The organism is Haloferax chudinovii (assembly GCF_042663345.1).
Classification (GTDB): domain Archaea; phylum Halobacteriota; class Halobacteria; order Halobacteriales; family Haloferacaceae; genus Haloferax; species Haloferax chudinovii.
The window spans coordinates 114,711-170,373 of record NZ_JBHTAB010000009.1 but is presented as its reverse complement, the minus strand read 5'-3'; the positions used below and the strand labels follow the sequence as shown (position 1 = coordinate 170,373).

54 protein-coding genes, 3 pseudogenes and 1 riboswitch (2 of these 58 only partly in view) are annotated in these 55,663 nt (G+C 63.8%); of the genes and pseudogenes, 28 read left to right on the top strand and 29 right to left on the bottom strand.

The features are described from left to right. Positions 1-494: pseudogene (locus ACFQI8_RS15495) on the bottom strand (restriction endonuclease) (it extends 869 nt beyond the left edge of the window). 86 nt (positions 495-580) lie between these two features. Beyond that, positions 581-787 (bottom strand): hypothetical protein, encoded by a 207-nt coding sequence (locus tag ACFQI8_RS15490; RefSeq protein WP_390246343.1) that lies wholly within the window; start codon positions 785-787, stop codon positions 581-583. Between the two features lie 49 nt (positions 788-836). Between ACFQI8_RS15490 and ACFQI8_RS15485 the strand changes: the two genes are divergently transcribed. The 4 genes and pseudogenes from ACFQI8_RS15485 to ACFQI8_RS15470 all read left to right on the top strand — a co-directional run bounded on the left by ACFQI8_RS15485 (position 837) and on the right by ACFQI8_RS15470 (position 3,937). Then, positions 837-1,115 (top strand): ribbon-helix-helix domain-containing protein, encoded by a 279-nt coding sequence (locus ACFQI8_RS15485; RefSeq protein WP_390246341.1) that lies wholly within the window; start codon positions 837-839, stop codon positions 1,113-1,115. Further along, entirely contained in the window at positions 1,108-1,371 is a 264-nt protein-coding gene (locus tag ACFQI8_RS15480) for a type II toxin-antitoxin system RelE family toxin (protein ID WP_390246339.1), read from the top strand. Before ACFQI8_RS15485 ends, ACFQI8_RS15480 begins: the two co-directional genes overlap by 8 nt. A 257-nt stretch (positions 1,372-1,628) precedes the next feature. Next, positions 1,629-2,120 carry a homing endonuclease associated repeat-containing protein gene (locus ACFQI8_RS15475; RefSeq protein WP_390246337.1) on the top strand — a complete coding sequence of 164 codons (492 nt, stop codon included), beginning with the start codon at positions 1,629-1,631 and terminating at the stop codon, positions 2,118-2,120. A gap of 661 nt (positions 2,121-2,781) precedes the next feature. Continuing rightward, a pseudogene (locus tag ACFQI8_RS15470) lies at positions 2,782-3,937 on the top strand (hypothetical protein). Between the two features lie 271 nt (positions 3,938-4,208). Here ACFQI8_RS15470 and ACFQI8_RS15465 read toward each other — a convergent pair. Beyond that, positions 4,209-4,598: a CopG family ribbon-helix-helix protein gene (locus ACFQI8_RS15465; protein WP_390246335.1), complete on the bottom strand. Its 390-nt coding sequence runs from the start codon at positions 4,596-4,598 to the stop codon at positions 4,209-4,211. 102 nt (positions 4,599-4,700) lie between these two features. Here ACFQI8_RS15465 and ACFQI8_RS15460 point away from each other — a divergent pair, with 102 nt between their 5' ends. Continuing rightward, positions 4,701-5,534, top strand: a complete 834-nt coding sequence (locus tag ACFQI8_RS15460) for a hypothetical protein (RefSeq protein ID WP_390246333.1) — start codon at positions 4,701-4,703, stop codon at positions 5,532-5,534. 70 nt (positions 5,535-5,604) lie between these two features. Then, positions 5,605-6,837, top strand: a complete 1,233-nt coding sequence (locus tag ACFQI8_RS15455; protein WP_390246331.1) for an MFS transporter — start codon at positions 5,605-5,607, stop codon at positions 6,835-6,837. 251 nt (positions 6,838-7,088) lie between these two features. Here ACFQI8_RS15455 and ACFQI8_RS15450 read toward each other — a convergent pair whose 3' ends face one another. After that, on the bottom strand, positions 7,089-7,382 hold the full coding sequence (locus tag ACFQI8_RS15450; RefSeq protein WP_390246329.1) for a winged helix-turn-helix domain-containing protein: 294 nt from the start codon (positions 7,380-7,382) through the stop codon (positions 7,089-7,091). Positions 7,383-7,452: 70 nt separating this feature from the next. Here ACFQI8_RS15450 and ACFQI8_RS15445 point away from each other — a divergent pair, with 70 nt between their 5' ends. The 4 genes from ACFQI8_RS15445 to crcB (ACFQI8_RS15430) all read left to right on the top strand — a co-directional run bounded on the left by ACFQI8_RS15445 (position 7,453) and on the right by crcB (ACFQI8_RS15430) (position 9,710). Continuing rightward, on the top strand, positions 7,453-7,755 hold the full coding sequence (locus ACFQI8_RS15445; protein WP_390246328.1) for an amphi-Trp domain-containing protein: 303 nt from the start codon (positions 7,453-7,455) through the stop codon (positions 7,753-7,755). Between the two features lie 60 nt (positions 7,756-7,815). Next, positions 7,816-8,799: a sodium:calcium antiporter gene (locus ACFQI8_RS15440; RefSeq protein WP_390246326.1), complete on the top strand. Its 984-nt coding sequence runs from the start codon at positions 7,816-7,818 to the stop codon at positions 8,797-8,799. An 80-nt stretch (positions 8,800-8,879) separates the two neighbouring features. Then, a riboswitch (Fluoride riboswitch) is annotated at positions 8,880-8,948 on the top strand. After that, on the top strand, positions 8,932-9,348 hold the full coding sequence (crcB, locus tag ACFQI8_RS15435; RefSeq protein WP_390246324.1) for a fluoride efflux transporter CrcB: 417 nt from the start codon (positions 8,932-8,934) through the stop codon (positions 9,346-9,348). (Overlaps the previous riboswitch by 17 nt.) Continuing rightward, complete coding sequence (crcB, locus tag ACFQI8_RS15430; RefSeq protein WP_390246322.1) at positions 9,348-9,710, top strand: fluoride efflux transporter CrcB; 363 nt, start codon at positions 9,348-9,350, stop codon at positions 9,708-9,710. Before crcB (ACFQI8_RS15435) ends, crcB (ACFQI8_RS15430) begins: the two co-directional genes overlap by 1 nt. 4 nt (positions 9,711-9,714) lie before the next feature. On the opposite strand, the gene ACFQI8_RS15425 is transcribed toward crcB (ACFQI8_RS15430), so the two are convergent. Further along, a complete protein-coding gene (locus ACFQI8_RS15425) occupies positions 9,715-10,152 on the bottom strand; it encodes a universal stress protein (protein WP_390246320.1) in 438 nt (145 codons plus the stop codon). A gap of 143 nt (positions 10,153-10,295) precedes the next feature. Beyond that, positions 10,296-11,015, bottom strand: a complete 720-nt coding sequence (locus tag ACFQI8_RS15420; protein ID WP_390246318.1) for an SDR family NAD(P)-dependent oxidoreductase — start codon at positions 11,013-11,015, stop codon at positions 10,296-10,298. 258 nt (positions 11,016-11,273) lie between these two features. On the opposite strand from ACFQI8_RS15420, the gene ACFQI8_RS15415 reads away from it, so the two are divergent. Beyond that, on the top strand, positions 11,274-11,495 hold the full coding sequence (locus ACFQI8_RS15415) for a DUF8129 domain-containing protein (protein ID WP_188979841.1): 222 nt from the start codon (positions 11,274-11,276) through the stop codon (positions 11,493-11,495). A 199-nt stretch (positions 11,496-11,694) separates the two neighbouring features. On the opposite strand, the pseudogene ACFQI8_RS15410 reads toward ACFQI8_RS15415, so the two are convergent. From ACFQI8_RS15410 to ACFQI8_RS15360, 11 genes and pseudogenes are all read right to left on the bottom strand, one after another. After that, positions 11,695-12,069 (bottom strand): annotated as a pseudogene (locus ACFQI8_RS15410) (helix-turn-helix domain-containing protein); the annotation flags it as partial. 74 nt (positions 12,070-12,143) lie between these two features. Next, a complete protein-coding gene (locus ACFQI8_RS15405; RefSeq protein WP_390246317.1) occupies positions 12,144-12,674 on the bottom strand; it encodes an Lrp/AsnC family transcriptional regulator in 531 nt (176 codons plus the stop codon). 207 nt (positions 12,675-12,881) lie between these two features. After that, on the bottom strand, positions 12,882-13,997 hold the full coding sequence (locus tag ACFQI8_RS15400) for a DUF917 domain-containing protein (RefSeq protein WP_390246315.1): 1,116 nt from the start codon (positions 13,995-13,997) through the stop codon (positions 12,882-12,884). Continuing rightward, positions 13,994-15,082 carry a DUF917 domain-containing protein gene (locus ACFQI8_RS15395; protein ID WP_390246313.1) on the bottom strand — a complete coding sequence of 363 codons (1,089 nt, stop codon included), beginning with the start codon at positions 15,080-15,082 and terminating at the stop codon, positions 13,994-13,996. The genes ACFQI8_RS15400 and ACFQI8_RS15395 overlap by 4 nt, the downstream gene beginning before the upstream one ends. Continuing rightward, positions 15,082-16,626, bottom strand: coding sequence for a hydantoinase/oxoprolinase N-terminal domain-containing protein (locus ACFQI8_RS15390; protein ID WP_390246311.1), 1,545 nt, complete (start codon positions 16,624-16,626; stop codon positions 15,082-15,084). The genes ACFQI8_RS15395 and ACFQI8_RS15390 overlap by 1 nt, the downstream gene beginning before the upstream one ends. Further along, positions 16,619-17,710: a DUF917 domain-containing protein gene (locus tag ACFQI8_RS15385; RefSeq protein ID WP_390246309.1), complete on the bottom strand. Its 1,092-nt coding sequence runs from the start codon at positions 17,708-17,710 to the stop codon at positions 16,619-16,621. Before ACFQI8_RS15385 ends, ACFQI8_RS15390 begins: the two co-directional genes overlap by 8 nt. Next, on the bottom strand, positions 17,707-18,780 hold the full coding sequence (locus tag ACFQI8_RS15380) for an ABC transporter ATP-binding protein (protein ID WP_390246307.1): 1,074 nt from the start codon (positions 18,778-18,780) through the stop codon (positions 17,707-17,709). The genes ACFQI8_RS15385 and ACFQI8_RS15380 overlap by 4 nt, the downstream gene beginning before the upstream one ends. Continuing rightward, positions 18,773-19,885, bottom strand: coding sequence for an ABC transporter ATP-binding protein (locus ACFQI8_RS15375; protein ID WP_390246305.1), 1,113 nt, complete (start codon positions 19,883-19,885; stop codon positions 18,773-18,775). Before ACFQI8_RS15375 ends, ACFQI8_RS15380 begins: the two co-directional genes overlap by 8 nt. Continuing rightward, entirely contained in the window at positions 19,882-20,781 is a 900-nt protein-coding gene (locus ACFQI8_RS15370) for an ABC transporter permease (protein ID WP_390246303.1), read from the bottom strand. The genes ACFQI8_RS15375 and ACFQI8_RS15370 overlap by 4 nt, the downstream gene beginning before the upstream one ends. Further along, positions 20,778-21,809: an ABC transporter permease gene (locus tag ACFQI8_RS15365; RefSeq protein ID WP_390246301.1), complete on the bottom strand. Its 1,032-nt coding sequence runs from the start codon at positions 21,807-21,809 to the stop codon at positions 20,778-20,780. Before ACFQI8_RS15365 ends, ACFQI8_RS15370 begins: the two co-directional genes overlap by 4 nt. Next, positions 21,806-23,545, bottom strand: a complete 1,740-nt coding sequence (locus ACFQI8_RS15360) for an ABC transporter substrate-binding protein (protein ID WP_390246300.1) — start codon at positions 23,543-23,545, stop codon at positions 21,806-21,808. Before ACFQI8_RS15360 ends, ACFQI8_RS15365 begins: the two co-directional genes overlap by 4 nt. Positions 23,546-24,270: 725 nt before the next feature. Between ACFQI8_RS15360 and ACFQI8_RS15355 the strand changes: the two genes are divergently transcribed. Next, a complete protein-coding gene (locus ACFQI8_RS15355) occupies positions 24,271-25,146 on the top strand; it encodes an SMP-30/gluconolactonase/LRE family protein (RefSeq protein WP_390246298.1) in 876 nt (291 codons plus the stop codon). 84 nt (positions 25,147-25,230) lie between these two features. On the opposite strand, the gene ACFQI8_RS15350 is transcribed toward ACFQI8_RS15355, so the two are convergent. Both ACFQI8_RS15350 and ACFQI8_RS15345 read right to left on the bottom strand, forming a co-directional pair. Continuing rightward, positions 25,231-25,647, bottom strand: coding sequence for a GlcG/HbpS family heme-binding protein (locus tag ACFQI8_RS15350; RefSeq protein WP_390246296.1), 417 nt, complete (start codon positions 25,645-25,647; stop codon positions 25,231-25,233). 168 nt (positions 25,648-25,815) lie between these two features. After that, entirely contained in the window at positions 25,816-27,432 is a 1,617-nt protein-coding gene (locus tag ACFQI8_RS15345) for a glycosyl hydrolase family 28 protein (RefSeq protein ID WP_390246294.1), read from the bottom strand. A 56-nt stretch (positions 27,433-27,488) separates the two neighbouring features. Between ACFQI8_RS15345 and ACFQI8_RS15340 the strand changes: the two genes are divergently transcribed. Beyond that, complete coding sequence (locus ACFQI8_RS15340; protein WP_390246292.1) at positions 27,489-28,916, top strand: sulfatase family protein; 1,428 nt, start codon at positions 27,489-27,491, stop codon at positions 28,914-28,916. Positions 28,917-29,074: 158 nt separating this feature from the next. Then, the gene (locus ACFQI8_RS15335; protein ID WP_390246290.1) at positions 29,075-30,205 is read left to right on the top strand and encodes an enolase C-terminal domain-like protein; all 1,131 of its coding nucleotides are present in this window, start codon (positions 29,075-29,077) and stop codon (positions 30,203-30,205) included. Positions 30,206-30,346: 141 nt separating this feature from the next. On the opposite strand, the gene ACFQI8_RS15330 is transcribed toward ACFQI8_RS15335, so the two are convergent. The 7 genes from ACFQI8_RS15330 to ACFQI8_RS15300 form a co-directional block, all read right to left on the bottom strand. Beyond that, complete coding sequence (locus tag ACFQI8_RS15330; RefSeq protein WP_390246288.1) at positions 30,347-30,565, bottom strand: hypothetical protein; 219 nt, start codon at positions 30,563-30,565, stop codon at positions 30,347-30,349. Between the two features lie 133 nt (positions 30,566-30,698). Beyond that, the gene (locus ACFQI8_RS15325; protein WP_390246286.1) at positions 30,699-31,760 is read right to left on the bottom strand and encodes an ABC transporter ATP-binding protein; all 1,062 of its coding nucleotides are present in this window, start codon (positions 31,758-31,760) and stop codon (positions 30,699-30,701) included. Next, the gene (locus ACFQI8_RS15320) at positions 31,757-32,827 is read right to left on the bottom strand and encodes an ABC transporter ATP-binding protein (protein WP_390246284.1); all 1,071 of its coding nucleotides are present in this window, start codon (positions 32,825-32,827) and stop codon (positions 31,757-31,759) included. Before ACFQI8_RS15320 ends, ACFQI8_RS15325 begins: the two co-directional genes overlap by 4 nt. A 45-nt stretch (positions 32,828-32,872) precedes the next feature. Next, the gene (locus tag ACFQI8_RS15315; RefSeq protein ID WP_390246282.1) at positions 32,873-33,895 is read right to left on the bottom strand and encodes an ABC transporter permease; all 1,023 of its coding nucleotides are present in this window, start codon (positions 33,893-33,895) and stop codon (positions 32,873-32,875) included. Positions 33,896-33,897: 2 nt separating this feature from the next. After that, positions 33,898-34,902: an ABC transporter permease gene (locus ACFQI8_RS15310; RefSeq protein ID WP_390246280.1), complete on the bottom strand. Its 1,005-nt coding sequence runs from the start codon at positions 34,900-34,902 to the stop codon at positions 33,898-33,900. Positions 34,903-34,974: 72 nt separating this feature from the next. Then, on the bottom strand, positions 34,975-36,774 hold the full coding sequence (locus ACFQI8_RS15305; RefSeq protein ID WP_390246365.1) for an ABC transporter substrate-binding protein: 1,800 nt from the start codon (positions 36,772-36,774) through the stop codon (positions 34,975-34,977). A 172-nt stretch (positions 36,775-36,946) separates the two neighbouring features. Further along, a complete protein-coding gene (locus tag ACFQI8_RS15300; RefSeq protein ID WP_390246278.1) occupies positions 36,947-37,168 on the bottom strand; it encodes a hypothetical protein in 222 nt (73 codons plus the stop codon). A 107-nt stretch (positions 37,169-37,275) separates the two neighbouring features. Here ACFQI8_RS15300 and ACFQI8_RS15295 point away from each other — a divergent pair, with 107 nt between their 5' ends. Continuing rightward, positions 37,276-37,737 (top strand): universal stress protein, encoded by a 462-nt coding sequence (locus ACFQI8_RS15295; RefSeq protein WP_390246276.1) that lies wholly within the window; start codon positions 37,276-37,278, stop codon positions 37,735-37,737. Positions 37,738-37,818: 81 nt separating this feature from the next. On the opposite strand, the gene ACFQI8_RS15290 is transcribed toward ACFQI8_RS15295, so the two are convergent. Continuing rightward, positions 37,819-38,658 carry an NAD-dependent epimerase/dehydratase family protein gene (locus tag ACFQI8_RS15290; protein WP_390246274.1) on the bottom strand — a complete coding sequence of 280 codons (840 nt, stop codon included), beginning with the start codon at positions 38,656-38,658 and terminating at the stop codon, positions 37,819-37,821. 207 nt (positions 38,659-38,865) lie between these two features. Here ACFQI8_RS15290 and ACFQI8_RS15285 point away from each other — a divergent pair, with 207 nt between their 5' ends. The 4 genes from ACFQI8_RS15285 to xacF all read left to right on the top strand — a co-directional run bounded on the left by ACFQI8_RS15285 (position 38,866) and on the right by xacF (position 44,005). Continuing rightward, complete coding sequence (locus ACFQI8_RS15285; protein WP_390246272.1) at positions 38,866-39,804, top strand: dihydrodipicolinate synthase family protein; 939 nt, start codon at positions 38,866-38,868, stop codon at positions 39,802-39,804. 641 nt (positions 39,805-40,445) lie between these two features. Further along, positions 40,446-41,480 (top strand): SGNH/GDSL hydrolase family protein, encoded by a 1,035-nt coding sequence (locus tag ACFQI8_RS15280; protein ID WP_390246270.1) that lies wholly within the window; start codon positions 40,446-40,448, stop codon positions 41,478-41,480. A 98-nt stretch (positions 41,481-41,578) separates the two neighbouring features. Beyond that, positions 41,579-42,487, top strand: coding sequence for an AEC family transporter (locus tag ACFQI8_RS15275; RefSeq protein ID WP_390246268.1), 909 nt, complete (start codon positions 41,579-41,581; stop codon positions 42,485-42,487). Positions 42,488-42,553: 66 nt separating this feature from the next. Continuing rightward, entirely contained in the window at positions 42,554-44,005 is a 1,452-nt protein-coding gene (gene xacF, locus ACFQI8_RS15270) for a 2,5-dioxovalerate dehydrogenase (protein WP_390246266.1), read from the top strand. A gap of 19 nt (positions 44,006-44,024) precedes the next feature. On the opposite strand, the gene ACFQI8_RS15265 is transcribed toward xacF, so the two are convergent. Then, complete coding sequence (locus ACFQI8_RS15265) at positions 44,025-44,798, bottom strand: IclR family transcriptional regulator (protein WP_390246264.1); 774 nt, start codon at positions 44,796-44,798, stop codon at positions 44,025-44,027. A gap of 187 nt (positions 44,799-44,985) precedes the next feature. Between ACFQI8_RS15265 and ACFQI8_RS15260 the strand changes: the two genes are divergently transcribed. Continuing rightward, complete coding sequence (locus ACFQI8_RS15260; RefSeq protein WP_390246262.1) at positions 44,986-46,053, top strand: glycoside hydrolase family 88/105 protein; 1,068 nt, start codon at positions 44,986-44,988, stop codon at positions 46,051-46,053. Between the two features lie 72 nt (positions 46,054-46,125). After that, positions 46,126-47,223, top strand: a complete 1,098-nt coding sequence (locus ACFQI8_RS15255; protein ID WP_390246260.1) for a Gfo/Idh/MocA family protein — start codon at positions 46,126-46,128, stop codon at positions 47,221-47,223. A 542-nt stretch (positions 47,224-47,765) separates the two neighbouring features. Here ACFQI8_RS15255 and ACFQI8_RS15250 read toward each other — a convergent pair. Continuing rightward, complete coding sequence (locus tag ACFQI8_RS15250) at positions 47,766-48,068, bottom strand: L-rhamnose mutarotase (protein ID WP_390246258.1); 303 nt, start codon at positions 48,066-48,068, stop codon at positions 47,766-47,768. Positions 48,069-48,147: 79 nt separating this feature from the next. On the opposite strand from ACFQI8_RS15250, the gene rhcC reads away from it, so the two are divergent. The 7 genes from rhcC to ACFQI8_RS15215 form a co-directional block, all read left to right on the top strand. Next, positions 48,148-49,017 (top strand): L-rhamnono-1,4-lactonase, encoded by an 870-nt coding sequence (gene rhcC / locus ACFQI8_RS15245; RefSeq protein WP_390246257.1) that lies wholly within the window; start codon positions 48,148-48,150, stop codon positions 49,015-49,017. 183 nt (positions 49,018-49,200) lie between these two features. Then, positions 49,201-50,235: a 2-keto-3-deoxy-L-rhamnonate dehydrogenase gene (gene rhcE / locus ACFQI8_RS15240; RefSeq protein ID WP_390246255.1), complete on the top strand. Its 1,035-nt coding sequence runs from the start codon at positions 49,201-49,203 to the stop codon at positions 50,233-50,235. A gap of 87 nt (positions 50,236-50,322) precedes the next feature. Beyond that, entirely contained in the window at positions 50,323-51,528 is a 1,206-nt protein-coding gene (rhcD, locus tag ACFQI8_RS15235) for an L-rhamnonate dehydratase (protein ID WP_390246253.1), read from the top strand. 2 nt (positions 51,529-51,530) lie between these two features. Then, entirely contained in the window at positions 51,531-52,559 is a 1,029-nt protein-coding gene (locus tag ACFQI8_RS15230) for a TIGR03560 family F420-dependent LLM class oxidoreductase (RefSeq protein ID WP_390246251.1), read from the top strand. 85 nt (positions 52,560-52,644) lie between these two features. Further along, the gene (locus ACFQI8_RS15225; RefSeq protein ID WP_390246249.1) at positions 52,645-53,298 is read left to right on the top strand and encodes a hypothetical protein; all 654 of its coding nucleotides are present in this window, start codon (positions 52,645-52,647) and stop codon (positions 53,296-53,298) included. A gap of 114 nt (positions 53,299-53,412) precedes the next feature. Next, positions 53,413-55,068 carry an ABC transporter substrate-binding protein gene (locus ACFQI8_RS15220; protein ID WP_390246247.1) on the top strand — a complete coding sequence of 552 codons (1,656 nt, stop codon included), beginning with the start codon at positions 53,413-53,415 and terminating at the stop codon, positions 55,066-55,068. A 56-nt stretch (positions 55,069-55,124) separates the two neighbouring features. Next, a protein-coding gene (locus ACFQI8_RS15215; protein ID WP_390246245.1) for a carbohydrate ABC transporter permease crosses the window boundary here: on the top strand, positions 55,125-55,663 show its 5' portion. Its footprint extends 430 nt past the window's final position; only the first 539 of its 969 coding nucleotides appear in the window; its start codon is at positions 55,125-55,127; the stop codon falls past the right edge of the window.

The following is a 55,663-nucleotide window of genomic DNA, read 5'->3' as shown; positions in this document are numbered from 1 at the left end:
GCGGAACGCCTCTTTGACGGGTGCGTCGATGTCGGCCGCCGGGTCGTACGGCCGGAGCGTCTCGTCGCAAAGGATCTCGATGCGCCCGTTGTAGAGGTCGAGACCGATCTCGTCGGCGATCTCTCGGAGGTCTTCGCCGTCGAGCAGTTGTATTGGATGCGGATCGTCGTTCTGCTGGAGGCGCTGTGCGTACTCCTGGGCAGGATTCGTAAACCGACCGGTCGTGACGACCATGCCGCGTTTCGGGCCGTCGAAGTCGAACGTCGCGATGGCCGAATGGAGCTTCTGGACGACCGGCCGGCCAACGGTTCCCGTGTGTTACACTCGACGACGATTGCCCTCCGTGTTCCGTCGACGACTTCCTCCATTAGGACATCCCGGCCCTCGTCAGCCGTCCGCTCGGCCTGCCGGACGTTCTCGTAGCCGAGGTTACGGAACACGTCCTCCATCAGATCCTCGAACTCGAACCCCGAGAGGTCGTCCAGTACAGCCATCCTCAATTATGTGGACAGTACGTTGCAACTGCCAAATACGTTGCCGAACGCTACGCCGTCCTGTTTGTTGAACCCCTGAGAGGGGTTCAGGGGTCACCGAACCGCCCGCGAGCAACGATGAACGGGAATGTACCTATGCCAGTTCGGAATCGGTTCCAGTCGTATCGCCCGCACAGCCTCACCGAGACACCGTCGAGTACGTCGGCTTCCGCGTCGACGGCCAAGCCGTCGTACTGAACCTCTCGGAACATCGGCGACTCTCCCTCAATCGCAGTCTGGACGTCGTCAACCACCCGCGTACTCAACCGAAGCTACTTACGTGATACAGCCGTATCACAGCATATGAGCACTGACAGCGACGCCGGTGGCGACGGCGAGATGGAGAAAATCAACGTCCGGGTGCCCCAGTCGTTGCTGGCACAGGTCGACGACGTCTGGGAGGAGCGTGGCTACGCGACCAAGTCCGAATTCATCCGCGATGCCCTCCGGGATGCCGTCAATCCCCCCACGAAACTGTCCGAGGAAGCGCTTGAACACTTGGCTGAGAGTCGCAAGCAGCGAGAGGAGGGCGAGACGGTGTCCCAAGACGATGTGAAGGACCGGTTGGGCATCGATGACTGAGGTCGAGTGGACACCGAAAGCACTCGATTTACTGGAGGGTCTTGACACCGAAGCCCAAGAACGGTTGGTGAAGAAACTTGACGAGGCGAAAGACTGGACCTCGCACCGACTCGAAAAGCTCACCGGCTACCCGTACTACAAGCTCCGCGCCGGCGACTACCGAGCGATCATCACGTGGGACCGAGACGAGGATGTCCTCATCGTCGAGGCGGTTGGGCATCGCCGGAATATCTACGATCGCCACTTCCCGCCGTAACCCATTCTACCTACGGAGCTTCTCCGATCGGTGACGAACTCGGTCTGAGATTCACGTACGATTCCGGTCGGTAGTGTTTATTGCCCCCGAGAGGGATGCGGGGGGGTTCACTCCCCGTCACCGAGCGATGACCGATTCAGAGTACCCCTGGCGAGACGAATCGCTCCTCCACGAACTCTACTGGGAACAGGAGTTGAGTACGAGGTCGAGAGTTTATAACGGATTACGGGGGAACCGCGGAGGGAGGTGACGAAGCCATGACAGAACATATCTGTGACTACTGTGGCGAGTCATTTGCAACCTCCAACGAACTGGGCGGCCACGTAACAGCCGTTCATCGCCGCGACCAACTCGTAACTGATACTGACCTGATTCTCGACGATATTCGACGGGTCGGCGCCAAGCTGGGAAAGCCACCCACAGCGAGGGAAATGATCGAGCACGGGGAGTACTCACAGCGCGTCTGTCAGAACAAGTTCGGGAGCTGGAACGAAGCGCTTCTTGAGGCTGGCTACGCTCCGAATCGGAAATTCCGACTCACCGATCAAGACCTGTTGGATGAGATTGACCGCCTTGCGGATGAGTTCGGTCGCCCACCATCGAGCGGGGAAATGAATCGGGTCGGAGAGTTTCACAAGTGCACGTATCTCGAACGATTTGGTGGATGGGAAGAGGTACTCACAGAAGCTGGCTGGCTTCTCCCAACCGCAGTCCTATCAAGAGCGTTCGGCGGTTCCGTACGGGCCTAACTGGCCAGAACAGCGACAACGAGCGTTAGAACGCGATGACTACCAGTGCCAAACGCCATGGTGTGCGATGACTCAAGCGGATCATCAAGAGCAGGTTGGGAAAGATATCTCTGTTCACCATTTGGTTCCGCGGAAGTTCTTCGTCGGGCCCGACGGGCAGTTTGACCACGAGGAGGCAAACCAGGTCTCGAATCTCGTGACGGTCTGTTCGAAACATCATCTCATCTGGGAGGCCGTCGCCCCACAGCGATTGGATACGGTTGTCGACGCCACACAGCCACCAGAACGAGGTGGGCCGGAGGGTGCTACTCTCCTCCTACAAGGGGATGAGGGGTAACCCCTCGTGAGTCAAATGCGAGAGATAGACGAGTCTATCCCGACGCCCGATACAGACGATTTCACGAACAGAGAACGACTCCGCTGGCACCTCACCAGTGCCCTCACAAGCGCCGAGTCGGCGGAGACGAAAGCCCATCTCCGAGGAGCCCTTGCTGCGTGGGAGAATCTCCCGCCGACACCACTCGTCGAGTGTCCGCTCTGTGGAAAAGTCGGGCTTCCAGAGCGAATCCAAACTCACGAGTGTCGACAGTCGTAGCGTCGTTTTTTGCGCCTCGATGGGTGGAGGCGCAGAGCAGAACGCTTTGCGCCTTCGGAGGATGCTATGAAAGACCCAGAGGAAGCTACGGTCTTCGCAGGCCTCGATGGGCGAACCGAGACTGAACTACCCGAGTAGTACGCCGAGCAACACGGTGGTCCTGAGCCAATCAGCTTCAGTGAGGCGATTCGAAACCTCCCGCAGGCAGTCGACACGGCAGTCGCGTATCGCAACCCAATCAGCGGCGAGTGGGTTGAAACAGAGCGGTTCAATGCAATCGTCGAGCCGTCGCGGCTGCAAGCAGAAGCAGACGGAGACGACGAAGCGGAGTCATTATTCCATATCCCGACTGACTCGTACGCGATCATCAATCCGGTCGACGTCTACGGGCCGCTGGAGGAGGTTCTTCGCGAGGAGACCATCGACGGGACGCCGCTGGGCGATGTGATGTTCGGCGAGATTCGGCGCTACCGGGGCGGCGGCGAGATCCATATGGACATCATGTTCGACGGCCTCGAGGTGCGCCTCCCCGGCCGGTCGGACCCGATCACGATGGGCGTCACCTCGGGGTACGACTTCTTCGGTGAGCACGCCGTCTACGTGGAGGGCTTCGCTCAAGATGGCTACTGCTCGAACACGATGCGCTCGCTCACCGACAAGGAGGTCATCAAGCACGTCGGCGACGTGCGAAACTTCCGGACCTGGTGGGAGGAGCTCCTCGCACAGGTCGAACTCGTCGCCGACGACCTCTTCGAGTTCATTCGGGATGCCCAAGACATCGACCTCGATTTCTCCGAGCTCCCGTTCACCGTCACGGAGTTCTACAGCCTGCTGGGCTTCCCGGACTACCTCGCCGACCGCGCTGCGAGCGATGCGGGGCCAACGCGGCCACCCCTGTCGCAATAGATATGTCGACGCTCCATTCCGACGCGACCTACGCGCTCACGCACTTCTTCCAGGGCAAGGAGGGTGCGTCGCTGGCCGGCTACGTCCGCACGGCCAACGACATCCTGTTCAACCCGGAGGGCACCATCGAACGCGTCGAAGGGCCTACGAGGAGCAGCTGGAGGCAGGCGGCGACGACGGGTCGCAGGCGTCGCTCGCCGGCGAGCGGGCGCTCGCGAGCATCGAGCGCGTCAGCGATGATCTACAGGAGAAGGTCGACCAATTCGAGGAGCGTGAAGATGCGCTTCGCGAGCGATTCCAAGAGGCGATGGGCTAAGAGCAGCTGGAGGGAGAATCGCCAAGTGTGTTATTCCCGTTCCAACGACTGGAATCCACTGCTTACAGTAGTAACTGAGTAGGGGCGCACCCAGAGACCACGTCTATTGAGCATAATCGACTCTCGACATGCGAGAGCCACATCAGGGGGATATAGAGACTTTAGAAGAGTTAGAGCCTGGTGCCTCGGTCAAGTTCTTTGAATAGCCTGTCGAGCCCTTGACTGTCATCGGCGGCGTCTACGTCTACAAGGGAGATCCGTGTGGCCAGACTCACTCAGCTTGGAGGAAGACGACGTTCGCGCGGCCGACTGCATCGAAGTCGCGGAGACGATACGTGAGTTCACGGATGCGAGCAGCCTCACCTCGACAGAACACACTCTCCAGACACCACTCGCCCTGGTGGGTATGAGTCATTGTCTCGATGACGTCTTGGAACTCGTGCTGGATGTCGTGGAGATCACCAATAACGAGTGTGTGTTCGTAGTCGAAGACGACCATCGCCACGACCTCCCCTTCGACATCCTCCAGTGTCACGTGCCGTTCGACGTACTCCTGTATGGCCTCTCGAACGGCCCGCGAACGCGACTCCAAACCTTGGGACTCCCACGTTTCGTCGAATTCCTCCAGTACTTCCTGTGGGATGTTGAGGCTCGTTCGCATACATGCACTTGAGTTGGGCCCCACTTATTGGGCGTTATTACGCCTCCCCCGTGTCGGTCATAACAACCGCTATTCATCGTAGTTCCCTTCCGTTGGATACGGATGTTACATACCGATGCGTTGGGCCTCTTGATCGGGGCGGTCGTACTCGACGCTGTCCACGGCGTCGAACCCGGGCATGGGTGGCCTGTCGCTGCGGCGTACGCGCTCGACCAGACCAACAAGTGGCTCTACGGCTTCGCCTCCAGCCTGATCATCGGTGTCGGCCACCTCATCAGTAGCCTGGCGATGGTGGGAGTGTTCTTCTACGCGAAATCCTACTTCAGTCTCACCCAGATCAACGAACCGATCACTCTCTTCGAAGGCGTCCAGATTGGTGGCCCGGTCAGTCTCGTCGCCGGAGTCCTGCTCATCCTCCTCGGAATCAGGGAGTACTTCGGTCATTCGCATGGTGACGAGCACTCGCACGATAACGATGCGACGTCGCAGGACCACGGCCACGAGCACACCCACGACGACCACAGTCACGATCACCACGGGCACGACGACCACGAAGAGACGAGTCCAGGGATACTCGCCCGACTCAAGGGACTGGTCACCGGAGGAGGACACTCGCACGACCACGCGGGCGACGACTTCGACGAGGCGGCGAACCGTGGGCTCCTCGGAATCGCGTGGTTCGCGTTCGTCCTCGGATTCGCCCACGAAGAGGAGTTCGAAATCATCGGCCTGTGTGCCGGGTCGAACTACTGTCTCGAACTGATGAGCGCGTACGCGATCACGGTGATTGTCGGTATCGTCGGCTTGACGATGCTGTTAGTAGCCGGGTATACACACTACGAGGAGCGAGTCGAACAGTACACGCCGTACCTCCCCGTGTTCTCTGCAGCCGTGCTCATCCTCATGGGGCTTGGATTCATAACGGGACTGTACTAATCCACTAGCCGAGCCGTCTCAGGAGATGGACCACCGATATTAACGTTCAGTTGAGTATCGATTCAACGTAATGTCTGCACTCTCCCGGTACGTGCGTGGGTTTCCACGATCAGTGTACCTCGTTGCCGCTGGCCGCTTCTTCGACCAGTTCGGCAGCGGAGTCGTCTATCCGTTCGCCACGGTCTACTTTCATCTGGTCGTCGGAATCCCCCTCTCGGTCGTCGGCGTCGGATTGCTCGCAAACAACCTCGGCCTGGCGGCCGGCACCGTCGTCGGCGGCTACACCGCTGATCGGTACGGGCGGAAACCCGTCATGGTTGCGAGTATGGGGCTTTCAGCCCCGACACTTGCCGCGTACGCCCTCGTCACCACCGGCCCCGCATTCATCCTCGTCTCCGCGATAGCCGGCCTCACACTCGGACTCTATGGGCCAGCTGGTCAGGCGTATATCGCCGAAATCGTCGAGTCCGCTGACCGTGACCGCGCGTTCGCACTGCTGAAAGTCGCCCGGAACGCCGGCTTCGGAACCGGATTCGTCGCCGGCGGGCTCCTCTACGCTGTCCAGCACGTCCTCGTCTTCGTCCTCGACGGCCTCACAGCCGGACTGTTCGCGCTCGTGCTCGTCGCCTTCTTGCCACGCGTCCACGGTGGCACGCGCGACGTCCGACTGCGCGAGTCCGTGAGCGCCTGGGGACGTGCCATTACCCGCCGTCGAATCGTCGCCCTTGCGGTCTTGAATCTCCTGTTTGCGACGCTGTACGTCCAGATGCAGGCGACCGTTCCCGTCGTCGCCACGGAGATGCTCGGCCTGTCGTCCGCAGCACTGGGGACGCTGTACGTGATCAATCCGGTCGTCGTCGTCCTCTTCCAGTTGCCGCTGGCTGACTATGCGGCACGCTGGCGACGAACCCGGACGCTCGTCCTATCGGCGGGATTTTGGGCCATCAGCTACGTCGCAGTCTTTCTCGCGGCCAACGGCGGCCTGGCGGCACGGCTTGGTGTCGGACTCGTCGGCGCGTTCCTCTTCCTACGAACGATCGGTGAGATTCTTCACTCGCCGTTCATGACTGCACTCGGCAGCGGGATCGCACCGAAAATCGAACGAGGGTCACAGCTCTCGTTGATTGAAGTAGCGATGCGTGTTGGCCAGGGAGTTGGCGCGTTCGTCGGCGGACTGTTCTTCGACGCAGGAGCACAACGGTACCTCTGGCCAACGCTCATACTCGTCGCAGCACTCCTTGCCGGCGGCCTGCTCGTGTTCGAACAGAGCGTCTCACCTGAAGAAAATGGGGCTTCGCAATGAACGGGAACGAAATTACATAACAGGATACATCACTCGCGGACTGCGCGACTGATAGGGAGTATCAGAGCAATCCGTCGTTTCGGGCGAATCCCACCTAACAGTTGTTAGATACACTTTGCTGGATACAGCGCACCTATCGGTAATGGACTACCGCCGAGATAGCCAGCCTACGGTCATACACATCGTCATCCAGATGAAGAACTGACTGTGTGCCGATGTAGAATCCCTCACTCAGACGAATCACTTGGAGACTACGTACTGTCCCCAGATTGCTCGGGAACGGCAGGGAATTGAATACGGAATTCCCGCCTCGGAGAGGGGGACACGGTGAGGTCGACTTCCCGGATGAGTGTGTAGTACTTCCGACGACCTTCCATCCGAGCGGTAACGATACCCGCCTCCTCGAGCACCTCCAGATGATGGGTCGCCGTTTTCCCATCCATCCCGACTTCCTCCATGAGTTCCGAGACGTACATATCGCGGCGGGAGAGCGCCCGGAAGATGGAGAGCCGAGCTTTTGAGCCGAGGAGTTCTAACGGATTCATTTATCGTGGATAATCTTCCTAAGAATTCTTATTTGTATCGCCTCAGTACGCCTGCACAGGTGGCTCACACGTGGTTGAAATCCCCGAAGACGAGACATCTGAACCGGACACTCGGGATGTCATCACGGACGGCGTCTTCGAACAGGAGTTCTACCTGAGCAAGGAGCAAGCCGGTGAGTTCCTCATCCAGCTCGGTGAACAACTCCGCGACGGCACGGAACTCACGCTGTCCACTGAGGACTGGGAACTTCCCTTCAGGTTCGATGAGCCAGTCGAAGTCGAGGTCGAATTCCTCGGACACGGCGATCGGGAACTCGAAATCGAACTCGAACTTCGCGGCGCACACGACGACCCCGCTCCGGACGTCTCCTGACTGTTCTATGACCCGGGTTCGCACCTCGCAGTCGTTCGCGCACCAACCGGTGATCAGCCGATGAGCCTGCTCGGGACGATCACCGCGTCCCCCCTGCTCTCCGCGATCGTCTTTCTCATCGGCATCGTCATCGTCGTCTTCAGCATTGAGGAGTTCGTCGAGCACGTCGCTACCACCGCGGTCGGGCTCGGTGTCTCTTCGTTCATTCTCACGGTCGTGCTCGCCGGAACAGACCTCGAAAACGTGCTTCTGGGCGCGGCCGCCGTCGTCGGGAGCCTCCCGGACGTCGGCCTCGGGACGGTCTTCGGTGAAGCCGTCTTCATCCTATGTATGGCACTCGGTCTCGGTGGCGTCATCGTCCCCTTCGAGATCGATATTCCACCACGGTATCTCGCGCTCACGGCCGTCTCTCCCGGACTACTCCTGGTGTTGAGCGTTGACGGCGTGCTCAGTCGGTTCGACGGCGCGATCCTCACCATCGCGTTCGTCCCGGCGGTCTACCTGCTGTATCACTGGGAGAAAACCCGTTCCGAACACTACCTCGAACCCGAGGACGAACTCGAAGAAGAGATCGAGGAAGCCGCCGCAGGCGAGGAGGAGTACAGCCCGTTCGTCCGGCTCGGCATCCTCATCCTCACCGTTATCGGCATGACCGTCGGCTCCGAACTCGCCGTGCAGGGAACGAAAGGACTCCTTGCGTTCACGGGCATCGCACAGCTCGCGTTCGGTGCGACGGTGCTGAGCTTCATCGCCAGTCTCGAAGAAATCTTCCTCACCGTCGAACCCGTTCGAGACGGGACCCCCGCCGTCGCCGCGGGTAACGTCGTCGGAAGCATGATCTTCTTCGTCACGGCGAACGCGGGCATCCTCGCGCTCGTCCACCCACTCACCGTTTCGTCTTCGGTCTGGACGGTGCAGTACCCGTTTTTCCTGGTCGTACTCGGCGTTGTTATGCTCGTCCTGTATCGCGGGGTAGTGTCCCGCCCGATTGGCGCAGGACTCCTCGTCACGTATGGGCTCTACTGGGCGGTGAATTTCCTGTAAAACGAACTCAACCCACGTTCGGGGGTTCGAAGACCGTGTTCGATTTCAGAGGGCATAAGTAACGAGCGAAAGGCTGTACTGGTAGAACAGGCGATGGAGTCCGCCTGAGCCAACCGCCGAGTTCGTCGGCTGATGACTCCTTTTCCCGTGAGAGCTATGTCAACGAAAGAAGCACACCCACTCGTTCGACTAGAATCGGTCGCATTGATCGCAATCGGAGGCTTCGCCGGCTCGAACCTCCGGTATTTCACCGGGTCGCTCCTCCCCGGACTGCAGGGAACGCTCCTCGTGAACGCGCTCGGGAGTTTCGCACTGGGATTCATCCTGTACGAGACGATCTACTCCGGAGTCCTTGCGAACGAGACGCGGGCAGTCGTCTCAACCGGGTTCCTCTCGTCGTTCACCACGTACAGCACGTTCGCCCTACAGTCGGCGCAAGCCGCCCCGGTCTGGTTGATTCTGAACGTCATTGCGAACTACGCACTCGGCTTCACCGGCGTCCTGGTCGGTCGGTCACTGGCACGCCGCGTTGATCAGAGGTGGTCGTAGTGGTCGAACTCGATCCGGCACACATCGTCGGAACCGGTGGGGCACTCGGCGCACTCCTTCGGACGTTCGTCAGTCAACAAGTCGACATCGAGGAGTTCCCGCTCGGAACCATCACGGTCAACGTCATCGGGAGTTTCGCGTTGGGGCTGTTCACGTTCGTCTCACTGAATAACTCGCTGATGCTCCTCCTCGGAACGGGAGCGTGCGGGTCGTTCACGACGTTCTCGTCGTTTTCCTTCGAGACGGTCCGTCTCTGGGAGACCGGTGAACGGAGTCGAGCAACGGTGAATGCCGTCGGAAACCTCATTGGAGCGGGGCTTGCACTTGGACTCGCGTGGGGAGTCGCACAACTCGTCACCTAGGGGATTAGTCGTCTTCGTTGATTCGAACGACGTGAACCGGGACTGGAGACTGTCGAAGTACTTTCTCCGTGACGCTTCCGAGGAGGAATCGATTGAATCCGGACCGACCGTGTGTCCCCATCACGACCAGGTCGATGTCGTTATCCTCGGTGTACTGGAGGATCTCCTCGTGCGGGACGCCTCGGGTGATGCCCGTTACAGCGTCTACGTCGCGGGCGTCCGCTTCTGACTGCACGACCGCCGTCGCAGTCTCACCCGCTGATTCGAACTCGTCTTGCAGTGACAGCCACTTCGACTCGGGGAGCGTATTATAATCACGAGTATCGATGACGTAGAGTCCGTGGACAGTTGCATCCGTGAGGTCAGCCAGCTCAACGGCTTCCCGGATCGCTTTGCGGGCCCCGTCGCTTCCGTCAGTCGGAATCAAGATGTGTTCGTACATACGTAGTGGTTCTCTCGACAGAAGTATGAATTCACCCACTTGGTCTACGTGACGCACAATCCGAATCGAAAGGGAAGGTCAGGCCAGCAAGTCGGCACACAAGTAGAGTACACAGCCGATAGAGGGCTCCGCTCCAAACGCAGTCAGATGAATTCCGAATTCTGCGGGCCGTTCGTGATATGAACCTCGAACGGCTGGGTGCTGACATCATCCTGTTCGACGAGGTGCCAGTACGTCTCGGCCATCTCGTCGGGGTCGAGGAACGTCTCGTCCTCGCGGTCGGGGAACCGGTCGTGGACGCCCGGCGTGTCGATCTGCCCGTCGATGACGACGTGGGCGACATGAACCCCCTCGGGGCCGAACTCCTGGGCGATATCCATCGCCATCCCGCGGGCGGCGAACTTCGCGGCCGTGAATCCGATCGCGCCGCCGAGGCTCCGCACCGCGGAGGTCGCGCCGGTGAAGATGACTGTCCCGCCACCGTTCTCTAGCATATCGCTGACGGCCTCCTGTGAGCAGACGAACGCGCCTCGCCCATTGACTGCCCACGCCTGTTCGAACTCCTCGACGCTCACGTCCATTAGTCCCTTCCAGGAGGCGGCGCTCGCGTGGTTCACGAGAACGTCGACCGTCCCGAATGCCTCTCGGACCGCCGCGAACCCGTCCTGAATCTGCTCGACGCCGGTGAGATCGGTCTGGACGGCGAGCCCCTCGCCGGGTTCCGGCAGCTCCTCAGCGAGTTCCTCGATGTAGTCCGCCGAGCGAGCGAAGAGTGCGACCTGACAGCCCTCGGCTGCGAACTTTCGAGCGAGCGATGCGCCGAGTCCCGGACCGACGCCCGCGATGACTACTGTTTGGGTCATACGACTCATACACGTCCTATCGTGAAAATCGTGGTGACAATATATCCGACATAGGGTTACGAAGACCAGCTCGTCAACGAACAGGCGCTCGCGAGCATCGAGCGCGTCAGCGATGATCTGCAGGAGAAGGTCGACCAATTCGAGGAGCGTGAGGATGCGCTTCGCGAGCGATTCCAGGACGCGATGGCCTGACGCTGTAATAGTGCGGTAGTCGTCTCTTCTGTCTTTCTCGCCCGTGAAGGGTGGAGGGCGATAGCGATGGAGAAATCCGCAGACAACGACGGGGGTGACGACGAATTCCCCCCCGAAAAGCGCCTCGAAGCACCGAACTATCGACTGATCAAGGCCGGGATCGCGACGATCCCCGATATGGAGACACTCCGGGAGTGTGTTGCCTACGAGAACACGCACCAGAACCGGACGCAGATTCTGCGTCGCCTCCAGTGGAAAGCAGAAGAGTTGCGTGAGGAAGAGAAGTAGCCATCTCGCTTAACCAACAACCGGGGCCATCTAACACCGTTTGTTGGTTAATACTGAGAGTATCCCGTTTATCCGGCCCCTGAATGGGCGCGGGGCGGCCAGCAGCGGCCTCGCGAGTTCAGTTATGTCCCTCGATTTGAGGAAGGGGACTCCGCGCTACCGCTTCAGTTGAGGAAGGGGACTCCGCGCTACCGCTTCAGTTGAACCCCTCGTACTCCTTGAACACTTTCGTCTCGTGCCAGCCGTCGGCGGTGACGACCGTCGGTTCGAGCTGTGCGCCCCCGAAGTCCGGCTCGAACGCCTTCGAGACCGACTCCGCCAGTTCGACGGTGAGCTTGTAGACGTCCTTGTCGGCGGTCTCTCCGATTGCGTCGGCCGCGACAATCTCGTCGCGCGTCAGGAGGTCCGCCTTAGTGACGCCGTCTTCCCGCTCGAACTGCACGGTGAATATCTGCACGTCCGGCTGTAGACAGAGTGCGTGAACGCACTCGACCTCGTCCGGCCGTAGCGCGGTCGGAATGCTGACCAGCGGCAGCGAGGACGAGCGAAGAATGAACTCCGTTGTGATAGCCATTGTGTGGTGTCACGCCGGCCGGCGAGTTAACGTGCTGGGGTCTCCGCTGAGTGGGGGCGGCCCGACCCCTCGATTCAGGGACGGTCCAGCTCTTTGTCCCACGCTTTCCACGTCTTCAGAAGCGGGATGATGGTGTAGTCGTCGACGATTTCCTCGCCGTCGAAGAGGTCCCAGACGTACTCTTTCAGCGCGTTCAGGTCGGTGTGCCACGCGCTGAAGACGAGGTCGTACTCGCCGAGACAGGAACTCGCGTTGTAGACGAGTCCCTCGTCGATGAGCATCGTGATGAACTCGGTTCGAACGTCGGACGAGACGTGCTGGTCGAACGAGACGAGTATCTGCGCGTCGGCGAGGTCGGCCTCCTGGAGGACGATGACCGCGAGGATTTCGAGCACGTCGCTCTCTTGAAGTTTCTCGCGCCGGCGACGGACGGCGGTCCGGGAGAGGCCGACGCGCTCGGCGAGTTCGGTGTCGGAGATACGGCCGTTCTCGTTGAGCGCGCGAAATATCTCGTAGTCGTGCTCGTCGAGGTAGTTTTCGAGGACGGCCTCCGGCGTGTTCGGGTCGGGCGGCGCGTCGGCGGATGTGAGGTCGGGGTTTTCCATGGTCGGATGTATTCGTGGGGTTCGATTTGAAACTGCTGGTGCCGTAACTGAATCAAAACGACACATGAGTTGTGTCGAATTGGCTAGTTCACGCGTCGGGGACTGGGTGGTGGTACGAGTTGGTCCGGTCGCGGGACGCCGCGCGAAACGAGGCTTCGAGGGCGATTCAGCGGTTAGGACAGCGGTGGGACCGCGGCGACCGCGTCGTCACCACCCCGTCTCGTCCCGCGGAAGCGGGTCGTAGGAGACGTCGTACCCGAACGCTTCGGGGCCGATGACGTCGAGCGCCTCGGGCGTCGTGAGCAGTTCGGGCGCGGGCACGCCGAGGACGCGGACGCGCTGGCCGTACCGCAGGGCATCAGTCATCACCGGCGCGCCGGTGTCGGTGTCGACGAGGCAGATGAGGTCGGGGACCGTCGTGAGAAGCTCGCCGTCGTCGTCCCGCGCGACGAGGAACTCGTTTTGGAACTCGATTTCGAGGGTCGCGTCCGCCGTCAACCCCGTGAGCGTGACGCTCCCGAGGGCGAAGCCGTCGCGGTTGCGACGATGTACGTCCACGATTTTCCCGGCGAACAGTTCCTCGCCGCCGAGGAGTTCCCGGCCGGCGTCGACGGGGTCGGTGCCGGCGTCGCGGGCGCGTTCGACCGCCCGCCCGAGTTCGGTGGCGAGCGAGACGGTGTGGGGAACCGCGAACTCCGAGACGAACTCCCCGGTCATGAGCGGGAAGGCGTAGCCCGAGCGTCCGCCCATCTGGACGGTGATGGCCCGCGCGAGGTCTTCGAGGCGCTTGGCCGAGTCGATGTCCCGGTAGACGACCTGATTGCCGCGCTCGTCGGTCGTCGCCGCGTAGTTCACGGGCGTCCCGTAGATGAAGAACGTGTCCATCTGGAGTTCGGGGAACGCCCGGCCCATGCCGTCGGCGTCGACCACGGGGAGGTCGGTCATCGCCGCCACGCACAGCGGGGCCATGCTGTTCGCGCCGCCGATTTCGCCGGGGATGAGCGCGTCGACCGTCTCGCCGGAGAGGTCCTCGATGGCGCGAAGCGACTGTATCTCTTCGTCGCCGCCGGCGAACTTCTCGACGCTGATGGTGGGTGCGCCCATCCCGCCGACGCTCGCCACGGTGGCGTCCGCGGGGAGGTCCCGCGGGTCGACCAGTTCGACCGAGTCGGGGTAGGCGTCGTCTTCGAGGAGCGTCTGCAGGCGCAGGCGACCGAGGCGGGGGTTGCCGCCGCCGCCGGTGCCGAGGATGCCCGCGCCGGTGCCGAGCGTTTCGAGGTCGTCGAGCGTTATCTCCGTCAGGTGTGGGATGTCGAAACTCATGGGTGGTCCGCGAGTGGTTCGTAGGTCGCGTCGAGGCCGAACGACTGCGGCCCCCACACGTCGAGCGCGGCGGGCGTCCGCATTATCTCGGGCGTCCGGATGCCGAGCACGCGGACTCGCGCGCCGTACCGGAGGCTTTCGGTCGGAATCGGGCCGCCCGTCTCGCGGTCGAGGACGGTGATGAGGTCGGGGACGGTCGCCACGTAGCTCCCGTCGACGGTCGCGCCGAGGTTCTCGTTTTGGAACTCGATGCGCATCGCCGACCCCTCGTCGGCGTCGAGGCCGTCGATGTCGACGTGGCCGAAGACGAAACCGCGTTCGGTGCGGCGCTGTACGTCCACGATTTTCCCCTCGAACAGCGACCGCGCCTCGCCGTAAATCGACTCGCGAGTCACCTCGCGGATGGCGCTCATCGCATCGTCCTCGGCGAGTCGGAGCGCGCGGCCGAGGTCGCGGGCGAGCGACATCGTGCCGGGGATGGCCGTCTCTTTGACCTGCGCTCCGGTCATCGGGTAGTCGGAGACGTAGGCGACGCCGCCCATCCTGACCGTGACGCCGCGGGCCAGCCACTCTAACTGGTCGTTGTCGTCCGTCTCGATGAGGCAGGTGCTTCCCCGCTCGTCGCTGACGGCCGCGGGCGTCCCGCTGACGCCGTAGATGTTGAACGTCTCGTGTTGGAGTTCGGGGAACGCCCGGCCCATGCCGTCGGCGTCGACCACGGGAAGCCCGCGGCGGGCCGCGACGGCGAAGGGAAACGTGGAGTTGATGCCGCCGCACTCTATCGGCATCGTCGCGTCGGCGGTTTTCCCGCGTTCGCGCTCGATGCGCTCCATCGAGGTGACGGCCTCCCGCCCGCTCGGGAGCTTCTCGACCGAGACGGTCGGCGCGCCCATCTGGGCGGTCGGGACGACGAAGTCGTCCGCATCCAGTTCGTCCGGGGGGAGGAGTTCGACGGGGCCGAACTCCTCGATGGCCTGCTTCGCGACGAGTTTGCCGACGTGGGGGTCGCCCCCGCCGCCCGTGCCGAGGACGGTCGCCCCGAGCGCGACGTCCGCTATCTCCTCGACGCCGATTTCGACCGTCATCAGTGGTCGAGCGCCCCGGCAGCCTTCACCTTGATTCGCACCGCGTTGCCGGGCAGGTACGAAAGCGGGACCTCCTCGACGTCGACGATGTCCACGCTGTCGGGGTCCGCGCCGGCCGCGAGCGCGTTGTCGGTGGCCTCGTCTTTCGCGTGCTGGATGGCCTCTTCGCGGTCCATCTCGTCGAGGCTGTAGATGCGGTCGACCTCGCCGGAGACCTGTGCGATGGCGACGCCGACGGCGTTCGCGACCTCGTAGTGGTCGGGCTTGTGGACCTCGCTCGCGCCCGCGATGTCGTCGGGGACGAGGATGCTCCCGCCGCCGACGATGACCACGGGGACGGGCTCGGCGCTCGTCTTCATGCGGTCGACCTCGCGCTCGACGCGCTCTCTGACGTACTCGCGGGCGGCCTCGACGATTTCACCGTCGACGGCCGGCGTCTCGGAGCCGATGTCGATGGTGCCCGCGGCGACTTCGAGGTCGGTCGCGGTCAGCGTCTCGCCGCCGAAACACCTCGCCTCTTCGGTCAGCTTGTAGCCGACGCTCTGAGGGCCGACGGTGACGCCGTCGTCGGTCGAGACGATGGAGCCGCCGCCGATGCCGATGGCGATGATGTCGGGCATACGGAAGTTGGTTTTCACCTCGCCGATTTCGACGGCGACACTGCTCTCACGAGGGAAGCCCTCGGTGACCGCGCCCACGTCAGTCGTCGTGCCGCCGACGTCGACGATGATGCCGTTTTCGACCGCAGAAAGGTACGCCGCGCCGCGGACCGAGTTCGAGGGGCCGCTGGCGACGGTGAAGATGGGGTAACGGATGGCGTAGTCGACGCTCATCAGCGTCCCGTCGTTCTGGCCGAAGTAGAGGTTCGCGTCGATGCCGCGTTCGTCCATCGCCTCGACGAAGGCGTTCGCGGCCTCCGAGGCGACGCTCGTGAGCGCGGCGTTGAGCGTCGTCGCGTTCTCGCGTTCGAGCAGGCCGACGCTCCCGATTTCGTTCGAGACGGAGATGGGCACGTCGTCGCCGACCTCCTCGCGGACGAGTTCGGCGACCCGCGTCTCGTGGTCGTCGCGGACGGGCGAGAAGACGCTCGTCACGGCGAAGGCGTCCACGTCGGCGAACTCGCGAATCTGGGCTCTGACCTGCTCCTCGTCGAGGTCGTTGAGGAGGCGGCCGTCGAACTCGTGGCCGCCGTCGAGGATGGCGACGTTGTCGCCGATTGCCTCGGCGAGGTCGTCGGGCCACTCCAAGAGCGGGCGGATGCTCTGGGTCGCGGGCGCGCCGATGCGGATGACGCCGACCTCGTTGAGGCCGCGCCGCTCCGCGATGGCGTTCGTCGCGTGGGTCGTGCCGAGCATCACGTAGTCGAGTTCGTCCTCGGAGACGCCGCTGTCGCCGAGGACCACGTCGAGGGCGCTGAGGATGCCCGACGTGATGTCTTCGGTCGTGGGGGTCTTCGTCTTCGCGAGGAGGTTGTCGTCGCCGTCCATGACGACGGCGTCCGTGTTGGTGCCGCCGACGTCGATTCCGATTCGGTAGTCAGTCATGTTTGGGTTGCTGGAGAGTTTCGATTGGTTCGTAGTCGATGCTGTAGTCGAAGTACCCCGGCCCGACGAGGTCGAGTCCCTCGTCGGTCCGCCACTTCGGCGAACACGGCATGCCGATGACCCGCACCCGGTGGCCGTAGGCGAGTCGCTCGGTGGTGACGGGGTCGCCCGTCTCGGCGTCCACGACCGTAATCAGGTCGGGGGTGCTCGCCACGACGCCGCGTTCTGAGTCGCGGGCGACGAGGTTCTCGTTCTGGAAGTCGAGGGTGAACGTCCGGCCCTCGCAGTCGTCGATGCCGTCGAGCGTCGCCTCGCCGACCGCGAAGCCGCCTTCGGTCCGGCGCTCCACGTCGGTTAGCTTCCCCGCGAACAGCTCGTAGCCGTCCGTGAGGTCGAGGACCGCCTCGACGGGGTCCCGCGAGCGGTGCTTGGCGGTGCGAATCGCCTCGCCGATGTCGTGGGCGAGGGACATCGAGTCGAGAATCGCGTGCTCGCGGACCTCTGCGCCGGAGAGCGCGTAGGTGCCGATCATGCACGCGCCGCCCATCTCGATGCTCGTCACGCGGGCGAACGCCTCGGCGTACTCGTTGCTGACGGTGTTCACGAGAAGCGAGTTACCCTTCTCGTCGGCGATGCTCATCGGGGTGGCGCTGACGCCGCCCATCGTGAGCGTCACCATCTGCACCTCGGGGAACGCCCGGCCCATGCCGTCGGCGTCCACGAGGGGAAGCCCGAGCGCGGCGGCGACGGCGATGGGGACGGTGCTGTTCAGCCCGCCAGCCTCGATGCTCATCGTCGCGTAGGCCTCCTGTCCGAGGTGCGTTTCGAGCGCCTCGAAGGCGGAGCGCGCCTCGGTTCCCTTCGGCATCTTCTCGACCATCACGGTCGGCGCGCCGAGCATCGCGCTCGGGATGACGAGCGCGTCGTCGGGCACGTCCCGCGGGTCGATGAGGTCGACGGGACCGTGCTCTTCGATAGCCTGCTGTGCCATCAGCTTCCCGATGTAGGGGTCGCCGCCGCCGCCCGTCCCGAGGACGGTCGCGCCGGTGGCGAAGTCGTCGATGTTGTCTGTGGTTATCTTCATGGCTCGTTGGTGTTCGATGCGACTGTCTCGTCGGCGACCGCCGCGACGGCCACCTCGGGCACGTCGTCGAACGCGTCGGCGTACGCCTCGTCGTAGATGTGACACCGGACGCTGGGGCCGGCGTCGACCGCGACGAACTGCGGTTCGTCGGCCGAACACGCGTCCGTCGCGTAGGGACACCGCGTGTGGAACCGACAGCCCGTGGGCACGTCCCGCGGGCTGGGGATTTCGCCCCGGAGCGGTTCGTGCCGCGGCTTGTACGCCTCTTCCTCGTCGGTCGTGACCGGAATCGCCGAGAGGAGCGCCCGGGAGTAGGGGTGTCGCGGTCGCTGGAAGACCTCCTCCGTGGGGCCGCGTTCCTGAATCTCGCCGAGGTACATCACGGCCGTCTCGTCGGCGAAGTTGCGGACCAGAGAGAGGTCGTGGGTGATAAACAGGTAGGTGAGGCCGAACTCCGCCTGTAACTCCTCGAGGAGCGTGATAATCTTCGCCTGCACGCTCACGTCGAGGGCGCTCGTCGGCTCGTCGAGCAAGAGTAGTTCCGGCTCGACGGCGAGCGCGCGGGCGATGTTCACCCGCTGTTTCTGCCCGCCCGAGAGCTCGTGGGGGTACTTGTTCCAGTACTCGTCGTTCAACTCGACGCGTTCGAGCAGTTCGACCACGCGCTCCCGGAGGTCTGACGTCGCCACGCCGCGGGCCTTTAGCGGGACCGCGAGCGACTTGCCGATGGTCCGCCGGGGGTTCAGGCTCGACGTGGGGTCCTGAAACACCATCTGGACGCGCGACCGGAGGCGAGCCAGTTGCTCGTCGGTCGCGTTGGTGATGTCCTCGCCGTCGAACCTGACCGTCCCGCCGGTCGCGCCGGTCAGGCCGATAATCGTCCGCGCGACGGTACTCTTTCCGGAGCCGGACTCGCCGATGAGCGCGAGGGTCTCCCCGCGAGCGATGTCGAACGAGACGCCGTCGACCGCTTTCACGTGGTCGGACGTGCGCTTGATGATGCCGCTTTTGACGGGGAAGTACTTCTCGAGGTCGTCGACTTCGAGCAGGGGTTCGGACACGTCAGTCACCCCCCGTCTGCTTGCTCGGTCGCCGGGTCATGTGGCTCCGGGTCTCCTCGACGGTCGGCCGTTCGGACGCCGGGACGGCCTCGTCGTAGAGGACGCACTCGACGCCGGTCTGCGGGCCGCGCTCGTACATCTCCGGGCGGGCCTCTTCGCACTCGGCGGTGGCGTAGGGACACCGCGGCGCGAACCGACAGCCCGGCGGCGGGTCGAGGTACTCGGGAATCGAGCCGTCGATACCGGTCGCCATCTCGCCGCCCGTCAGGCGCGGAATCGACGCGATAAGGCCCTGTGTGTAGGGGTGTTTCGGGTTCTCGAACAGCTCGTCTGTCGGCGCGGTCTCGACGATGCGGCCGCCATACATGACGTACACACGGTCGCTCACCTGTCGGGCGACACCGAGGTTGTGGGTGATCATCAGGACGCTCAGGTCGTGGTTCTCGATGAGGTCCTTCAGCAGGTCGAGAATCTGGTCGTGAATCGTCACGTCCAGCGCGGTGCCGATTTCGTCGGCGATGAGCAGGTCTGGCTCGTTCAGCAGGGCCTGCGCGATGAGCGCGCGCTGGCGCATCCCGCCGGACAGTTGGGTGGGATACGAGTCCATGATGTTCTCGGGGTCCGGCATCTGGACCTCGCGGAGCATCTCCAAGACGCGTTCGCGCGCCTCGTCGCGTTCGCCGCTGAAGCGGCGGCGGAAGAACTCCACGACGCCCGTGTCGCTGTCGCCGCCGAACTGCGCGGTGTCGGTGAGCTGTTCGCCGATGGTGAACGTCGGGTTCAGACTCGACATCGGGTCCTGGAAGACGAGGCTCATCCGCTGGCCCTTGACGCGCTCGAACTCGCGGTCCGAAAGCGACAGCAGTTCCGTCCCGTCGAACGTTATTTCGCCGCTGACGCGGGCGGGCGGCTGATTCAGGAGGCGGAGAATGGACTTCATCGTCACCGACTTCCCACAGCCGGTCTCGCCGGCGATGGTGACGACCTCGCCTTTCCCGATAGAGAGGTTGACGCCGTCGATGACCTCCGCGAGGCCGTCGAACGACTCGAAGCCGACTTCGAGGTCTTCGACGGTCAAAAGCGGGTTCTCGGCGACCGGCTCGTCGAGTCTCATCGGTTCACCTCAACGTCGAAGAGGTCACGCAGGCCGTCGCCGAGCATGTTGAACCCCATCACGAGGACGAAGATGGCGAGCCCGGAGAAGACGCTCACCCACCACGAGTCGGGCAGGTAGGAGGTCCCTTGGCTGACCATCGTCCCGAGGCCGGGCTGGGGCGGCTGGACGCCGACGCCGATGAACGACAGGCCCGCGCCGATGAGGATGACGAAGCCCGCGTCGAGGGTCACTTTGACCAGAATCGGAGACAGCGTGTTCGGGAGAATCTCCCGAAAGAGGATGTGCGGCGTGCTCGCGCCGGCGAGCTTCGCGGCCTGCACGTACTCCTCGCTTCGCTCGCTGGCGACGATGCTCTGGACGAGGCGGGCGTGCCACGTCCACCACAGCGCCGCGATGGCTATCATCGCGTTCGTCAGCGTCGGCTCCAAGGCCGACGTGATTGCCAACGCCATCACGAGCGGCGGTAAGGCGAGCGCCGTGTCGGTCGCCCGCATGATAATCGTCTCGACCCAGCCGCCGTAGTAGCCGGCGACGAGGCCGAGTAGCACGCCCACGGGGACGCCGAAGCCGAGGACGACGCCCACGAGCATGAGCGACAGCCGGTAGCCGAAGAGGATGCGCGAGAGCACGTCGCGGCCGACGTGGTCGGTCCCCAGCGGGTGGTCGAGGCTCGGCGGCTGGAGCGTGTTCGAGAAGTCGGTGAACTTCCCGGCGTGTTCGGGATACGGCGCGACGACGGGCGCGAAGACGGCGAGCAGGACGATGGCGACGATGATGCCGAGGCCGACGACGCTCATCGGCCTGCTCGTAAAGCGCTTCCACGACCGTTGCCAGAGTTCGCGGCGCTCGGCCGAGACGACCCGGTCGAGGACGCTCGCTGACTCGGCGCTCATGTCGACCCCTCCATCGCCAGTCTAATGCGCGGGTCGACGCGCCCCAGTAGCACGTCGACGAGGAAGTTGATGCTCACGAACGCGACGCCGATGGTCATCGTGACGCCGACGACGGCGTTGAAGTCGTTGTTCAGCACCGCGGTGACGCCGTAGGACGCCAGTCCGGGCCACGAGTAGACGAGTTCGATGAGGAACGCGTTCCCCAGAAGCGAGGCGTACAGGAGCCCCAGAATCGTGAGCGTCGGGATGAACGCGTTCTTGAGCGTGTACTTGTACGTCACGAGCCACGAGGGGAGGCCGAAGCCGCGTTCGGCCTCGACGTAGTCCTGGTCTTTCACGTCAATCATGCTCGACCGGGTGATGCGCATCACCTGTCCGATGCCGGCGAGCGAGAGCGCGAGCGCCGGGAGGATGATGTGCGCCCACGCGTCGACGTGGGCCGCGAGGTTCCCCGACAGCAGGGTGTCCACGAGCAGGAAGCCCGTGAACCGCGAGACGCCAGACCCGAACTCCGAGCCGAGCCGCCCCGTGATGGGGAGCCATTCGAGCAGGTAGCCGAATATCAGCTGGAACATGATTGCGATGAAGAAGCCGGGCACGCTCACGCTGAAGAACGCGACGAGCCGCGTCGCGTTGTCGGCGAGGCCGTCTTTGTTCTGCGCGGCGATGACGCCCAGCGGGATGCCGATGACGACGGTGAGGAACATCGACACGGTGATGAGTTCGAGCGTCGCCGGCAGGTAGTAGACGATGTCGGTGCTGACCGCGCGCTTCGTTTCGAGGCTCGTGCCGAGGTCGCCGACCAGCAGGCCCCGCATGTAGTCGAGGTACTGGAGGGGAATCGGTTTGTTCAGGCCCATCTCGACCGCGAGCGCCTGCACCTGTTCTTCCGACGCGAGCGCGCCGAGAGCCATCCGCGCGGGGTTCCCGGGGAGCACTCGTGACGTGGTGAAGATGATTACCGACAGGCCGATGAGACTCACGAGGATGCCCGCGAGCCGGCGCACGAGATACTGCCAGTACTTCATTCTTGGTAGAAGTCGGGGAACCAGTAGTCGAAGCTCATCGACGGGCGGAAGGTGTAGCCCTTCACGTCCTCGGCGAAGGCGTGTTTCTTCGACTGGGTGAAGATGAACAGGTCGGGATACTGGTTCGCGATGCGTTCCTGTACCTCTGCGTACAGTTCGGCGCGGGCGTCGGCGTCGACCGTCGAGCGCGCCTCGTCGATGAGGGAGTCGACCGTCTCGTCTTCGAGGTGTTCCATGCTCATCCACGTCGAGGCGGCCTCGGAGTGGTACTGGTTGTAGAACACCGTGTCGGGCGAGGGGTACACCGGCCCGTAGAACACCTGATTGATGTGCGGCGTGTCCTCGACGCTCGTGGCGAGTTCGGTCATCGTCCCCCACGTCTGCGGGTTCAGTTCGACGTCGATGCCGATTTCGTCCATGTTCTGCTGGAACAGAAGCCCCATCTTCTCTTCGAGGCCGTAGTCCTTCACGTAGGTGTTCTGGACGGTGATGTCACCCTCCTCGTAGCCGGCGTCGGCGAGAATCTGCCGCGCCTTTTCGGGGTCGTATGTCGGCTGGACGATGTCGTCGTTGTGGACGCCGAACGACGACGGGAGCGGGCCCTGTGCGGGGAGCGACCCCGGCGCGATTTCGTTGCGCGCCGTCTCGTAGTCGAAGCCGTAAGCCATCGCCTCGCGGACGGCGGGGTCGTCGGTCGGGGCCTTCTGGGTGTTGATCTTGAAGTAGAACGTCGTCACCGTCGGTACCGACTCGACGCGGACGTCGTCTTCGGCCGCGAGCGCCTCGTAGGTCTCCTCGCTTTGGTACTGGCTCGACATGTCGAGTTCGCCCGTCTTCATCAGCGAGCGGACGGTCGGGTCGTTCGTGATGATTTGGACGGTGACGTTGTCGTACGCGCCGTCTTTGAACGACCCCCAGTAGTCGGCGTAGCGGCTGAACGAAATCTGCGCCTGCCGCTCGAAGCCCGCGAGTTCGTACGGGCCGGAGCCGGCGTCGTTGTCGTTGAGGAACGACTGGCCGTAGTCGCCGCGGTCGCCGAAGTCGCCGTCTGCGGCGTTGTCGAGGACCAGCTGTTTGTCCACGACGAACAGGAGCACGAGCGTCGCGAGGAACGGTGAGTGGACGCGGTCGAGCGTGAACGACACCGTCCGCTCGTCCTCGACGGTCACGTTCTCCTTCGAGAGCACGTTCCCGAGGAGCGATGAGTAGCCCTGATTGATATCGAGGAAGCGCTCGGCCGAGAACTGCACGTCCTCCGCCGTGACGGGATTGCCGCTGTGGAACGTTGCGCCCTCGCGGAGCGTGAACGTGTAGGTCCGGTTGTCGTCCGAGACGGTCCAGTCCTCGGCGAGGTGCCCCTGTAGGTTCCCCTCCGTGTCGGGGAACACGAGCGGGTCGTAGAGGTTGACCAACGCGAGCACCTGCGTGTAGTCCGTCCCCTTCGCGGGGTCGACGGTCCCGAAGCGCTGGGTCGCGCTCATGCGGAGCGTCGAACTGCCGCCGTCGCCGCCGGACGACGACTCTGTCTCCGTCTCCTCGCTGTCGCCGCCCGAGGCCGTGGTCTGTTCTTGGCCGTCGTAGCTCTCGCCACCGCCGGAACAGCCGGCGAGACCGGCGATACCGGCCGTCCCGAGGGCCTTGAGGAAGTTCCGCCGGCTCGCCGCGTCTCCGAACCGAGCGCGGACCGACTCCGACCCCACCTGCGACCGCATCTGTGTGATGTCTTTTCTCGACATACGTTACTCATTCTCACAGAGTTGCAATGGAACATAAAGGTACCGTATAGTAACCTAAAATAATATTCTCGGTTCAAAACGGAATACCATGCGAACAATATGGCACAATGTGGTTGTCTGTCGTCTGCCACACGTCTAGTCGTGTCTCTGTAATCGACAGACTGCACGACCGTCCGAAGAACCTCGCCGGCCGTCGTGGACGACTGGAGGTGTAGTTTCCCGCCCGCTGGCGCTCGTTCGCCGCTCTCGACTGTCTTTCTTCCGTCACTGCGACGAGAGCCCGTTCCCGTTTATACAGTTATCGGTCGTCTGAACACGACAATTATCAGAAAACAATTTTGTAGTGGAACATGACTATTTTGAAATTGACTACTCAGTCAGCACAAACATGAGTCCCACTTTGAATTAAAAACAGTATATTGGGTCTGATGCCATCTGAATATTTGCAAATTCTGAAATGTAGTTTAATTATTCAAATTATCCAAATAATTATGAATCCTAATAGATTGTATTTTATAATTTATGTTGATATAGTTTTGGAATTTATATGTTTCGTATCGTTGTGATGGCACTATCGTGCCAAGTCTTTATCGGCCACGGGCGAGCCGACTTTCGTGCGGTTCCTGTGCTCAGAACTGTCCCTAAAATCGGAAATAACATTGACAAATTGGCGGTTGATGAGAGTCGGACGACGCTTAAGTCCCCGCGGGGACAACGACCCCTCGATGGCATGGAAGTTCGAGCGAGTCGCGGGTCCGTTTCGGGCCACTGAGGGTCCGATTTGGACCGGGGACGCGGTTCGATTCACGGAGATACAGGAGCATCAGGTCCTCGAATACGACCCGGTGACGGGGGAGACGAGCGTCTACATCGACCCGACCGCCGGCGCGGTCGGCCTCCACGAGGGACGCGACGGCGAGCTGTACGCCTGCGAGGCCGAGGGTCACCGAATCGCCGCGCTGACCCCGGACGAACCCGCGTCGGTCGTCGTCGACGAGTTCGCTGGGACGCCGCTCAACGGGCCGAACGACCTCGAAATCGACCGCGATGGCGACGTCTGGTTCACCGACCCCGACGATAAGGACCGGGGATTGCTCGGCCACACCTCCGTCTTCCGCGCCGAACGGCCGGCTGTGGACGCGGACGCGAGCGGCGACTGGCAACTCGTCCACCTCACCGACGAGATGGACCGCCCGAACGGCATCCTCCTCTCGCCGGACGAGACGCGGCTGTACGTCGCCGAATGCACCTACGGCTCGGACCAAGACACCGACCTGCGGGCCTACCCGATTCGGGACGACGGGTCGCTCGGCCCCCGCGAGCTACTGCACGACTTCGGCGACCACCGCGGCATCGACGGCATGACACTCACGGCGTCGGGCGAAATCGTCGCCTGCGCCGGCTGGGAAAAAAGCGGTCCGGGACCGTCGATTTACGTGTTCTCCCCGGAGGGCGAAGTGCTCGAACGCCACCCGTTTCCCGAGAGCCGCCCGACGAACTGCACGCTCGGGGGGCCGGACGGCTCGACGCTCTACGTCGCGGACATGACGGGCAGTCTCTACGCGGCCGAGACCGACCGCTCGGCGTACGTTCGGTTCTGACCGAAACGGGACCGTGAGGACAGAGACGCTGGGTTGGATGCCGCCGGAACCGAACCCGAACGCGGCGACTCCGACGCGGGCGTCTCAGCGGAGCGGTTCGAACGCGTCGACCCCCGCCTGGGACGCGTCCATGTCTTCGGACACCGCGCCGCCGCTCGCGCCGACCGCGCCGACGATGACGCCGTCGTGTTCGAGCGGGAACCCGCCGCCGAAGACGACGACGCGACCGTTGTCGGTCGTGTGGAGGCCGTACACGTCGCCGCCGGGTTCGGCACCTTCCTTCAGTTCGTGGGTCGGCTTCTTCACCGCGGCCGCGGTGTAGGCCTTGTTCTGTGCGATGTTGCTCGCGACGAGCTTCGCACCGTCCATCCGGCGGAACCCGAGGAGGTTCCCCTCGCTGTTCGTCACCGCGAGGTTCAGCGGCACGCCGAGGTCTTCGGCTTTCTCCTCCGCCGCGTCGAGAATCGTCTTGGCTTCGGCTAGCGTCAGCTCTTGTACCATCGACTCGACCGTCGGCGTCTCGGAGCAAAAAACCACCGTTCGCGGGGAGAACAGCCGTCTTAGCGGACACAGGCGGAGATACGTCTCTCCGATCCGAATCGAACGCCGCGGGCTCGACTGCGCGTTTTGCGTTTCTCTGTCGTCGTCGCGTCGGCTTGAACGTACGGGTTATCTCGGGAGGGCGTTCCCCGACCGCTCGAACGACTCCACGTCGCCGGCGTCGGCGGCATCGACGAGGTCGTTGTTGACGAACAACCGCTCGCCGGTCGTGTTCGACAGCGAGAGGAACGTCCCCGTTCCCTCGGTCGCCCGGGCGTTCCGAACCGTGATGTCCGCGGTGTCGACGAGCGAAATCGCCGCCGTGTCGTCGTCGCGGTGGGCCTGTCTCCCGACGAAGCCGTCGACGAGCAGGTCGTCCACGCCTTCGCAGGCCAGTCCGCTCCGGTAGTAGTCGGCCAGGTCGCCGTCGTCATCCCACTCGACGGTCACGTCGCGCATCGTCACGTCGCGGGCGTTCTCGACGTGGACGCCGGCGATGTCGTTGGTGAAGATGGGCGTGACGACCGAACTCGGCTGGAGGTCGAAGTTGCCGCCCACCTCGTCGGCGTGGTCGCTCCCGGTGAGTTCGATGCGGACGTTGTCGAACTCGATGGTTTCGATGTCCGAGTCCTCGGAGCCGTAGACGAGCGCGCCGTTCTCGCTTCGCGCGACGATGTTCGAAAAGCGCACGTTCCGAATCCCGCCGAGGTCAGTGTCGTCGTCCCGCGGGACCGACGTGACGTAGATTGGTTCGCCCTTGCCCCACCACGGGCCGGGGAGCATGTTGGAGTTGACGACGATGTCGGTGAAAAGCACGTTCTCGACGACGCCCGAATCGCGGTGCTGGATGCCGAGACCGCGGTTCGACTCCTGCACGACGATGTTCTGGAACAGGCAGTCGCGAATCGTGTCGTCGGTGCCCGAGCCGAACTTGATGGCGCAGGCGCTCGACCGGAGCGTGCAGTTCGTCACGACGATGCCCTCGCAGGTCGTCGGCTCGTCGGGGCGCGCGCCGAAGGTGATGCTGTCGTCGCACGACTGGATGGTGCAGTCGGAGATGTGGACGTTCCGCGTGTCGCCGAGCGCGATGCCGTCGCAGTTCGGGATGAGCAGGTGGTTGAGGATGTCGACGCCGCGGATATCGACCTCCTCGGTCCCGTGGAACGACAGCGTCCACGCGGGCATATCGCGGATGGTCACGTCGCGGACGCGGACGTTCGTGCAGTTGTTGAACCGGAACATCGGGCCGGGGCGGAAGTCGGGTTTGGCGACCGGCCAGCCCTCGGTCCCTCCCGTCCGCGAGAGGTAGGCGTCGCCCTGTCGGGCCTCGTGGGGGCCGTTCGAGATGAGCGGGTGCGACGCGCTCTCGTTGGAGTGGCCCTGAATGGGCGTGTCCATCCGCATGAACTCGGTCCCGAGGCCGTCGAACTCGCCCTCGCCGGCGATGGTGACGTTCTCTACGTCCTCGGCGAGGAAGAAGATGCGCTCGTCGTCGGGGCCGATGAACTTGTCCGTGTACTCGGACTCGTCTTTCGCGGGGCTGACGACCGCCCCGGCTTCCAGATACAGCGTCACGTTACTTCGGAGATGGACGGTTCCGACGATGTATGTCCCGCTGGGGACGGTGACGGTTCCGCCACCGGACTCAGAGCAGTCGTCGATGGCCGTCTGGAACGCCTCGGTCTGGAGGTCGTCCGTTTCGTTGGCGTAGGCTGTCACGTCGAAGGCACTCGCTGTGGGCGGCATGTACCCGTACCGTCGCGGTGACCTATCTTTATACTACTGGTGGTCGGAGTTCGGCCGTGAGTGATGCTCGCCCAAACGTCCTGTTCGTGATGACTGACCAGCAACGGTCGGACGCGATTGGGGCGCTCGGAAACAGTCGAATCCACACCCCGAACATCGACCGCCTCGTCGACCGCGGCGTCTCCTTCACCAACGCCTACTCGCCGGACCCCATCTGCATCCCGGCGCGACACACGATTCGAACCGGCTGTGAGGCCGTCTCGACGGGTTATCTCGGGAACGAAAAGCGCGACGCCAGACACCTCGAACAGCGGTGCGGCCCCTTCCTCGCCCGAAGCATGCGCGAGCGGGGCTACCGGACGTTCCTCGTCGGGAAGTACCACGCCCACCCGCGCGACATCGACCTCGGCTACGACCACCGCCTGAGTTTCGAGGCGTTCCGCGAGGAGACCGGCCACGAGGTCAAGACGACCGCCCGGCAGGGCGCGATGGTCCACCTCCCCCAACAGAACCGACTCCCGCCGGACGACAACTACGAGGCGTGGATGACCGACCGCGCGGTCGACCTCGTCGGCCGCGACACCGACGAGCCGTTTTTCGGCCTCGTCTCGTACGAACCGCCGCACCCGCCGTTCGCGCCGTCGCCGCCCTTCGACCGGATGTACGACCCCGAGCGGCTCGAAACCCCGGTCAAAGGCGACCGAGAAACCGACCATATGGACGAGAAGATTCCCGCCCAGAACCACCACTTCTGGACGACCCGCGAGGGGGGCATCGACGACACCACCGCTCGGGTCATCAAGGCGTACTACTACGGCATGATTTCCGAGGTCGACCGCCGAATCGGTCGCCTGCTCGACGCGGTCGAAGCCCGCGACGACGCCGATAACACCCTCATCTGTTTCTTCTCGGACCACGGCGAACTCCTCGGCGACCACCGCGGCTGGGAGAAGTCGTCGTTCTTCGAGTCGTCGTGCCGCGTCCCGTTCCTCGTGAGTTGGCCCGCGGAGCTACCGGCCGGCGAGCGCCGCGACGACCTCGTGGCGTTGACTGACCTGTTCGGCATCGCGACGACCGCCGCGGGCGACCGAGAACTCCGCGACGGCGTCGACGTGCTCGGGACGATTCGGGGCGACGCGGAGCCGAGAGCGCGGCTGTTCGGCTACCACCGGACGCCGCGGCTCCCGCCGAACTTCACCGGGATGGTCCGCGAGGGTCGCTGGAAGTACGTGTTCATGCGCAACGGCGGCCGCGAACAGCTGTTCGACCTCGCGGCCGACCCGAACGAACTCGGCGAGTGCGCCGCCGACAACCCCGAGGTCGTCGCCGAACTCCGCGCCGCGCTGGCGGAAAAGCTGACCGACGCGGGGGCCGACGAGTTCGTCGAGAACGGGTCGCTCCGACGCGCGCCGTACCAAGAAATCGACATGGGCCGGCTCGTCCGCGAGCCGTATCCCGAGGAGCCGGCGGACGTGCTGGACTGACGCGCCGTCGCCGCCGGGCTTTGTCCCCTTTCGGCTCCAGTTGTTCGGCTCCAGTTGTTCGATCCCCGTTCGGTCCCCATCATCCGGCGGTCGTCGGCCTCCGAAGCCGTCGGTCTCGCCGTACTTTTATGAGCGTTCCGCGTAACCGACTACCACGAATGGAGATTAGCGACATCCGTACCATCCGGTTCAGCTGTGAGTCCCACATCGACCCCGACGAGAAGGGCCACGGCCATCCCGGCGAGCCGAGGGAGTCGACACGGACCATCACCCACGTCGTCGTCGACGGCGGCCCGGACGGCTACTGCCGCGGCGGCCACGAGGCGGCCAACGAGTTCGCGAAAAAGCACCTCGTCGGCGAGAACCCGCTGTACCGCGAGAAGCTCTGGCAACTGCTCTGCCGGGCCGAGCGACTGAACAAGGGAACGCTCACGGACAAGCGCGTCGCGCCCATCGACTGCGCGCTCTGGGACGTCGCCGGCAAGGACGCCGGCCTCCCGGTCTACCAACTCATCGGAGCGGCCCGCGATTCGGTCCCGGCGTACGGCAGTACGATGGTCGGCGACGACGACCCCGACGGACTCGGCTCGCCCGAGGCGTACGCCGACTTCGCCGAGGAACTCGTCGCGGAGGGCTATCAAGCCGTCAAGCTCCACACGTGGATGCCGCCGTTCGGCGACGACCCCGAACAGGACATCGCCGCCTGCCGGGCCGTCCGCGAGCGGGTCGGCGACGATATCGACCTCATGCTCGACGCCCACCACTTCTACAGCCGGAGCGAGGCCAAGAAAATCGGAAAGGCGCTCGAAGACCTCGACTTCCGCTGGATAGAGGAGCCGATGGACGAACACTCGATGTCCTCCTACGAGTGGCTCTCGAACGAACTCGACATCGCCGTCGTCGGCCCCGAGACCGCCGAGGGTCGGATGCACACCCGCGCCGAGTGGATAAAGCGGGACATCGCCGACATCATCCGCGTCGGCGTCTACGACGTGGGCGGCATCACGCCGGCGCTGAAGGCGGTCGGTCTCTGCGAGTCGTTCAACATCGAGTGCGAGATTCACGGCCGCGACGCGCCCAACCTCCAACTGCTCGGGACGATGGCGTTCCCCGGCCGGTACTACGAGCGCGGCCTCCTGCACCCGAACCACGACTACGAGACGTACTTCCCCGGCCTCGAACACCCGCCGGACGAAATCGACGAGAACGGCGTGGTCGAACTCCCGCAGACGCCCGGCCTCGGCTACGCGTTCGACTGGGACTACATCGACGCTAACCGCGTCGCGTAACCGCGTCGGCAGGCGGGACGGGACGACCTTCCGGGCGCGACGAGAGAACGAAGACGCGACGGCGGTCGCTCGCGGGACGCTGTTTCTTTTTTGCGTCGGCGATTCAGTTCGGCGCTCGATGTCGGTGACGGCCTCGCGCGGTCAGTTGTACGCGCCCCAGAGTCGGAGTAGCAGGTAGGCGCCGACGCCGACGCCGACGAGCGAAATGCCCCAGACGCCGAACATCCCCGCGAGCGTTCCGTCGAGGACGAAGCGCGCGAGGAGAATCATGCAGACGCCCGAGAGCACGGTCATGATGAAGTTCCGGTGCGAGGACGCGGCCTTCCGGAGCGAAGGCACGCGCGATGCGTTGACTGACATGCGTACTCACACGGTAGCCCTCCGCACACAAATAGATACTGTTCGCTCTGGGGTCGTTCGACCGATTCGGACGGCTCTGCGGGGCGAAAACGGGTCCTCTGAAAACGGGCCGGGCGGTTGCGGACGGTGTGGGTCAGTCGTCGACGATGCTCGGACTGTCCCAGTACTCGTGGGTGTCGTCTGCGCGGAAACACCGCGCGGCGTGGCCGTCCTCGTTTTCGAACGCGCCCGGGTCGTTGGTCTCACAGACCTCTCGTGCCTTCGGACACCGCGGGTGGAAGTGACAGCCGCTGGGCCGGTTCGTCGGGTCGGGGATGTCGATTTTCCGAATCGGAAGGTCGTCGTCCTCGTCGCCCTCGTAGAGGTTCGGCGTCGCCCACTTCAGCGCCTGCGTGTAGGGGTGTTGGGGGTCGCCGATGACCTGCTCTATCGGCCCGACTTCGACGATGCGACCGAGATACATGACGGCGATGCGGCCGCCGGACTTCTCGGCGATGTACCGGGCGTTCGAGAGGTCGTGGCTGATGAAGACGTAGGAGGTGTTGAACAGGTCCTGCAGTTCGAGCATCAGATCCATCATCTCCACTCGGAGGCTCACGTCGAGGGCGCTGATGGCCTCGTCGGCGAGGATGACGTCCGGGTTCAACAACAGCGACCGGACCAACACGACGCGCTGTTTCTCGCCGCCCGAGAGCTGGTGTGGGAACCGCTCGACGAAGTCCTCGGCGGGCGTGAGCCCGACGCGTTCGAGAAGCGCGTAGATGCGCTTTCTACGCTCTTCTTCGCCGAGGTTCGGGTTCCACTTCTTCAGGGGGAGCATCAGCGAGGTGAGGATGCGCTGGTTCGGGTTCAGCGCGCTCCCGGGGTCCTGGTGGATTATCTGGAGCGACCGCCGAATCTCCGAGAACGGGATGTCCGGGTTGCGGCCGTTTTTCGCCTCCCAGATGTCCTGTCCGCGGTAGGTAATCGAGCCGTGGGTCGGCTCCTGCGCGCCGATTATCGCCTTGCCCAACGTCGACTTGCCACAGCCGGACTCGCCGATGAGCGTGACCACGTCGTTCTCGCCGATGTCGAGCGAGATGCCGTCGACGGCGCGGACCGTCCGCCGCTCGCCGAACAGGCCGAGGAAGCCGCTACTGTCCGTGAAGTGGACCGACACGTCGTCGACCGAGAGGATGGAGTTGTCGACGCTCATTCCGACTCACCGCCCTCTTCGGCCGCTTCCATCGCGGGAATCGGAATCTCGTCGGACACGTCGTCGTGGTAGAAACACGCGGTTCGGTGGCCGTTTCCGCGGTCGGCCATCGGCGGCTCCGCCTCCGCGCAGGACTCGTCGGCCATCGGGCACCGCGGCCGGTACGAACAGCCCGGAACGTTGGTCACCGGGTCGGGCTTCGACCCCGAGATGGACTGCATCTCCTCGATGGGCGCGTTCAGGTCCGGCGTCGCATTGAGGAGCGACCGCGTGTACGGGTGCGCCGCGTCGTACAGTATCTCCTCGGTCGAGCCGACCTCGACGATGTCGAACGCGTACATCACGACGAGCCGGTCGGCGAGCTTGGTGAGAAGCGGCAGGTCGTGCGTGATGAAGATGATAGTCAGGTCGTACTCCGATTTGAGCTCCTTGAGCAGGGAGACGATAGAGCGTTGCATCAGGAGGTCGAGCGCGGCGGTCGGCTCGTCCATCACGAGCACCTCCGGTTCGAGGATGAGCGCGAGCGCGACGAGCGCGCGCTGTTTCATCCCGCCCGAGAGCTCGTAGGGGTACGAGTCGAGGACGCGGTCGGGGTCGAGGTAGAGGTCGCCCAGAATCTGGCGGGCGCGTTCGAGCCCCGCCTCCACGTCGCGGTTGTGGTCTTCGAGGGTCTCCCTGAAGTGGCCGCGGACCTTCTTGACGGGGTTGAACGAACTCATCGCGCCTTGGAACACCATGGCGACTTCGCCCCAGCGGAACTTCCGAAGCTCCTCTTCGTCGAGGTCGAGCACCGAAATCGGTTCGCCGCCGTCGGGTGGGTAGTAGGTGACCTCGCCGGAGGTGTCTCCCGGGCTGACGACCGCGTTCATCAACGCGGACGAGGTCATCGACTTGCCGCTCCCGCTTTCGCCGACCATGCCGAGCGTCTCGTTGCGGTAGATGTCGAAGTCGACGTTGCGGACGACTCTCGATTCGCCTCGGTTCGTCCCGAAGGTGACCTCAAGGTCGCGGACCTCGAACACGACGTCTTGGTCCGGGTTCGAGTCGTTCTGATTCGACGTTCGCATTGCTTGGTTGGTAGTCATGGGCTGGTAATAGGTGTTGGCACGGGGTCAGTCCCCGCCGGTCGCCTGCGATTGGTTGTTTTTCGAGGTGTCTCTCTTCGAGGTGTTCGCGTGGCGGGCTCGGAGGCGGACGTTGAACAGGCTGTCGAGCCCCTGCGACAGGAGGACGAGCCCGAACGACAGCAGGAAGATGCAGACCATGGGCGCGACCATCCACGGGAGCATGTCCGGGCGGGTGAGCGCGTTGCCCTCGTAGGCGAGGTTCATCATCACGCCCCAGTTGAACGTGGTAAACGGCAGGATGCCGAGGAAGTACAGCCCCACGGACTCGAAGATGATGCGCCGGGAGGTGAGCGCCCCGTTTATCATCACGTACGGCATGAGCTGTGAGAGGATGTCCCGCCGGAGAATCGACGACAGCGGGATGCCCATGATTTCGGACGCCTCGACGTAGGACTCCTCGCGGATGCTCAGCACCTGCGAGCGGACGGTCCGCGCCAGCCCCGGCCAGTTGTCGATGCCGAGGAACACCCCGACGATGTAGGGGTTCTCGGGCTGGAAGATGGCCGTGATGACGATGATGAGCGGCAGGCCCGGAATCGTGATGACTACGTCGGTGACGGTCATCAGGAACGAGTCGATGCGCGTGCCGTGTTCGAAGCCGGCGACGACGCCCACGAGGGCGGCGAAGCCGACGCTCACGACCGCGCCCGCGAATATCATCTTGAACATGCCCGGTGTCGCGTGGATGAGTTGGGCGTGAATCGGCTGGCCGAACACGTCGGTGCCGAGCGGGTACGCGAGCGATTCGAACGGCGCGGCGAGGACGGGGGCGTCCCCACTTGTCGGTCGCTCGACGAGGACGACGCCGACGGTGCCCATGAGGAGGAAGAACGCGAGAATCGCGCCGCCGACGAGCGCGCGCCAGTCGGCGACCGCGATGCGCGCGGGAGCGACGACGTTCATCTCGAGGAACCGCTTTGCGCGGTCGGCCCGCGATTCCGGGTCCGGGTCGATGTCCTCGTCGTAGAGGTCCTTCAGGTCGAACGAGTCGGAGTGTGCTTCGCTCATGGTTACTCCTCACCCACCGAGATGCGCGGGTCGATGAGCGTGTACGTGAGGTCGGCGATGAAGATGGCGGTCAGCGAAATCGCGGTGAACACGAGGAGCGTGCCCATCAAAAGCGGGTAGTCCTGCGTCTTGACCGCCTCGAACATCAGGAGGCCCATGCCCGGGTACGCGAAGACCTCCTCGACGATGACGGCACTGCTGAAGACGCCGGCGATGCCGATCATGAACTGCGTGTACATCGGGAGGATGGAGTTGTGCCCGAGGTACTGCGTGGCGATTCGGGTTTCGCGGAGGCCGCGGAGCTGTGCCACGCGGATGTAGTCCTCGCCGAGGACGCGAATCGCGTTGCCGCGCATGGCGAGCGCGCCGGAGGTCGCGAGCGCGCCCATCGAAATCGCCGGGAGCGCCGCGTGCTTCACGAGGCTGAGCATGAACTCGGGGTTGTACCCCGCCGCGATTCCCGAGCCGATGCGGCCGCCCGTCGGGAAGTAGTTGTTCTGGATGGCGAGGAAGTAGATGAGCACGACGCCGACGATGTAGTACGGAATCGAGTTGAGCCCGATGATGAGCGATGACACCGTGGAGTCGAACCGTGACTTCTCCCGGTAGGCCGTCATCACGCCGAGGAAGATGCTCAGCGAGTAGCCCAACGCGAGCGCGTAGACGCTGATGAACATCGACCACGGGATGCGCTGCATGATGAGCGTCGTGACCTCCTCGTTCTTGAAGAACGAGGTGCCGAGGTCCTGCCGGAGAATCACGTCAGACGCGTAGTTGAAGTACTGTACGTGCATCGGCTGGTCCGGATTCACGTTCGTGTAGAGCTGTATCATCCTGTTCAGTCGGTCGATGTCGACGCTTCCGCCGCTCTGGGAGAGAATCACGCTCCGCATCGCTTCCGTCGGGCCACCGGGCATGGCCTGATACAGCAGAAACGAGACCGTCATCGTGACGAGAAACGTCAGTATCGCTTGCCCGAGACGCTTCAACAAATACTTTGGTGTCATTATTAATAGTTTGGCTTCTAGCGTGAGAGAGCTTAATTGTGGTGGTTAAGCCCGTTGGGATGCCGTCTCACCTTACTGCGAGTTCGAGCTAATCCATCCGTTCTTGAAGGAGAACTCGCCCGGCCGGTTCGTGTTGAGTTCGTAGTCGTCGCCCGTCGGCATGGAGAAGTCCTGCGTGTCGCCCCAGTAGCCGGAGTCCTCCTCGACGAAGACGAAGTCGGGAAGTGCGTAGTTGAACCACTGGACGAGGTCGCGGGTCCGCTCTCTGACCTGCTCTGCGGACTCGGAGTTCGGCAGGTCGTTCATCAGCTGTGCGGGCTGGATTTCCTTGCCGCTTCCCGAGATCTCGGTCGCGCCGACCTCGCTCGGGATGGTCGTCGTAAAGGGCTTGCCGGTCGGACCGGTCTCGTTCCCGCTTTCGGGGTCGCCGACCTCGATGCCGTAGAAGTTGTTCGAGAAGTACGCCGTCGGGTGCCACAGCGCCTTCGCGACGTGCCATATCCAGAAGATGTCCGCCTCGTACGTTTGGAGCCGCTGGTAGTAGTCGGTCGAGCTGACCGTGCTAATCTCGGTCTGGAGGCCGAACGCGTTGAGCTGGTCGTTGAACACCTTCGTCGCCTGCACCTGGGTGTTGTTGTTCTGCGTGAGGACGGTGAAGGTGAACGACTCGCCGTTCGGGTCGACCCACGTGCCGTTCTCCTTGGTGTAGCCGGCGTCTTCGAGCAGTTGCGTCGCGGCGTCGAGGTCCTTGCCCACCGGGTAGTCGATGAGCTGGTCGACGAAGTCCGAACCGAGGTACTCCTCGTGAATCGTCGAGCGTAGTGCCGTCTGGTTCTCGGCGGGCGCGCCGACGGTTCCGGCCTGTCGCATCGCGGCGACCATCGACTCGAAGTCGACCGCGTTGACGATGGCGCGTCGGACGGGGAGCCGCGCGATGTGTTCGTTTTTGAAGTTGAACGTGAACTTCTGCGTGCGGAACCAGTTGAGCCGGTAGACGTTCTCGATGTTGTCCGGGTACCGGGACTGCTGGGACTCCGACATGAGCACGTCGGGGTTCATGTCGAGCTGGTCGTTCACCGACAGCGACTCCACGTCGGCGGTCGTCTCGGGGATGATGCGCACCTTCGGGATGTCCGTCCGACTCGCGTACGGGTGGCCCTCGAACTTCTCGAGGACGGTCTCCGAGGAGTTGAAGCCGGTGACGCGGTACAGCGCGTTGCCGAGCCCCTCGTCGATGAGCTGTTGGGTCGTGATGCTCATGTCGAGGAGGTCGCTCGTCACGCTCTCGCGCTCGCTGTCACTCGATGCTTCCTCGTAGCGCGTGAGGTACTCGCGGTAAATCGACCGCGGGGTGTTGACGAACGTCTCGGCGACGTTCGCCTTCATCAGGTTGGGCGAAACGGCGGTCTTGAACGTCCGCTCGATGGTGTAGTCGTCGACCAGCGTGTTGCTCTCGATGGGCGACTCCTCGGGCGACTGCAGGCGGTCGATCTCGAGGCCGATGTAGTAGTCTTCGGCCGTCAGGTCGTCGCCGTTCCACCACTTGAACCCCTCGGGGAACGTCAGCGTGAGCGTCCGCCCGTCGACGCTCATGTCGTCGAGCAGGTCGGGTCGGACCGTCCCGTCGGCGTAGCCGCGCGCGACTTCCTCGAACAGTTGGTCTTGCAGGGTGTGCGCGTAGTTGCCGAGGCTGTAGCGGTTGAACTGCACGTCGGTCGCGGGTCGGCCCGCGGGGTAATCGAGAGTGTCGTCGGCGAGGCTCGCCCCAGATTCGGTGTTCGTGCCGCCGTCCGTGCCGTCTTCGGTGCCGCCGTTTTCGGTCGTCTGCCCCGAACTATCGAAACAGCCGGCCAGTCCAGCCGTCCCGGCCACCGCCCCGTACTTGATAAGGTCTCGTCTACTCCAGTTGGTTGAACGTTTTCCAGCCATGCGGTATCATCTATCATGATACTCCCTGTTAATATAGATACTGGATTTACCCATACTGACCATGATAGAGAAAATATCTGTTCTGCTCGGTCGCGATGGCACGTCGGCGTCCCTCTCACCCGCTCCTCGCCGTCCACAGCAACAGTCCGAGCATCACGACCGCTAACCCGCCGAACGTCGTCAGCTGGAGATAGACGAGCGCGTGAGTCGTCGTCCCCGACTCGATAGACGGTAACGAGACGAGAAGCAGGGCGATGGAGGCGAGCGAGATGACGAAGACGAACTTCATTCGGGTCTCGTAATCGCGGAGCACGTCGGCGAGACTCGTTTCGGGCATATCTGCGTAGAGTACCGCGGTGTATTTCAGTATACTGCCCCGCCTGTCGCGCTCGCGCCGTCCGTTCCTGCGGTAGACTTAGATAAGACGAGGCGGAATGGGGGTGCATGGACAGAGGCTTAGTACTCATCGAGAACACCGACTCGCACGCCGACCTCCTGCGGGAGGCCAGAGAACACGCGCTGGGCGCGGACGCCGACCTCGTCCTCCTCGTCACACTCACCGAAGACGAGTTCGAGGAGACTCAGGAGGTCCTCGACACCATCGGCGACGTCGAACACACGTCGTACACGGAACAGGACGCGTTCAAAGGCGCGATGAACGACGCCGAGGAAGTCGCCCGCGAGGTCTTTTCGACCGACGACGAGGTGTCCTACGACATCGTCCCGCGTATCGCCAGCGAGAAAGAGCGCGCCGAGACCGTCATCGAGGTCGCCGACGAGGAGGGCGCAGACCACGTGTTCATCCTCGGTCGGAAGCGGTCGCCGACCGGGAAGGCGCTGTTCGGCGACCTCGCGCAGTTCGTGATTCTCAACTTCGACGGCTACGTGACGCTTCACACCGAGTGAGCGTCGCCGCGGCGGACTGACCCGACTCCCGTTTTTTCTGACTCCGCGACCGCGTAGTCGTCAGTACTCGGCCGTTCGAGACTACTCCGGCGGGCTGTCCCACTCCTCGCCGTCGTCCTGCGGGTGGTAGCCGATCTGCGAGCGGGCGTGTTCGAGGTCGTACCACCGGCGCTGGTTGTCGCTCACGCCGCTGAAGACGCCGAACTCGACGTCGTCGTCCTGCAGACAGCAGTCGATTTCGTGGGCGAAGTCGCGGCGGGACTGCCACATCGCCTTCATGCGACCGACAGTCTCCTCGTACTCGGCGCTCCCGCGCTCGAACTCGCCGTTCTCGACGGCGGCCTCGGCGTCGCCGTAGGGGTGGTCGTACTCGGGCATCCGGACACTGCACACCCGGAGGGCGTAGAACTGCTTGGGGTATTCGTAGTTCTCGACGTAGTACCGGCCCATGTCCTCGCCGTAGGCCTTCGACGCGCCGTAGAACGAGTCGGGACGAACGGGGTCTTCGTGGCCGATGACGAGCCCGTGGCCCGGCTCGTAAATCTCGGGGGCGAACTCGTCTTCGTAGCCGCCCATGACGTGGTTCGTCGAGAGGAAGACGAACGACTCGATTTCGTTCTCGCGGGCGACTTCGAGCGCGTTGTACATCCCGATGATGTTGGGTTCGAAGACGTCCTCCCACGTGCCGTCGGTGTAGGGGTACGCCGCCATGTGGACCATCGCGTCCTGTCCCGCCGCGGCGTCGTTGAGGGCGTCGTAGTCGGAGACGTCGCCGACGATGGTGTCGTGACCGCCGTAGGGGTGGTCGTCGGGTCGGTCGGAGCGGTTGAAGTACGTGAAGTCGTAGGCGTCGTCGTCGTGCAGGTGGTCTATGACTGCGGTGCCGCACCGGCCATAGACGCCGGTCATCAAGACGTCCATACGAATCCACTCTGACCAAATCGTAATAAATTGATGGGTGACCGCGAAATCCGACTTCGACTCGGGTGCCGCTCCGGCCCGCTCGTTCGGTTCACAAAGCCTGAACGTCGCGTCCCAAATGGACGATTCGCGGGCCCTCTCGCGCGTGAACGTCGGATTCAGGGGTTGACGATGGCTTTATCACGGTTGACTCAGATTGACTGTACCATGCCACTCGCAGACGACCGTGTACGCAGTCGTCTCCGTGGCGTCGCCGTCGGCTTGCTCACGCCGTTCGACGACGACCTGGAGATTCGACACGACAGACTCGAAGCGAACGCGAAATCGCTTTCCGGCGACGGTATCTCGTCGTTCCTCGCGGCCGCGAACATCAGCGAATATCACTCTCTGTCCCAACAGGAGCGCGTCGACGTGACGGAGACGGCGGCCGACGCGCTTCCCGACAGCGCCTGCGTCCTCGCCGGCGTCGGCGGGTCGACGAAGGCCGCGACGGACCTCATGGACGCCTACGACCGCGTCGGCGTTGACGCCATGATGGTCATGCCGCCGGACCACACCTACGTCCACGAACGGGGCCTCATCCGCTACTACGAGAAACTCGACGCCGCGACCGACACGCCGCTCGTTCCCTACGTCCGCGGCTTCGACCCTTCGGTCTCTTTCCTCCGCGACCTCTCGCGCATCGAGGGCGTCGTCGGCGTCAAGTACGCCATCGAGGACCCGGTCAAACTCGGCTCGGCCGTCGCCGCCGCCGACGACGACGTGGTCTGGGTAGACGGCCTCGCGGAACCGTACGCCGTCTCGTTTTGGAACGAGGGTATCGAGGGCTTCTCGGCGGGGGTCAGTAACTTCCGCCCGGAAATCGGCCTCGCGCTGTTCGACGCGCTCGCCGCGGAGAACTGGGAACGCGCCCGCGAGATTCGCGACCTGACGCTTCCGTTCCAAGCCCTCCGCGGCGAGACGGGCCAGGACAACGACCTCCCCGGCGCAATCAGCGTTCCGGTGGTGAAGAAGGGCCTCGAACTGGCCGGCCTGCACGGCGGGTCGGTCCGCGAGCCGATTCGGTCGCTGTCGACCGAAGACGAGCGCCGCGCCGAAGAACTGTACGAGGAACTCGACGACGGTATCGCCCGCGTCATCGACTGACTGACGGCCTCGACTCGAACGCACCTGACGACTCGGACCGCACCGAAACCGACTGACCACCACCCACACTGTCTGACGGCTCCCGACTGTGCCCGTCGGGGGCACCACTCACCGCCTTCTGCCGTCTCACCGCCGAGTCGCTTCCGCGCCGCTGTCCTCCGCATCTCTGCCCTCTTCGACATCGTGTTATCTTCCCGGCCGCGATGGTCAGCCACGCTCGCTTGCTTCCGACAGCGGAGCGGGTGAGCCGACCGAACCGACCGTCGCGGCGTCGTCGTATTCTCGCGGGACGTTCGCGTGCGGGGAACGGACTACCGGCGGATTGTGCCCGATTATTCATCTACAGTGGTTTTTCTGTTCCCTCCTTGCGAACGTACTTGTTCGGGGACTGTGACGCCGGAATCCGGGGGAGTTGGTGATTTATCACTTCCGGACAGCCGTCCGGCGTTGACGCCCAACGCGCGAATTCGGAGGTAGAGTCGCCAGAGTATTACAATAATATGTCTGTAATTTTCCCGCCTCGGGAACCCGACTGCCGAATCGGGGGCTCCTCTCGCACCGAGTCTCGCGGCGCTCGTCACCGCGCGTCGGCGGTCGGAGGTAGCGATAAGTAGGTGCGGCGTGTGCGTAACTCACACGGTATGCAGCACGACGATATCCAGCACGACGACGTTCAGTTCCACAACGTCAGGGCGCTCCAGCGGGTCAGACCGCACGAGGGACTTCGACTGCTCCGCGTCCCGGAGGCCGTCAGGAGCGGCCTGAACACCGGCGCGCAGACGCGGATGTCCCACCCGGCTGGGACCGAGATTCGGTTCGTTCCCGAGGAGACGGTTCGAATCACGCTCTCCTCCGAGGAGCGAAACAGCCTCGTTCGCCCGTTTTGGGGCGACTTTCAGGCCAGCGGCGAGGAGTTCACGCTCGGGCCGGAACCGAAGACGGTGGAACTGTCTCTCCCGGAGTCGCTTTCCGACCTCGACCCCGAAGCCACCGGCGAGATGCGCTACGCGCCCGCGGTGTGCCGACTCGTCTTCCCCGGTGACCACCGCGGCGGCCACATCTACTATCACGACGTCGAGGGCGCGCGGCGACCGCCGGCCGCCGACGAGGTGCCGAGCCTCCGATACCTCGCGTACGGCACGTCGATTACCGAGGGCGAGGCCCCGTCGGCGGAGATGCTCACGTACGTCAACCAGACGGCGCGGCGACTCGGCGCGGACCCGATAAACCTCGGCTCCTGTGGGACCGCCTACTGCGACCCCGCGATGGCCGACCACATCGCCGCCCGCGACGACTGGGACGTGGCGACGCTCTCGCTGTCGGTGAACATGGTCGGCCGGTTCTCGCCCGACGAGTTCCGCGAGCGGGCCGCTGACATGGTCGAAACCGTCGCCGCGGCGAACCCGACCAAACCCGTCGCCTGCATCACGCTGTTCCCGCACGTGCGCGAGTACCAACGCGACCACGAGGAGGCGACGCTCTCCGAGACGTTCCGCGACCACCTCCGCGACGTGGTCGACGAGTGCGGCTACGACAACGTCCACCTCGTGGAGGGGCCGGACCTCCTGCCGACCGCCAGCGGGATGACGACCGACCTCGTCCACCCCGGCGACGACGCGATGATTCGCGTCGGCGAACGACTCGCCCGCGAGCTCGAATCTCTCATGGACGACTAATTGGAATACGCATGGTTCAGGCGCTCTCGTGCTCGAATTATCCGAACGAAATCTCCGCGAGCGTAACACGGAAGGACCCCCCTGTTCGATGAAAGGGTATGACCGTCGCCGCAAATCTGGGCTACATGCTCGGGGTGCTCTGCCTCGGGGCGCTAGCGAAGCGTCTCGGCCTCCTCGACAGCGGCCGTCGCGACAAACTCACGTTCTTCGCGTTCGCCTTCGCGCTCCCCGCGCTCGTGTTCACCTCGACGTACGACCAGCCGATTCGCGAGGTCATCGAGCCGACGCTCCTCCTCGGCTTCTGGTTCGTCCTCTTCACCATGCTCGCCGTCGGCTGGGTCGTCCACCGCCGGGTGTCGCCGGACTCGGTTCGGAGCGTCGCCATCGTCCAGTCGTACTACTCGAACCTCGGTTTCCTCGGCCTCCCGCTCGTCAGTTCGACGTTCGGCTCGCTGGCGTCGGCGAAGGCGGCCGTCATTCTCGGCGTCGGCGCGCTCACCCACGTCCCGCTCACTATCAGCGTCCTCGTGCTCGTCAACGGCGCTGACGTGTCGTTCAGAGAGGAGTTCGTCGGCGTGCTCAAGACCCCGGTCATCCCGGCGCTTCTCGCGGGCCTCGTCTTCTCCGGGCTCGGTCTCGGCGTCCCCGGCGTCCTCCTGACGGGTCTCGACGCGCTCGCCTCGCTCGCGCTCCCCGTGGCACTGCTTTCTATCGGCGCGTCGCTCACCGTCTCCACCGAGTCGTTCGACTTCCGCACCGTCGGTGCCGTCGTCGGGAGCAAGGTCGTCCTGATGCCGCTTCTCGCCTTCGCCGTCTTCTCGACGTTCGCGACGAGTTGGTCGACGGTCCAAGCCGGCGTGACGATGCTCGCGACGCCGACCGCCGTCTCGTCGTTCGTCTACGCGAACGAACTCGGCGGCGACGCCGACCTCGCGTCGATGAACGTGTTCGCCACCACCGCCGTCTCGGTCGCGACGCTCTTCGTCGTCCTCCAGTTCCTGCTCTGAGTCGGCGGCGACTCGTCGTCCACCATGAGAAGCTTACTTAGTGGTGGGTGTGCATGGCTAGGTCGAATGTCGAGAACGTACGGTAACTTCATCGACGGCGAATGGACAGACTCTCACTCCGGAGCGACGTTCGAAGTGACGAACCCCGCGGCGGCCGGCGAGGTCGTCAGCGTCCACCCGGCGTCCTCCCAAGAAGACGTCGAGGCGGCGCTCGACGCGGCGGTCGCCGCGCAGGACGAGTGGGCGTCGACGCCCGGCCCGTCCCGCGGCGCGGTGCTCCGCGAAGCAGGAAACAACCTCGAAGCGCGGAAGGACGAGGCGACCGAGGTGCTCGTCCGCGAGGAGGGCAAGACGCGCTCCGAGGCGGGCGGCGAGGTACAACGCGCAATCGACATCTTCCACTACTACGGCGCGAAGGCGCGGGACGTCGGCGGCACCGTCAAGTCCGCGAGCGCCCCCGGAAAGGACCTCTACACGAAGCACGAACCCCTCGGGACGGTCGCGCTCATCACGCCGTGGAACTACCCCATCGCCATCCCGGTCTGGAAGCTCGCCCCGGCGCTCGCCGCCGGCAACACCGCCGTCCTCAAGCCGGCGTCCGAGGCACCGGGTGTCGTCTCCGTCGTCCTCGAATGTCTCGACGACGCGGGCCTGCCGGCCGGCGTGGCGAACGTCGTCACCGGCTCCGGGAGCGAGGTCGGCGGCCCGCTCATCGAGAGCGAGCGCATCGACGGCGTCTCCTTTACCGGGAGCACCGCCGTGGGGACGATGGTCGCCGAGACGGCCGCGGTCGACCTCAAGCGCGTCCAGTGTGAGATGGGCGGCAAGAACCCGACGGTCGTGATGCCCAGTGCGGACATCGAAGACGCCGCCGAGACCGTCGGCGTCGGCGCGTTCGGCACGACCGGCCAGTCGTGTACGGCCACCTCGCGCGCTATCGTCCACGAGGATGTCTACGACGAGTTCGTCGCGGCCGTCTCCGACTACGCCGAGTCGCTCGTCGTCGGCGACGGCCTCGACGACCCTGACATGGGCCCGCACGTCTCGGAGGACGAACTCTCCTCGACGCTCGAATACATCGACATCGGTTCCGCCGAGGGCGCGACGCTCGAAGCCGGCGGGGGCAGGCTCTCCGGCGACGACTACGACGACGGCCACTTCGTCGAGCCGACGGTGTTCTCCGGCGTCGAAAACGACGCTCGCATCGCCCAAGAGGAGATCTTCGGTCCCGTGCTCGCAGTCGTCAAAGCCGACTCCTTCGAGGACGCGCTCGCCCTCGCTAACGACGTCGACTACGGCCTGTCGGCCAGCATCGTCACGCAGGACCTCAGCGAGGGCAAGCGCTTCGTCAACGAGGTCGAAGCGGGCGTCGCGAAACTCAACGAGAAGACGACCGGCCTCGAACTCCACGTCCCCTTCGGCGGCTACAAGGACTCGTCGACCAACACGTACCGCGAGCAGGGCGACGCCGGCCTCGACTTCTTCTCCTCGGTGAAGACCATCTACGAGAACTACTGAGCCGCGGGCCCCCCCGCGCTCAGGAGAACTTCGTGTTCAGTTCGATGACGTTCGCGGCGCTCCGGACGTAGTCCGCGAGTTCGCCGTGCAGGCGGTCTTCGGTGAACCGACTCGACGGACCGGTGATGCTTATCGCGCCGAGAATCGTCTCGTCGTTCTTGACGGGCGCGGAGACACACCGCAGGCCGTCGATGTTCTCCTCGTCGTCGATGCCGTACCCCCGCTCGCGAATCGTTTCGAGTTCCGCGAACAGTTCTTCGGGGCCGGTGATGGTGTTGGCCGTCTTGGGTTCGTACTCCATCGCCGCCGCGATTTCCTCGATGCGCTCGGGCGGCAGGTACGCGAGAATCGTCTTGCCGAGCGACGTGGAGTACATCGGCTGTTGGGCCCCCACCCGCGACAGCGTCTCGACGGCGTGTTCCCCCTGCGCCTTGTGGAGATACGACACCTTGCCGTACTCCTCGACGCCGAACTGGACGATTTCCCCCGTCTCCTCGGCCAGCGAGTCGACCTCCTTCTGGACGATGTCGAAGTTGCCTATCTGGTCGCGGACGTGCGAGGCGACGTCGAGGAATCGGAGTCCGAGCCGGTAGCCGTCGTCCTCGCGCACGATGATGCGCCGCTGTTCGAGCGTTCGGAGGTGGCTGTGGACCGTGCTCTTCGAGTGGCCGAGCTCGTCGGCGATTCGCGTCACGCCGATGCCGGCCTCCTCCTGTAGGAGGTCGATGATGTTGAACGCTATCTGGACCGAGCGGATGGTCCGGCCGGGGCGTTTGTTCGGTTGGGGGCTCATGGCGTGGTAGTCGAACCGGAGTCGTATATATCTGTTCCCGCCTGGGGAACGTGTCTGTCGCGGCGAACGAGCGCCCCCGGCTTCGGACTGGCTGACCGGTTGGCGCGCACGGCCGCCTGCCCGCGACGGCGCGTCACCATGGGATACATTTTTTATCCCCGAACGTCTTCGTGTGGGTATCGTACTCATGCCAGCAGACGAGCTTACACCAGTCCAGCGCGCCGCGTCGTATCTCCGGTCTTTGGACATCGACGGCCAGTCGTGGATCACCGGCGTCGCCATCAACGGCCTGCTCGCCGAGGGGGGAGACGAGTCGGTCGAGCGCGCGAAGCACCTCGTCGACACCGCGGTGGCGACCCAGAACGACGCCGGGCAGTTGAGCTACGGTCCGAGCTACCCGATTGAGGTGTTCAGCCACGGCCGCGAGTACGAAGCGAGCTGGGAGCTGACCGTCAAGAAGTGCATGAACACGAACAACAGCACCGCCATCGGCCACGGTGTCCTCGACTTCTACGACCGGACGGGCGAGGACCGCTACCTCGACGCGGCCGAGCGCGCTTACGAGTCGCTTCTGTCCTTCGAGCGGACCGAAGACGGCGGCATCCCTCACCACGACCCCGAACTCGCGGGCATCAAGTCGCTGTGGATAGACTCCGTCTACATGATGTGTCCCTTCCTCGCCCGCTACGGCGCGGCCGGGGGCGACGCTGACGCCTTCGACGAGGCTGTCGAGCAGATTCTGATTCACGCCGCGCACCTCCGCGACGGCCACACGGGGCTGTTCCGTCACATCTGGGTCGAACAGCCGAACCACTACCCGCAGGGCGCGTTCTGGGCGCGCGGCAACGGCTGGGCCGCCGCCGCCTCGGCTGACGTGCTCGAACGGCTCCCCGAGGACCACCCGAAGCGCGACGACCTCCTCGACCTGTTCCGGTCGCACTGCGAGGCGCTCCGTCCGCTCCAAGACGGGAGCGGCTTCTGGCACAACCTCGTCGACGACCCGCACACGCCGCTGGAGTCGTCGGGGACGCTCATGTTCGCCTACGCGTTCGCTCGCGGCATCGACCTCGGCATCCTCACCGAGGAGACCTACCGCCAACCCGCCGAAGACGGGCTCGCGGCCGTCTCCCGCGTCGTCGGCGAAGAGGGCACGGTCAACCGCGTCGCCGGCCCCCCGGGCGGACCGGAGGCACCCCTGACGGACACGCCCTACGGACAGGGTTGGTTCCTCATGGCCGCGGCCGCGCTCGACTGAGGTCTCGGACGGACAGCACAGCGATGCGCTCCGGCGCACAGTGACGAACGAACGCGAGCGACAGAAGACACTATGACCTACCACGCAGGCATCATCGGCACGGGCGGAATCGCAGGGATGGGTATCCTCGGCATGCACGACGAGGAGGCCATCGGCAGAGAGAAAATCGACGCGAGCCACGCGGGCGGCTACGCCGCGACCGACGACGTCGAACTCGTCGCCGTCGCCGACGTGGACGAGTCGAAACTGGACACCTTCGGCGAGGCGTGGGACATCCCCGCCGACCGCCGGTACGTCGGCCACGAGGCGATGCTCGACGCCGAGGACCTCGACGCGGTGTCGGTTTGTACCCCGTCGTTCCTCCACCGCGACCACGTCGTCGACGCCGCGCGCTCCGCGTCCGACCCCTCGGTCATCTGGTGCGAGAAACCCATCGCATCGGCCGTCAGCGACGCCGAGGAGATGGTCGCCGTCTGCGACGAGACCGATACGGAACTCGTCGTCAACCACTCCTTTCGGTTCACGGACAAACTCCGTCGGCTCCGCGACCTCGTCCGCGAGGAGGGTATCCTCGGCGACGTGAAGTCCGTGAGCGCGCAGTACCGGATGGAACTCATGCGAAACTCCACGCACGTCCTCGACACGCTCGTCTACCTCCTCGACGCGCGGGCCTCGCGGGTGAGCGGCCACATCACCGGCGAGAACGAGGCGCTCGACGCGCTGGACGCCACGGAGTCGGTCGTCGACGCCGGCGGCGGCGGGCACGTCGTCATGGACGACGGCACGTTCGTCACCGTGGACTGTACGATTCCGCGCGATATCTCCTCGATGACGCTGAGCTTCATCGGCACCGAGGGCAAACTCTACATGAACAACGACGACGGCGAGTGGCGCTACTGGTCGCTCGAAGACGGCGAACACGTCGAGCGACCCCTTCCCGGCATCGAGGGCGCGTGGACGTGGGAGGACGACTACGAGGGGTCGTTCGCCAACGCGGCGGCCCACGTGCAGGACCTCCTCGACGGCGACGCCGAAAACTACTCGCCCGGCGTCGCGGCGACGCGTTCGCTCGAAATCATCGTCGGGTTCTACCTCTCGCACTACACCGACTCGACGGTCGACGTCCCGCTTCCGGGGCCGCTTCGCGAGGTGCCCATCACGTCGTGGTGAGAGCAGTCGGGTGATTAGTCGCTCACTCTGAAACGGTGTCCGGCATCACCGGACGCAGATTCGCGGTCGGAACTCGTCGTTGATAGCCCGTATATCCGCGATAGAAGTGGCGTCAGTACAGAAGCGCGCCGTTTCGTGACACGCGACCACAGTAGTCCGCGGTGCCATCGATTCGAGACTGACCGCGAGGTGTTTTTCAGAAGTCGATTGACCGGAATCAACTCTAGGTTACAGTTCTATGAGCGTAATTTTTCGGGCGCACGACCCACCGTGACGGCGGGAACGTGCAACTACCTCCGTCGACCTCGCCTCGACAGACAACTACAGTTGGTCGATTCAGTCCCGAATAGATTTCCGACACCACCGGACAGATATCCGATAAGGCCGGATTCATAGTGAAATCCGAGAATAGTTCCGGTATACGGGTTGCTGTGGCCGAAAACGAGAATCTACGGGAATTGATTCGACAGTGCTACCGTTGATAAGTTCGGTCGGCACGACGTTTCGTCCGCCATGCTCGGACGTTTCTCGGCTTTCGACCGTCAGACCATCCGGTAGACTTCGTCCATCCAACTGTCGTCGGTCTCGACGGTGATGCCGCTCATGACTTCGGCCCAGTCGGCCTGTGCCTCGCTGTTGTCCATCACGTCTCGGATGGCCTCGGGGTCGTCGACTTCCATGAAGCCGAAGACGTGGCCGTCCTTCTCGAAGACGCTGTAGGTCTGGAGTCCGGCGTCGGAGTTCAAGTAGGCCGATTCGAGCGCCTCGGGGACGTTCTCGTGTTTCGTTCGGTACTCCTCTCGCTTGCCGTCTTCTATCTCTAAGTGGAACGCGATTCGCGCCATGCGGCCTTCGATTCGGCGGCACCCGTCTTAGCTTTTCGGCGGGTAAGATTTACTACGGGGACGCCCGTCGTCGACTGTAATGATAGATACACACACCCACGCGTGGGGTGCCGCGAGTCCGGACCATCCGTGGACCAACGGCCCCATCTTGGACCTCGTGGACAGCTTCGACGTACACACCGTCTACACCGCCGAGCGCCTGCTCGCCGACATGGACCGACACGGCGTTGACGAGGCCGTCGTCGTGGGCTATCCCATCTGCGACTGGACGGACAACTGGTACACCCGCCGGGCCGCCGCCGAGCACGACCGGCTCCACGGCATCGTGATGCTCGACCCCTTCGCCGACGACGCCGTCGAGCGCCTCGACCGGTGTATGGAGACCCACGGCGTCGTCGGCTTCCGCCTCGGCGCGGCCTGCCCGTACGACCGCATGTGGGAGACGTTCGACCCGAGCGTGACGTGGCTCCGAGAGAGTCTGGGGGAGACCGCGTTCTGGGAGGCCGCGGCCGAACACGACGCCACGGTCCAGATTCTCTGCGACCACGGCCAACTCGACCAGGCGCTCGAACTCGTCGAGGCGTACCCCGAACTCACCTACCTGTTCGACCACTTCGCCCACGCCGGCCCCGAAACCCCCACCGACGAGGGGACGTTCAGCCGGTTCGCCGACCTCGCGGAACACGACTCGGTCGCGGTGAAGGTCTCGGAAATCGTCCACATGTCCGACTCGTCGTTCCCCTACGCCGACATGCACGACCACGTCCGGTGGCTCCTCGACACCTTCGGGCGCGAGCGGGTCGTCTGGGGCTCGGACTATCCGAACGTCAGCGACGTTGCCAGCTACGCGGAAGCGTGCAACTGGCTCAAGCAGGTCGACTCGCTGTCGGCGGCCGACCGGTCGTGGCTGACCGGGAAGTCGTTCCGGCGACACGTCGACCTTGGGTGAACCGCCGTCTTATCGTTCGTGATGGCGGACACGGGGTGTGTTGGCCGGTATAACCGACAGTCCGCCCCGTGTAGCCGCGGTTTTAGCCGCGCTACCCCCGAAATTCTCCGCCCGCACCCAAACATATTAATCGGTGTGTTCACATGGTGTAACCGAGACGAACTCACACGGTTATTCGCAACTATGAAAGCCATTATTCAGACCGGGCCGCGCTCGGTAGAGACACAAGAGCGGGAGGTCCCCACTCCCGACGCAGACGAACTGCTCATCAAGGTCCACTCAGCGGGACTCTGCGGCAGTGACGCCCACGCCTACAAGTACGACGGCGGCTACGAATGGATTCCCATTCCGCGTATCATGGGCCACGAGTACTCCGGGACGGTCGCGGAGGTCGGCGAGAGCGTCGAGACGTTCGACGTCGGCGACAAGGTCATCGAGGAACCGATTCACGACTGCGGTCACTGTTTCCAGTGCAAGAACGGCCAGCCGAACGTCTGCCAGAACTTCTCTATCACTGGCATGCACCGCGACGGCGCGTACACCGAGTACGTCACCGTCGCCCCCGAACACGTCCACGCGGTCCCCGAGGGCGTGCCCCTCCGACACGCCGCCATCACGGAGCCGACGAGCATCGCCACGCGCGCGGTCCTCGACCAGTCGGTGACGACGCCGGGGGACAACGTCCTCGTCGAGGGGCCGGGCCCAATCGGCGTTCTCGTCGCCGCCGTCGCCGACTCGCTCGGCGCGAACGTCGTCGTCTCCGGGCTCGGTCAGGACGCGGCGTATCGCCTCCCACTGCTCGAAGACCTCGGCATCGACACGGTGAACCTCGAAGAAGAAGGCGGTCTCGACGAGCGGGTGGAGTCGCAGACCGACGGCATCGGCTTCGACGTGGTCTTCGACGCGACGGGCCACCGAAGCGGCGTCGTCTCCGGGAACGACGTCGTCCGCAAGGGCGGCCAAATCGTCGTCGTCGGCATCCCGAACTCGCCGAGCGAACTCAGTCTCACCTCGACCGTCCGTGGTGAAATCGACATCAACACCTCCTACGGCTCGACGTGGACGAACTTCGAGCAGGCGCTTCGACTCATGGAACGCGGCGAAATCGCGGTCGACAAGATTCTCGACACGTCCTACAGCGTCGACGAACCGGCCGAGGCGTTCGAGGCGTTCCTCAACTCCGAGACCTGTAAGCCGGTGTTCCAGTTCGACGGCTGAACGACCCCGCAGGCGGCCCGCGAACCGCTCGACGACAGAAACTATTTTACCCGTGCCGATTGGATGTGAAATCGTACCAAACAAATCATGGAGATTACAGACATCTCAGCGACGAAAATCAGCAACGAGTCGTGGGGCGAGTTCATCGAGTTCCCGCTCGTCACCATCATGTCGAAGTACGACGAGTACCGCAACGTCGACGGTGAGAACCCGCAGGCCCGCCGCAAGTGGATGGGTCCCGTGGGCGACGTGGTGGTCGAAGTCGAGACGGACGCGGGCATCACCGGCGTCGGCGTCGGTAACTGGGGTACCGGGGCCATCGCGACCGTCGTCGAGGAGACGCTCTCGAAGATCGTCGTCGGTGAGGACCCGACACAGCGCGAGCTTCTCTGGGAGCAGATGTACCGCGCCACGCTCCCGTTCGGTCGGAAGGGCGTCGCGGTCATGGCCATCAGCGCGGTCGACCAGGCGCTGTGGGACATCGCCGGGAAGGAAGCCGGCAAGCCGGTGTACGAACTGCTCGGCGGCCCCACCAAAGACGAGATTCCCGCCTACGCGTCGAACCTCCACCCCGTCGACATGGAGAAGCTCGAACGCGAGGCCGTCCAGTACGTCGAGGCGGGCTTCGACGCGATGAAGCTCCGCTTCCTCCACGGCCCCGAGGAGGGCCGCGCGGGCATGAAGAAAAACGAGGAAATCGTCGCGACCGTCCGCGACGCCGTCGGCGACGACATCGAAATCGCGGGCGACGCCTACATGGGCTGGTCGGTCAAGTACGCAAAGGAGATGACCCAACGCCTCGGCAAGTACGACATGGCGTGGGTCGAGGAGCCGGTCATCGCCGACGACATCTCCGGCTACGCCGAGGTCCGCGAGGCCGCGCCGATGCCGATTTCGGGCGGCGAACACGAGTTCACCCGCTGGGGTCACGAGGACCTCCTCGAAGCGGGTGCGGTCGACATCCTCCAACCCGACGTGGGTCGCGTCGGCGGTATCACGGAGCTCCAGAAGGTCGCCGACATGGCCGAGGTCCACGACGTGCCCGTCATCCCGCACGCCGGGACGAACCCGACGCTTCACGCCATCGCCGGCCACACGAACATGCCGATGGCGGAGTACTTCCCGACCCCCGAGTGGTTCGAGGAGCGCCAGGAGAAACGCGAGTCGACCTACGCCGACGCAATCTTCCAGAACCCACCGTCGCCCGAAAACGGGTCGATTCCCCTTCCCGACGAACCCGGTGTCAGCACGCAACTGAACCGCGAGGCGCTCGAACACTTCGCCATCGAGTAACGATGTCGGATATCAGCTTCGAGTACAACGTCCCCGTCTTCGCCGGCGCGCCCGACGAGGGGACCGAGCCGACGCACCGCGACACGCCGCAGTACGAGGCGCTCGACTGGGAGACGACCAAGATGGGCGTCCAGAAGGCGGAGGAGCTCGGCTTCGACGCGGTGTGGGCCCCCGACCACCTGCTGTTGGGCCGCGACCACGCCGAGTACGAGTGCTGGACGCTGTTGTCGGCCATCGCCGGCTTCACCGAGGATATCAACCTCGGCTCGCTCGTCCTCTGTAACGACTACCGAAACCCGGCGCTCGTCGCCAAGATGGCGGCCACGCTCGACGTGATTTCCGACGGGCGGCTGGAGCTCGGCCTCGGCGCGGGCTGGCACGAGCCGGAGTACGACGCCTACGGCTGGGAGTACCGCGACGGCTTCGAGCGCCTGATGCGCCTCGACGAGTCCATCCGCCTGATGAAGCGCATGTGGGACGCCGGGACCGACGGCGCGAGCTTCGACGGGAAGCACTACCAAATCGAGGACGCCTACTGCGTCCCCGGGCCCGTCCAAGACCCCCACCCGCCCATCCTCGTCGGCGGACAGGGCGAGGAGGTCACGCTCAAGCTCGTCGCCAAACACGCCGACGTGTGGAACACCGACGTGTTCAACGGCGACGTGGAGACGCTCGAACACAAAATCGGCGTCATCGAAGACCACTGCGAGACGGTCGGCCGCGACCCCGACGACGTCGAGTACTCGTGGGACGGCCACGTCATCTGCACCCGCGACGAGGAGCAGTTCGACCGCCTGCTCGACCTGATGACGCCCATCCAGTTCGAAGCGGAGTATCAGGACCAAGCGCCCATCGTGACGGAGGAAGACGCCCGCGAGTACTTCATCATGGGGACGCCCGAGGAGTGCGCGGCGGCCATCGAACGCCGCATCGACGCGGGCGTGACGAAGTTCCAGGGCTGGTTCATCGACTTCCCCGACACCGACGGCATGGAACTGTTCGCGGACGAAGTCATCCCGCAGTTTAGCTAAACTCGCAGGCCGCGCTCAACTATTCTTCCCGCGCCGTCCCGGTTCCAACCACAGAAGTATTGGTGGCGCGTCATGGAGAACGTGTATGAAATACGCTGATACGGTGGTGCGGGCCGCGCGGTTGCTGGTACGCAATCCGTTTGCGGTTCTCCTCGTGAGCGTCGCCACGACCCTTTCGTTGGTGCCGCTCGTAAGTGGCGTCGCGCTCGGTGGGGTCGTGGGCGGTCTCGTCGGCCTCTGGACCTCCACTATGCTCCTCGGGTTTGTCGCCGTCGGCGGGTCACGACTGTTCGTCATCGTCGTTGAGCGAGAGGTCTCGTTGGGCACCGGTTACTTTTGGAAGGGGATTCGAGCCGGAAAAACGGTGGCTCCAGTCGTCGGCTTCGGCACGTTCGTCGTCGCGTTCGGTGTGCTCCTTCTCGCCTCGAATCCGCTCGACGGCATCGCGGGAATGAGCGTCGCGATGCTCGGCGTCTATCTCCTCTTGACGTGGTACGTGCTCGTCATGTACTCGCTTACGCTGTGGGCGTCTTCGGACCAACCAGTAGAGGTGAGAGACGCCTTCGTCGGCGGCGGACGGCTCATTCTGGAGAGGCCGGTGTCGGCTGGTTGGCTCCTCGTCCAAACTATCGGCTGGACGCTGCTGTCGATACCACTCTTCATCGCGCCCGTCCTTCTGCTTCCGGGGTTCGTTCAGCTCGTTGGAACGGCGATTATCACCCGCGCGATGGACGAGTAATGGAAGCCTGGTTTCCGCGGGTCGCACGGGGGGAGCGCTCCTGTCAGGGGACACGAAGAAATCGTTACTACATTTTAGATAATTTTATATGTAGCTATCCCATTAGTCGATACTATGTCAGACAGTAACAGCAATGGGACCGGTGACAGCGGTGCAGGCAGTTCCGGTTCACGGGGTACGACGCGGCTTACTCGCCGCAACTGGATTAGAACTGCAGGCGCGGCCGGTATTGCGGGGCTCGCTGGATGTACTGGAGGGGGAAGTGGAAACGACGGTGGTGGGACTGACTCAAATGGCGACGGCACAACGACCGGCGGGTCGGACGACGTCACCACTATCGAAATCTGGCGCTGGCCACACTCGACGGAACCGTCGAACACCGGCGAGGACGAGATTGTCGAGCTCTTTAACGAGGGCCCGGGCGCGGAACAGGGGATTCACGTCGAGCAGGTCAAAAACCCCTTCGGCGACCACCAGACGAAGGTCAAGACAGCCATCGGCAGCAAGTCCGCACCCGACATTGCGTGGACGTTCACTCAACAGTACTATGATTTCGCCGGGAAGGACCGAAGCACCATCGAGGAAGAGGCACCTTACGTCTACATCGACGACTACGTTAGCGACGACTGGCTCGGTGATTTCTACGAGAAGGAACTGAGCAACCAACGAACGAAATTCGGTGGCGTCGTGGGTGCGCCGTTCATCTCGGGACTGCAACCCGGACTCCTGTACCTGAACGTCGATGCGTGGGAGGCCGCGGGTCTCGGTGAGGTCCCCACCGATTCGTGGAGCTACGAGGAGTACCTCGAAGCCGTCGAAGCGATTCACGGCGTCGAAGCCAACGGTTCGATGGTCAACGGGGTCGGTATCGGTCTCAAAGACGCGACCGGCTCCGAGTGGAGTAACTTCCCCGGCACTATCGGCGTTACGGCTGGCAGCCTTATCGGAAACGGGTACCAGCGTCAAGATGATAAGTACGTTCTGACGATGGCCTCCGATCCCGAACTCGAAGCGTGGAACGAGATGTTCGGGAAGCCGCTCGCAAACGGGTGGACGAACAACCCGCTTTCGTACGACTACCTCGAGACCCAGGAACCATTCATCGGTGGACAGATTGGGCTCCTACACCACGCGACGTTCTCTCGAGTTCAGTTCGGACAGGAGGCCGACTTCAACTGGGAAATCGTGCCGTACCCGACGAAGGGTGGTAACGAGAACTACTCGGTGTTCTCTGCGGGGGCTGGCGTGCTCGTCACCATGACAGCGTTCAAAGAGGAAGTCGGCGGTAACCCGGAGGCAGCCGCTGAATTCATCAAATTCCGCAACAACGCGCGGAACCAGTACCGCTGGTTCAACACCTCTTCGCAGGCGATTCCGAACAAGGGTTCCTACGAACTCATGAACAGCGAAGGTGTCTCCGACTTCGTTGAGCAGACCGGCGGAAAAGACATCATGGCCCGAGCAGACGCCGCGTACTCGGAATACCAATCCGTCAGAGAGGCTATCAAGAGTCGGTACCCCGACATCAAGACAACCTCTGGCGGTGCTCCCGTAACGGACGTGCCGTCGGGGATTGCAAGCGGCCGGGTCGGTGAGGCGCTGGGTGGGATGCTGCAGCGACTCGCCCAGAACGGCAACTCGAACCCGCAGGAGGCGTTCACGCAGGCCGAAGGGCAGTGGGCAGACCTCATCGTGCAAGCCGACGACACCGAGTTCGCCGAGGAGAGCCGCGGTTACAACAAGCCTGAGCCGAAGGCGGGCCCCATCTGAACTCCCGTGGAGTAAAGCTCACGTTTTAATTATTTGGAACCACATCCAGTACTCACATGACATCAGATTCCGAGCAAGAATCGGCTATTTACGCCTCTGAGCGCTCTGATACGAGGTCGTTTAGCCTCGACTCACTCAGCCTCAGCCAGCAGGAGTTCATCGAAGGATGGCTCTTCGTACTTCCGAAAATCGCCATCCTACTGTTCGTCATCGGATTCCCGATGGCGTTCGGTATCTATCTGAGCTTCACCGAGTCGACGCTCCTGAACTTACCCGGTGAGTTCGTCGGCCTCGAAAACTACCAATGGCTGGTGAACTACCCGGTCTGGTGGACGTCGGTGAAGAACGTCCTCATCATGAGCGCGGTAAAGATACCGACGAACATCTTCTTCTCGTTCACCGCGGCACTACTGCTTAGAGAGAAACTGAAAGGCAGCAACCTCTACCGAATCGCCTTCATCGTCCCCGTCGCGGGACCGCCGGTCATCTGGGCGATTGTCTGGCGGCTCATGCTGTTCTCCAACGAGGGCGGGATAGCCAACGCTATCCTCCTTGAACTGGGCGCTATCAGTCAGTACATCCCGTTCTTGACCAA

What these genes read in the sequence shown, in the direction of transcription:
- ACFQI8_RS15485 (WP_390246341.1), top strand. Translation starts at nt 837, where the DNA reads ATGAGCACTGACAGCGACGCCGGTGGCGACGGCGAGATGGAGAAAATC.
- ACFQI8_RS15480 (WP_390246339.1), top strand. Translation starts at nt 1,108, where the DNA reads ATGACTGAGGTCGAGTGGACACCGAAAGCACTCGATTTACTGGAGGGT.
- ACFQI8_RS15475 (WP_390246337.1), top strand. Translation starts at nt 1,629, where the DNA reads ATGACAGAACATATCTGTGACTACTGTGGCGAGTCATTTGCAACCTCC.
- ACFQI8_RS15465 (WP_390246335.1), bottom strand. Translation starts at nt 4,598, where the DNA reads ATGCGAACGAGCCTCAACATCCCACAGGAAGTACTGGAGGAATTCGAC.
- ACFQI8_RS15460 (WP_390246333.1), top strand. Translation starts at nt 4,701, where the DNA reads ATGTTACATACCGATGCGTTGGGCCTCTTGATCGGGGCGGTCGTACTC.
- ACFQI8_RS15455 (WP_390246331.1), top strand. Translation starts at nt 5,605, where the DNA reads ATGTCTGCACTCTCCCGGTACGTGCGTGGGTTTCCACGATCAGTGTAC.
- ACFQI8_RS15450 (WP_390246329.1), bottom strand. Translation starts at nt 7,382, where the DNA reads ATGAATCCGTTAGAACTCCTCGGCTCAAAAGCTCGGCTCTCCATCTTC.
- ACFQI8_RS15440 (WP_390246326.1), top strand. Translation starts at nt 7,816, where the DNA reads ATGAGCCTGCTCGGGACGATCACCGCGTCCCCCCTGCTCTCCGCGATC.
- crcB (WP_390246324.1), top strand. Translation starts at nt 8,932, where the DNA reads ATGACTCCTTTTCCCGTGAGAGCTATGTCAACGAAAGAAGCACACCCA.
- ACFQI8_RS15425 (WP_390246320.1), bottom strand. Translation starts at nt 10,152, where the DNA reads ATGTACGAACACATCTTGATTCCGACTGACGGAAGCGACGGGGCCCGC.
- ACFQI8_RS15420 (WP_390246318.1), bottom strand. Translation starts at nt 11,015, where the DNA reads ATGACCCAAACAGTAGTCATCGCGGGCGTCGGTCCGGGACTCGGCGCA.
- ACFQI8_RS15415 (WP_188979841.1), top strand. Translation starts at nt 11,274, where the DNA reads ATGGAGAAATCCGCAGACAACGACGGGGGTGACGACGAATTCCCCCCC.
- ACFQI8_RS15405 (WP_390246317.1), bottom strand. Translation starts at nt 12,674, where the DNA reads ATGGAAAACCCCGACCTCACATCCGCCGACGCGCCGCCCGACCCGAAC.
- ACFQI8_RS15400 (WP_390246315.1), bottom strand. Translation starts at nt 13,997, where the DNA reads ATGAGTTTCGACATCCCACACCTGACGGAGATAACGCTCGACGACCTC.
- ACFQI8_RS15395 (WP_390246313.1), bottom strand. Translation starts at nt 15,082, where the DNA reads ATGACGGTCGAAATCGGCGTCGAGGAGATAGCGGACGTCGCGCTCGGG.
- ACFQI8_RS15390 (WP_390246311.1), bottom strand. Translation starts at nt 16,626, where the DNA reads ATGACTGACTACCGAATCGGAATCGACGTCGGCGGCACCAACACGGAC.
- ACFQI8_RS15385 (WP_390246309.1), bottom strand. Translation starts at nt 17,710, where the DNA reads ATGAAGATAACCACAGACAACATCGACGACTTCGCCACCGGCGCGACC.
- ACFQI8_RS15375 (WP_390246305.1), bottom strand. Translation starts at nt 19,885, where the DNA reads ATGAGACTCGACGAGCCGGTCGCCGAGAACCCGCTTTTGACCGTCGAA.
- ACFQI8_RS15370 (WP_390246303.1), bottom strand. Translation starts at nt 20,781, where the DNA reads ATGAGCGCCGAGTCAGCGAGCGTCCTCGACCGGGTCGTCTCGGCCGAG.
- ACFQI8_RS15365 (WP_390246301.1), bottom strand. Translation starts at nt 21,809, where the DNA reads ATGAAGTACTGGCAGTATCTCGTGCGCCGGCTCGCGGGCATCCTCGTG.
- ACFQI8_RS15360 (WP_390246300.1), bottom strand. Translation starts at nt 23,545, where the DNA reads ATGTCGAGAAAAGACATCACACAGATGCGGTCGCAGGTGGGGTCGGAG.
- ACFQI8_RS15355 (WP_390246298.1), top strand. Translation starts at nt 24,271, where the DNA reads ATGGCATGGAAGTTCGAGCGAGTCGCGGGTCCGTTTCGGGCCACTGAG.
- ACFQI8_RS15350 (WP_390246296.1), bottom strand. Translation starts at nt 25,647, where the DNA reads ATGGTACAAGAGCTGACGCTAGCCGAAGCCAAGACGATTCTCGACGCG.
- ACFQI8_RS15345 (WP_390246294.1), bottom strand. Translation starts at nt 27,432, where the DNA reads ATGCCGCCCACAGCGAGTGCCTTCGACGTGACAGCCTACGCCAACGAA.
- ACFQI8_RS15335 (WP_390246290.1), top strand. Translation starts at nt 29,075, where the DNA reads ATGGAGATTAGCGACATCCGTACCATCCGGTTCAGCTGTGAGTCCCAC.
- ACFQI8_RS15330 (WP_390246288.1), bottom strand. Translation starts at nt 30,565, where the DNA reads ATGTCAGTCAACGCATCGCGCGTGCCTTCGCTCCGGAAGGCCGCGTCC.
- ACFQI8_RS15325 (WP_390246286.1), bottom strand. Translation starts at nt 31,760, where the DNA reads ATGAGCGTCGACAACTCCATCCTCTCGGTCGACGACGTGTCGGTCCAC.
- ACFQI8_RS15320 (WP_390246284.1), bottom strand. Translation starts at nt 32,827, where the DNA reads ATGCGAACGTCGAATCAGAACGACTCGAACCCGGACCAAGACGTCGTG.
- ACFQI8_RS15315 (WP_390246282.1), bottom strand. Translation starts at nt 33,895, where the DNA reads ATGAGCGAAGCACACTCCGACTCGTTCGACCTGAAGGACCTCTACGAC.
- ACFQI8_RS15310 (WP_390246280.1), bottom strand. Translation starts at nt 34,902, where the DNA reads ATGACACCAAAGTATTTGTTGAAGCGTCTCGGGCAAGCGATACTGACG.
- ACFQI8_RS15300 (WP_390246278.1), bottom strand. Translation starts at nt 37,168, where the DNA reads ATGCCCGAAACGAGTCTCGCCGACGTGCTCCGCGATTACGAGACCCGA.
- ACFQI8_RS15295 (WP_390246276.1), top strand. Translation starts at nt 37,276, where the DNA reads ATGGACAGAGGCTTAGTACTCATCGAGAACACCGACTCGCACGCCGAC.
- ACFQI8_RS15290 (WP_390246274.1), bottom strand. Translation starts at nt 38,658, where the DNA reads ATGGACGTCTTGATGACCGGCGTCTATGGCCGGTGCGGCACCGCAGTC.
- ACFQI8_RS15285 (WP_390246272.1), top strand. Translation starts at nt 38,866, where the DNA reads ATGCCACTCGCAGACGACCGTGTACGCAGTCGTCTCCGTGGCGTCGCC.
- ACFQI8_RS15280 (WP_390246270.1), top strand. Translation starts at nt 40,446, where the DNA reads ATGCAGCACGACGATATCCAGCACGACGACGTTCAGTTCCACAACGTC.
- ACFQI8_RS15275 (WP_390246268.1), top strand. Translation starts at nt 41,579, where the DNA reads ATGACCGTCGCCGCAAATCTGGGCTACATGCTCGGGGTGCTCTGCCTC.
- xacF (WP_390246266.1), top strand. Translation starts at nt 42,554, where the DNA reads ATGTCGAGAACGTACGGTAACTTCATCGACGGCGAATGGACAGACTCT.
- ACFQI8_RS15265 (WP_390246264.1), bottom strand. Translation starts at nt 44,798, where the DNA reads ATGAGCCCCCAACCGAACAAACGCCCCGGCCGGACCATCCGCTCGGTC.
- ACFQI8_RS15260 (WP_390246262.1), top strand. Translation starts at nt 44,986, where the DNA reads ATGCCAGCAGACGAGCTTACACCAGTCCAGCGCGCCGCGTCGTATCTC.
- ACFQI8_RS15255 (WP_390246260.1), top strand. Translation starts at nt 46,126, where the DNA reads ATGACCTACCACGCAGGCATCATCGGCACGGGCGGAATCGCAGGGATG.
- ACFQI8_RS15250 (WP_390246258.1), bottom strand. Translation starts at nt 48,068, where the DNA reads ATGGCGCGAATCGCGTTCCACTTAGAGATAGAAGACGGCAAGCGAGAG.
- rhcC (WP_390246257.1), top strand. Translation starts at nt 48,148, where the DNA reads ATGATAGATACACACACCCACGCGTGGGGTGCCGCGAGTCCGGACCAT.
- rhcE (WP_390246255.1), top strand. Translation starts at nt 49,201, where the DNA reads ATGAAAGCCATTATTCAGACCGGGCCGCGCTCGGTAGAGACACAAGAG.
- rhcD (WP_390246253.1), top strand. Translation starts at nt 50,323, where the DNA reads ATGGAGATTACAGACATCTCAGCGACGAAAATCAGCAACGAGTCGTGG.
- ACFQI8_RS15230 (WP_390246251.1), top strand. Translation starts at nt 51,531, where the DNA reads ATGTCGGATATCAGCTTCGAGTACAACGTCCCCGTCTTCGCCGGCGCG.
- ACFQI8_RS15225 (WP_390246249.1), top strand. Translation starts at nt 52,645, where the DNA reads ATGAAATACGCTGATACGGTGGTGCGGGCCGCGCGGTTGCTGGTACGC.
- ACFQI8_RS15220 (WP_390246247.1), top strand. Translation starts at nt 53,413, where the DNA reads ATGTCAGACAGTAACAGCAATGGGACCGGTGACAGCGGTGCAGGCAGT.